The following is a 57,671-nucleotide window of genomic DNA, read 5'->3' as shown; positions in this document are numbered from 1 at the left end:
TTCTGGATAAATCTGATTACTACCGTTCTGAATTGGTTAAATTTCCCACAATGTGATGAATGTAGAGTTGTATTACCTGCCACTTATAACCCAAATCTCAATCCCATAGAGCGATTATGCAAGTATATGAGCTAGCAGGTGCATAACAATGTCTATTTCTCGGATGCAACAATATTCCGCGAAACGTTTCGTCATTTTTTATGTCACGTTGCCAAAAAAGATAAAAGAACTCTCTACCTGTCTGACCGATAATTTCCAGATTTTAAAACCTGCATATTCAAGTTAGTTGCGTATAAATAAAAAACCATACAGAACCAAGATTAAATAAGGCGTCAAATGAAAATAATACTTATAGGAACAACAGCAGATTCTATGATTAATTTTAGGAAAACATTAATAAAAAAAATGACAGAATCTAATCATGAAGTTTTTTGTTTTGCTATAGATTATAATGAAGAACAGAGAGATAAGATAAAAAAATTAGGTGCTACACCTATTAATTATAACTTAAGCCGCTCAGGATTAAACCCTTTCTCAGATATAAAAAATACTATACAATTATCAAGGAAAATTAAAAGCATTAAACCAGACATAGTTTTGTCTTATTTTTCAAAGCCTTCTATATATGGTTCATGGGCTGCCAAACTAGCCAAGACTCCTAATATATTCGCTATGCTAGAAGGATTAGGCTTTTGCTTCACCTCACAGAAAGAGGGTAAAAACTGGAAAAAGATATTTTTAAGAAAAATACAGATATTACTCTATAAAATAACATTCCCTAAAATAGATGGTTTGATTCTATTAAATAAAGATGATGAATCTGATTTAGTCAAAAAGAATAATATTAATGTTAAAACTTTTATTCTGGGTGGAATAGGCTTAGATTTAAATGACTATCCTTACACCCCCATCAATAAAGATAATAAAATATCTTTTATTTTTATTGCTAGGTTACTAAAGGAAAAAGGTATTTTCGAATATATTAATGCAGCAAAAATTGTAAAAATAAAATACCCTGAAACTACGTTTAATGTATTAGGAGCAATAGATTCAGAAAATCCAGGAGGAATAAAGCTGGAGCAATTAGAAGAATTAAAAAATACAGGAGTAATAAATTATCCTGGATTTGTAAAAAATGTAAATGATTGGCTGAGTAATAGCGATGTTTTTGTATTACCATCATACTACAGAGAAGGTATACCAAGAAGTACTCAAGAGGCAATGGCCATTGGCCGGCCTATAATTACTACCAATGTGCCTGGATGCAAGGAGACCGTTCACGAAGGAAAAAATGGCTTTCTAATTTCCCCATGGTCTGCGGAAGACTTAGCTGAAAAAATGTTTTTTTTCATAGAAAATCCCGATTTTATAGAAAAAATGGGACAAGAAAGTTACCACATTGCTAAAATAAAATATGACTGCCACAAAGTTAATTATAATTTAATGAAAATATTAAAAGTACTATAAGAATAAGCTTTAACTACATATTATTTACTAAAAAATAATTTTCTTATATCTTTTCTGGATCACGTATTCAAAATGTTGATTGGTCTTAAATATAATATTCTCTTTCGATAAAAGTCCCGATGACTTTGTCATGCATTTCTGGTGATTTTGAATAACACAATGTTTTACGATTCAGCCGCTTAATTCGGTTTCTAAAAGCGACTTTAAAGTGTGATAATTTTTTGAGTAGTTTCTTTAATGTCTATTTGCTTCGTCGGCCAAAAGTATGTGCAATAATACTCTTCAGACGAATCTCCCAAACATACCATAACCAACGTTGTTGCTTTTTATTTCCAACAAATGACCACATCTCATCGACTTCACAGATGAGCTAAATTTCCACATGTTCCAGCGGTGAATATGGTTACACATCGCGGACAGAGTTTTTTAGCGCGCGAACAACAGCATTAATACTGATATACAGTGCCCGTGCAGTCACGGATGCCGGCATTATTCATTGCAAGATCCACAACTTGTTCTTTATGCCCGCCCGGCAAGCACGATAAGCATATTTAAGCTGAAAAGTACGGCAACGAGACAGACAACGATAACGCTGACGTTCACCTTGACCTGTACCATATTTTCTTACCGATTCAGTTTGTTGACAAAATCGACAGTTAACTTCTACCGTTGCCATCTTATTTCCTGAAAAAGTGAGGAGTATATATGAGAAACGATAAATTTAATACGTGACCCACGATAAAGTCATCGGGACTTTTATCGAAAGAGAATATTATATTTAGAGACAATCAACTAGTTGAACACACAATTATATTTTAAGAAACAAAAAACAATTCATTTAATGAAAATATAAACAAGGTAAGATATGGCAATTTATTCATATATATGGATATTAATAATAATTAAAAATTTTTCTTTTTCTAAAAATAAAAGAGATTTATTTATATTTTTTCTATTTCTTACTTTTTTTATAGGATTACGCCAAGAAATGGGGGCAGATTGGCGGAACTACCTCAACATGTATAACAAAATTGTTCAATTACCATTTAAAGAAGCTCTGTTTGTATCAGATCCTCTATATAGCATATTGAATTATATGTCCGAAGCACTTGGACTAGGAGGTATTTATTTTGTAAACTTCATATGTGCAACTATCTTTTGCTTATCAATTTACTTTTTTTCAAAAAACTTAAAAAACATCTGGCTACCTGCTCTAATATTGTATCCTTATACAATATTAGCAGTATCAATGGGGTATACGAGGCAATCAGTTGCTATTGCATTTACATTATTTGCATTTAACTCCTTATTAAAAAAAAATCAAAAAATACATTTTTTATTTTTTATACTACTAAGTGTTCTTTTCCACAAGTCAGCAATTATACTGTTAGTATTGTTACCTTTTATTTATTTAAAAAAATCAAACTCCACTTTGTTTTTTCTTTTGTATATCATAGCATTATCAATATTTATAATTATTTCGTTTTATCTAACGTCATCTCAAAATATATATTTATCTGGAGAATTAAGTTCATCAGGAAGTACCATACGAACCTTGATACACATGTTTCCATTAGCTCTTTACCTTATATATAGAAAAAAATTTAAGAATAAAATAAGAATATCAATAAGAATTCTGGACATGATGGCAATACTGATAATATCATCATTAGCTATCGGTATATTTTTCTCCACTTTAGTTGATAGATTTGGTCTATATTTTATTATTTTTGATGTGATTGTTTTATCTGTTTTTTTAGATTTACTAAAGTCAAATCAAAGATTCTTTTTTATATTAACATTAACAATATTAAATAGCCTAATATTATATTCTTGGTTATTCTATTCTCCATGGGCTCAGTGTTGTTGGATCCCTTATAATAACTTAATAATGAAAACATTATAAACATTAGAGGTAAAAATGAAAATTGCTTTAATTACAACGGGACTTGGTATGGGAGGTGCAGAAAAACAACTCTGCGATCTTGCTGATACATTTTTAATAAATAATCAATCAGTAATAATTATCTCCCTAACAGGCCCTACAATTACCAAACCAAGTTATGATAAAATATTTATTTATGAGATAGGAATGAAAAAAACACCTTGGGGATTTATACGCGCACTATGGAAAGTTAAAAGAATAATAAAAAAAGAAGATATAAATGTATTACACGCACATATGTTTCATGCAAATATATTTTCAAGGTGCTTACGCTTAATTACTAAATTCCCCAAATTAATATGTACAGCTCACAGTACAAATGAAGGGGGTTCACTTAGAATGTTTATATACCGTATAACTAATTGGTTATCAGATCTAAATACAAATGTTAGCCAAGATGCTGTAGATTCTTTTATTAAAAAAAAAGCAATGAAGGAAAAACAAATTATTAGTATGTCTAATGGAATTAATACTGATAAGTTCTTTTTTTCAGAGGATTCAAGAAGAAAAATACGTAGAGAGTTAGATATCCCTGATCATATACAATTATTTTTATCTGTCGGTCGATTACATGATCCCAAAGACTATCCAAACTTACTATATGCATTTTCAATTCTTTTAGAAAAAAAACCATTATCATATTTAATTATTGCAGGTAATGGCCCACTTATTGATAAGCTCATAGGGCTAGCAACCGAACTTAATATAATAAAAAACATACACTTCTTAGGTGCTAGAAATGATATTCCTGCCTTAATGAATGCTTGTGATACATTTGTTTTGTCTTCTAAATATGAAGGACTACCACTAGTCATTGCTGAAGCAATGGCTTGTCAACGATATATCGTTGCAACCGATTGCGGCGGAGTGAAATTTGTTCTTAATAAATATGGTTCCTTAGTACCAATACAAGATTCAAAAAGATTAGCCGATGCTATGGAAAAAAGCATAGGAATAGATAATGATAAAAAGTACCAACTAGGATTAGAGGCAAGGAATCATATCAAAAATAATTTTTCTATAGAAAAAATATCTCTTCAATGGTTAAAACTATATGAAAAAACATAGGGTCTGTTGATGTTTTGTGAGGGGAATTGGAACGGCATGATGATCTGGTATCCTTGTTTTCGCCAAAAAACCGTTACCTTGAGAACATCATGCCAAGAACTATGTTACCAGCTCCTTTGTGGAATAAGCTATTTTTATTCATGCAACAAAATGAGCTTATCTACAATAAAGAGGAACACCGACTGACTTTCGAAGGCATTCTTTACCGGATGAGAACGGGTATTCCATGGCGTGAATTGCCGGATGAATTTGGCAAATGGAACACCGTATTCAGACGTTTTAATGCTTGGTCAAAAAAAGGCGTTTTTTATTTATTATTCAAAATGTTGTCTGAAGACACGGATACTGAATGGTTGTTTATTGATGGCAGTATTATCCGTGCACATCAGCATAGTGCGGGCGCCGCCTCAGAGGAGAATGAGGCCATAGATAAAAGTTGTGGCGGACTCTCAACCAAAATCCATTTAGCCGTAGACAGTTACGGTTTTCCTGTCCATTTTGAGCTTTCCGAGGGACAAACACATGATATCGTTCATGCTGAAAGTCTCCTTGCACAATCTCCAACTTCAGATTTTGTTATTGCGGATAAAGGATATGATAGTGAAGCTTTCAGGGAAATCGTCAAACGAAAAGACGCGACACCGGTCATTCCCTACCGGAACAATAGCCGAAAATCGGATAAAAAGATTGATAAGGGTTTATATCGTTATCGTCATTTAGTGGAAAATGCGTTTGCCAGAATCAAGCATTTTCGTGCAATTGCAACAAGATACGATAAATTAGCACGGAATTATGCTAGTATGGTGGCACTGGCATTTATCATCGTCTGGCTACCCATGTGGTCAGAATAAATGATGAACACAAAACGTCAACAGGCCCTAATACTTTTTATGTTTTCGGTCCAATTCTAGTTAATGATCCCTATTCATTCAGTTACTATTGGAATGATGAAAAAATCAAAACATGCTAAACATCGTCCTATTCGAACCAGAAATCCCGCCTAATACAGGCAATATCATCCGCTTGTGTGCCAACACAGGCTGTCAACTTCATCTCATCCAACCTTTGGGATTCACGTGGGACGACAAACGCCTGCGTCGTGCAGGGTTGGACTACCATGAATTTGCTAATATCAAACAACACCACGATTACAACGCATTCCTGAAAAGTGAAGGGCTTAGTTCCGTCAATTCACAGTCTCCTTCTGGAGCCCGTCTGTTTGCCTTAACCACAAAAGGTACTCCGGCGCACAGTAATGTGAGTTATCGTGATGGTGATTACTTAATGTTTGGCCCTGAAACTCGTGGCTTGCCGTCTTATGTATTAGATAACATGCCACCTGAACAGAAGATCAGAATTCCCATGCTGCCAGATAGCCGTAGCATGAATCTGTCCAATTCTGTCGCAGTGGTTGTGTTTGAAGCATGGCGGCAACTAGGCTATCCAGGTGCGTTATTGCGGGATTAAGATTAATAGGACATTCAGTGCATAATCCGCGCTGAATGTCCTATCTATTAGTGCTCATAAGAAAAGAACAGAATTTCAAATCCCATCCCCATTCTCAAATCCATTATTGATACCATTAAAATGCTGGTTCATATCCAGCGATGGCTTCTCACTTTCCGGTTTACCAACAATCCTCGCCGGTACACCCGCCACTGTGGTATGAGGTGGAACCGATCTTAATACCACCGATCCTGCCCCAATTTTTGCACCGCGGCCAATCTCGATATTACCGAGGATTTTGGCTCCCGCACCAATCATCACCCCTTCACGTACTTTCGGGTGTCGATCCCCTACCGTTTTACCCGTACCACCAAGCGTCACAGATTGCAGAATGGAAACATCATTTTCAACAATCGCTGTTTCACCAATCACAATTCCAGTTGCATGATCTAGCATAATGCCACAACCAATCCTCGCTGCAGGATGGATATCAACCCCGAACGAAACTGAAACCTGGTTTTGCAGATAGATTGCCAATGCTTTGCGATCTTGTTTCCACAGCCAATGTGCAATGCGGTAAGCCTGTAGTGCATGGAAGCCCTTAAGGTAGAGCAATGGGGTCGAATATTTATCTACTGCCGGATCGCGCAGTCGTACAGCTTTGATGTCACAGGCTGCCGATTCAATCATCTTAGGATCACTGCGGTATGCATTTTCAACGACTTCTCTGACTTCAATGGGAGGCATAATCGGTGATGCTAACTTATTTGCCAGCATATAGCTTAGGGCACTACCAAGATTTTCATGCTTGAGTAATGTCGCATGAAAAAAACTGGCTAACATGGGTTCACAGTCTGCCAGCGCCCTCGCCTCGTTTTTTATATTTTTCCAGACTTCGTTCAGTTCTGCTCGCGACATATCAGTGTTCTCATTTATTTAAGAGTGAGAGCCATCTCCCTCATCTCTTGTCGCTCTTCCCAATAATGCTTGGGCAGCCTCAATCACATTTTTATTGCAGTATAGTATCTGGTAGATCTGCTCTGTGATAGGCATTTCAACGCCCGCTCGTTCTGCCAAAGCACGGACTTCTTTAGTATTGCGGTATCCTTCAACAACTTGCCCGATCTCACGCTGCGCTTCATCAACACCGATACCTTTTCCCAGCATCATACCAAAACGACGGTTACGGGATTGGTTATCGGTACAGGTCAAAACTAAATCACCCAATCCAGCCATTCCCATAAATGTAGAAGGATCAGCCCCCAACGCCACGCCAAGGCGACTCATCTCCGCCAATCCTCGAGTGATCAATGCAGTGCGGGCATTAGCCCCAAATCCCATACCATCAGAGATCCCTGCACCAATTGCAATAACATTTTTTATTGCCCCGCCGAGCTGTACCCCTATGAAATCTGGGTTTTTGTAGACTCGAAAGCTTTTGCCGCAATGGAAAAACTGTTGTAGTTCTTCACCAAACTCAGGTGTTGTGGCAGAAACCGCAATCGCTGTTGGTAGACCTGCCGCTAGCTCTTTTGCAAATGTCGGGCCAGAAACTACGGCCAAGGGGATCTCACCACCTAATATCTCACGAGCTACATCTTGTAATAAGCGACCCGTTTCCGCTTCAAGCCCCTTGGTCGCCCAAACAATGCGGCTATCCTGCTGTAAATGTGGTTTTATCTGCTGTAAGACACTACCGAAAACATGGCTGGGAACCACTACCAGGATATTACAACTGGCTGAAACAGCGCTTTTCAGATCGGACTCGAGCAATAAGCTATCAGGAAAAGAAACATCCGGTAAAAATACCTGATTACAGCGCGCTTGTTGCAACGCATTGACGTGCGTAGGATTATGCCCCCAAAGCACAACATCGTGCCCATTGCGAGCCAACGTAATGGCTAAAGCGGTGCCGTATGAACCGGCACCGATCACTGTCATAGAAGCAGTATTCATTAGGCTTCCTGTGCAACCTCATTAGGCTGAGATTCAGCCTGCTGTTGCAGATAATTCATGAACAAGGCATCAAAGTTAACAGGAGCCAGGTTCAGTTGTGGGAAAGTACCACGACCTACCAAGCTGGTGATGCACTCACGAGCGTATGGAAACAGGATGTTCGGGCAATATGCACCTAAGCAATGTGCCAACTGGGTTCCTTCAATACCATCAATAGAGAAAATACCCGCCTGCTGAACTTCACACAAAAACGCAGTTTCTTCTTCCAGTACCGCCGTGACGGTAACACGCAGAACAACTTCATAAACTCCCTGAACCAATTCACTGGAAGCGGTGTCCAGATCCAATTTAACTTCCGGTTGCCACTCCTGCTGGAAAATCTGCGGGGCTTTTGGTGCTTCGAAAGAAATATCTTTCGTGTAAATACGCTGGATCTGGAAAGCCATTTCTGTGTTGTTTTGTTCTGACATAATAATGTTTACCTTTTTCAGATGTCCTTATTAAACTTTTCAAGAATGCAAGCATGCTACTTGCACCTAAATTCGTTATTTCTTGCCGCGAGCCAATGGCAGATTTTCACCCGCCCAACCAGCAATCCCCTCTTTCAGGGAATAAACCTGCTCAAAGCCTAAACGAACCAGATTTTCCGCTGGTGTTCTGGATTCTAGCCCATTCGCTGAAACTACGATAACAGGCTGTTTTTTATGTTTCTCCAACTCACCTAAATTACTGTCTTTAATTTCAGATGGCGTCAGGTTAACGGAACCAATAATATGCCCCCTGCGGAAATCGTCACGGGAGCGTAAATCCACGACGATAGCTTCTTCCTTGTTGATGAAATGGATAGCCTGAGCACGGGTGATCTCTTTACTCTTGGAGAACACGCTTTTTACCGTCATGACAATGACAGCCACCAGCAATGCAATCCAGACAAGGCTCAGGATCGTGTTCCGGCTAATAAATTGCATGATTTCTTGCAGCATGGAGGGCAACAACTCCCGTTAGTTAATAACAAATATCTAAGGTAGAAGAGTATACCTGTGTGTTGCATCAATTACAGCCAATTAGCATCAATCCAATGCAGATTTTGCGGAGAGTTTCGAGAAAAATTAAAAAACATACCGAGAACAACTTGATTGTCATGCATCAATAAAATATTTCATGTAACACTGGACCAAGGCAGGATCTTCGACAATAAATGGACTAAATTAACTAAAACTTATATTAATGATAAAAAACAATCTGTTCTCTGGTCAGGTGCAATTCCTCATGAAATAATCAGGCGCTATGTAGCAGCAGGGTACTCAATAAGATGGCTGAAAATAAGGATCTCAAGAGCCGTAAGAATCGGCAGAGGCAATACAAACGGCAAAATAAAATCAGAGTGTTACAGCTCTGTGCCTTGTTGTTCACCTTTCTCAGTTTCAGTACAAATACTTTCGCCAATCCAATTTCAGAGAATAAAAATCAGCTCAAAGATATTCAGCAGGATATTGCCGAGAAAGAGAAAAGCGTAAAACAGCAACAAAAGCAACGTACAGATCTGCTTAACCAATTAAAAGAACAAGAAAGTACTATCTCAGAAGTGGGACGTTCGCTGCACACAACACAAACTCGTCTGAATAAGCTGGAAAACGATATTTCATCACTAAATGCCAATATCAAGCACCTGCAAATGCAACAAAAGGAGCAACGACAATTACTTGCCAACCAATTGGATGCCGCATTTCGGCAAGGAAATCACCAAGGTTTAGAATTGTTGCTCAATGGGCAGGAAAATCAGCGCAAAGAACGTATTCTCGCCTATTACAGTTACTTGAATCAGGCACGTCAGGAAACTATCGCCAAACTGCAAAAAACAACTGAAGAACTCAACCAGCAAAAAAAACTGCAACTAGAAAAACAAAGTGAACAGAAAGCGATACTGGCCAGCCAAAAACAGCAAAAGCAAAAGATGGAAACTGCCCGCACTGCGCGGCATAAGACATTAACGGTTCTTGAATCTTCATTGAAAAAAGATCAACAAAGCTTGACTGAGCTTCGGCAGAATGAAACCAGATTGAGAAACAAAATTGCTAAAGCTGAGCGGGAAGCCAAAGCGCGCGCTGAACGTGAAGCTCGTGAAGCGGCTCGTGTTCGTGCCCAAGTTGCCGCCAAACAGAAACAAGCGCAACAAAAAGGTTCCAGTTATAAACCAACAGAAGAAGAACGTGCTCTCATGGCACGAACTGGCGGCCTTGGGCGTCCTGCCGGGCAAGCCATCTGGCCAGTACACGGTCGTGTCATCCATAGTTTTGGTGAAGCAATACAAGGTGAACTTCGTTGGAAAGGGGTTGTTATTTCAGCAGCGGAAGGGACAGAAGTCAGGGCAATCTCAGATGGACGTGTATTGCTGGCAGACTGGCTGCAAGGCTATGGACTGGTTGTCGTGATTGAACACGGTAAAGGCGATATGAGCATTTACGGTTACAATCAGAGCACATTGGTCAGTGTTGGGCAACAAGTTCGGGCAGGCCAGCCAATAGCATTGGTGGGCAGCAGCGGCGGACAACAACAACCTTCACTGTACTTTGAAATCCGCCGTCAAGGGCAGGCTGTTAACCCATTACCGTGGTTAGGGAAATAGGATAGGAACACAATAATGGTGAAGATACGGTATCGATTAATAAAGCGGGTTAATGCATTCACTCTTTTATCTTGGATACTGCTATTCTTCACATCATTGCTGTTTACGTTAAATGTACAAGCTGCACGTTTAGCCATCGTCATTGATGATGTTGGCTATCGTGTTAGTGAAGAAAATGAGATCTTACAAATGCCCGTTACGGTTTCTATCGCAATCCTACCCAACTCTCCGTATGGCAGGAAAATGGCGGAAAAGGCTTATCAGCAGGGACGGGAGATTTTAATCCACTTGCCAATGGCACCATTAAGCAAACAACCGCTGGAAAAAAATACACTCCATCCTGCCATGAGCAGAGAAGAAATTGCCCGTATTATTCAAGATGCGATACAGAAAGTTCCCCATGCTGTTGGGATGAACAATCATATGGGCAGTGCAATGACATCTAATCTCAGTGGCATGGAAAAGATAATGCAAGCGTTATCCCATCATCACCTTTACTTTCTGGACAGTGTGACAATAGGCAATACACAAGTCACTAAAGCAGCGATGGGAACCTCTGTTTCTGTGATCCGAAGAAATGTGTTTTTGGATAATATTCAAACCGAAGCTGAAACACGGCATCAACTTAACCGTGCGATAGCCCTTGCCCGCAAGCGAGGGTCTGCCGTTGCAATTGGACACCCACATCCCACAACCATACACGCTTTACAGCAAGCACTTGCAACATTACCCAGTGATATTGAACTGGTAACACCCAGCCTGTTGTTAGATCATCAAACTACACGCAAGTGCATAAAAACCCATGAATCACAACCTGCACCAACCACTCAGTTGGAGTATCTCAAGATGGTCAAAAAGGAATTATCTAACAGTGTTATCTTTAATGCCTTAAATCGGTACATGCAAAAACTCTTAGGTAACCATCCAATACAAAAAATACCAAATGATTCAGGCAAACCAGAAGTAAAGCAAGCAACGGAAAACAAAGCGACAAATAAAACAGAAGCGCCACCAAAAGCCGATCAAACAGGCGTCTTAAAAGCCAAAGACGCCTGCACTAATTTTTAATTCCAATTTAAGATAACCTTGCCAGATTGCCCTGAGCGCATGACATCAAAGCCTTTCTGGTAATCATCAACCGAGAATTGGTGAGTGATAATCGGGGACAAATCTAAGCCCGATTGGATCAACGCTGCCATCTTGTACCAAGTTTCGAACATCTCACGCCCGTAGATTCCCTTGATAAATAATCCCTTAAAGATGACCTGGTTCCAATCTATCGCCATGTCCGAAGGTGGTATCCCCAACAACGCAATACGTCCACCGTGATTCATGGTATTAAGCAAAGTACCGAACGCTGGCGGAGCACCTGACATCTCTAAACCAACATCAAAACCTTCGGTCATTCCCAGTTCTGCCATGACATCAGTCAGATTTTCTTTGCTGACATTCACAGCGCGGGTAACACCCATTTTACGAGCTAACTCAAGGCGGTATTCATTGATATCCGTAATCACGACATGACGGGCACCAACATGCTTACATACCGCTGCTGCCATAATCCCGATAGGGCCAGCGCCTGATACCAGTACATCTTCCCCCACCAGATCAAAAGACAGTGCAGTGTGTACCGCATTGCCAAATGGATCAAAAATCGCAGCCAGCTCATCGGGTATATTGTCTGGGATCTTAAAAGCATTAAATGCGGGAATCACCAGATATTCAGCAAAAGCACCTTCACGGTTCACACCAACACCCGTGGTATTGCGGCATAAATGCGTACGTCCACCACGACAGTTACGACAGTAACCACAGGTAATATGGCCTTCACCAGATACACGATCACCAATCTTGAACCCTTTTACTTCCTGACCAATTGCAACGATTTCACCAACATATTCATGCCCTACTACCATCGGGACAGGAATAGTTTTTTGAGACCAATCATCCCAGTTATAGATGTGAACGTCCGTACCACAAATGGCAGTTTTACGGATTTTAATCATCACATCATTGTGCCCTAGCTCTGGCATGGGCACATCTGTCATCCAGATACCTCCTTGTGGCTTTAATTTGGACAATGCTTTCATAATGATACCTTAAGCAATGACATTCAATTGCTTGCCAATACGTATAAATGCAGCCACCACACGTTCAATTTGTTCTTCAGTATGGGCGGCTGAGATCTGGGTTCGAATACGCGCTTGACCTTTCGGCACAACCGGATAGAAAAACCCAATTACATAAATGCCTTCTTTCAGCAGTTCTGCAGCAAATTCCTGCGCCAGTTTCGCATCCCCTAACATAACAGGGATGATTGCATGGTCTGCCCCCGCCAGAGTGAAACCTGCCGCCGTCATTTTTTCACGGAACAAGTTCGCATTTTTCCAGAGACGCTCACGCAGATCATCGCCATTTTTCAGCATGTCCAGCACCTTGATTGACGCAGTGACAATGGCTGGAGCCAGTGAGTTGGAGAACAGATATGGACGTGAACGCTGGCGCAACCATTCAACAACTTCTTTACGCGCGGCAGTATAACCACCAGATGCGCCACCCAGTGCCTTACCGAGCGTACCGGTGATGATGTCAACACGTCCCATAACATCACAATATTCATGTGTGCCACGACCATGCTTGCCAACAAAGCCAACCGCATGTGAATCATCCACCATGACCAACGCACCAAATTCATCAGCCAAATCACAGATAGATTTCAGGTCAGCAATGACACCATCCATTGAAAATACCCCGTCAGTTGCGATCAGGATATTTTGCACACCTTCTGCTTTTACCTTTTCCAACTGAGACCTTAATTCTTGCATGTCATTATTGGCATAGCGGTAACGTTTTGCTTTGCATAAACGAATGCCATCAATGATGGATGCATGGTTCAAAGCATCAGAGATAATGGCATCTTCTGGCCCAAACAGAGTTTCGAACAGACCGCCGTTTGCATCAAAACACGAAGAGTACAGAATAGCGTCTTCCATACCCAAAAATTCAGCAATCTTATTTTCTAATTCTTTATGGGAATCTTGCGTACCGCAGATAAAACGAACGGATGCCATACCAAAACCATGGCTATCCATACCTGCTTTTGCAGCTGCGATTAAATCAGGGTGATTGGCCAAGCCTAAGTAGTTATTAGCACAAAAATTAATTACTTGGTTACCTTCAGCAACAGCAATATTGGCATCCTGCGCAGAAGTAATTATACGCTCACTTTTGAATAACCCTTCGGAGCGGGTTTGTTCCAACTGCTCATTAATTTTCTGGTAAAACGACGCTGACATTTTTCTCTCCTGAATCCCTAATTAAGTGAAAGGCGTGATGTATGTTACTGATAGATCCTGCCAGTGACGACACAACGAGAAAGAGAATATCAACTTTGTAAAGCTGATCACGACCCAGTGTCTGGCATACAGTAATATTTCAGGATATACCCCTGTTTAAGCTGCTGTCGTCAGTGGGGTTAAGTGCTATTATACGCAGCAAAGATATACCCAATAGACGTCAAGTTACAGTGATAAAGCTGGGTATAAAGTGAACTGACTATTTAGAGGTGAGCCAAATGATTATTGTCACTGGTGGCGCAGGGTTTATTGGCAGCAATATTGTCAAGGCACTGAATGATGAGGGCTATAAGGATATTCTGGTTGTTGATAACCTGAAAGATGGAACAAAATTCGTCAATTTGGTTGATTTGGATATCACCGACTATATAGATAAAGAAGACTTCATCGCCAGCATTGTGGCGGGTGATGATTTAGGTGACATTGATGCCATTTTCCATGAAGGGGCTTGCTCATCCACAACGGAATGGGATGGTAAGTATATGATGGACAATAATTACCAGTACTCCAAAGATGTGCTGCATTATTGCCTTGAGCGCCAAATCCCCTTCCTGTATGCCTCCTCTGCTGCTACTTATGGTGGTCGCAGTGATAATTTCATTGAAGAGCGCCAATATGAAAAACCGCTCAATATTTATGGCTACTCTAAATTCCTGTTCGATCAATATGTTCGTGATGTTTTGCCCCATGCAGATTCCCAAATTTGTGGCTTCCGTTATTTCAATGTTTACGGGCCGCGCGAAGGACATAAGGGCAGCATGGCGAGTGTCGCCTACCATTTAAGTAATCAGATTCACCAGGGACAGAATCCGAAGTTATTTGTTGGTAGTGAAAATTTCCGCCGCGATTTTATCTATGTCGGCGATGTTGCCGCCGTCAATCTGTGGTTCTGGAAAAATGGTGTTTCCGGCATTTTTAACTGTGGAACAGGCCGCGCTGAAACTTTCCAGGCTGTTGCAGATGCTGTGATTGAATTCCATAAAGAAAAATCCCCAGCCGTGGAATACATCGACTTTCCGGAAAAATTAAAAGGCCGTTATCAAAGTTTTACTCAAGCAGATCTGACAAAACTTCGTGCCGCTGGCTATCAAAAACCGTTCAAGGCGGTTGCCGAAGGCGTCGCTGAATATATGCAATGGCTCAATCAGGATAATTAATCGACCTCTATGAAGATATTGGTGATCGGCCCATCATGGGTGGGTGACATGATGATGTCACAAAGCCTCTACCGTACTTTGAAAGCTTTGTACCCCAATGCAGAAATTGATGTGATGGCACCAGCATGGTGCCGACCATTACTGGCAAAAATGCCTGAAGTACATCAGGCATTAGCCATGTCGCTTGGTCATGGTGCCCTTGCGTTGGGTGAGCGCCGACGTCTTGGTCTGGCATTGCGTGAAAATAGATACGATCGTGCTTATGTATTGCCCAACTCATTCAAATCTGCGCTGGTCCCTTTCTTCGCAAATATCCCGCTACGTACTGGCTGGCGCGGTGAGATGCGTTACGGACTGCTAAATGACACCCGAGTCCTGAATAAGAGTGCTTTTCCACTCATGGTTCAACGCTATGCCGCTCTCGCGTATGAAGGGAAAAACATGCGCAGCGCCGATGATCTTCCACAACCTTTGTTATGGCCGCGATTAAATGTCAATGACGAAGATATTGCAGAATCAACCTCAGCCTTCAATATTGCTGATCACCGCCCTATTATTGGCTTCTGTCCAGGTGCCGAATTCGGCCCAGCCAAACGCTGGCCACACTATCACTATGCCGCCCTCGCTGAACAGTTAATTACCCAAAAAGGCTATCAAGTTTTACTGTTTGGTTCTGACAAAGATTATCAAGCAGGTGAAGATATTCGCACTCTTTTAAGCAATGATGCCCGCGAAAATTGTCTCAATCTGGCAGGAAAAACCTCGCTTGAACAAGCGGTAAATGTCATCGCAGCTTGTGATGCTATCGTCACAAACGACTCAGGTTTGATGCATGTCGCGGCGGCCTTAAACCGTCCTCTGGTGGCATTATACGGGCCAAGTAGCCCAGATTTTACCCCACCACTATCGAATAAGGCCGAAGTGATCCGCCTGATGACGGGCTATCACAAAATCAGAAAAGGCGATAGCGACGGCGGCTATCACCAAAGTTTGATCGATATTCAACCTGAAATAGTTCTATCTTCATTAGAAAAACTGTTGCAGGCGGAGAGCCAAAATTAATGCGTGTTTTATTGGTAAAAACGTCTTCGATGGGGGATGTATTACATACTCTGCCAGCATTAACTGATGCAAAACAGCAGTTTCCTGACATTCAATTTGATTGGGTAGTGGAAGAAGGGTTTGCCCAAATTCCAACGTGGCACAATGCTGTCGGAAATGTGATCCCCGTGGCTATTCGCCGTTGGCGAAAAAATTGGTTCAGAAAAGATATTCGTGAAGAACGAGCGCTGTTCCGGCAACAACTGCAACAACACCAATATGATGCTGTCATTGATGCACAAGGCCTGTTAAAAAGTGCTTTTTTGGTAACCCGATTAGCACATGGCCCAAAGCATGGTTACGACAGAAAAAGTATCCGTGAACCCATTGCCAGTTTTTTCTATGATCATTGTCATGCTGTCAGCAAGCAACAGCATGCGGTTGAACGCATTCGAGCTTTATTTGCTGATAGTTTGGGCTATAAAAAACCGTCAGGGCAAGGTGATTACGCCATCGCCCGCCATTTTTTGCACCAAAAAACCAGTAACCAAAACCACTATCTCGTTTTCCTCCATGCAACAACACGTGATGAAAAACATTGGCCTGAAAATCATTGGCGGCAGCTTATCGCAGATATCCAGGCAACGGGTATGCGCATCAAATTGCCCTGGGGTACCGAGCATGAATATCAGCGGGCATTAAGGTTGTCAGAAGGGTTTTCCCATGTTGATATTCTGCCAAAACTGACTCTGGCTGAAGTTGCACACGTTCTCGCAGGGGCGCAAGCCGTAGTTTCCGTTGACACAGGATTAAGCCATCTTACAGCGGCACTTGATCGACCCAATATCACGCTATTTGGGCCGACTGATCCTGGCTTAATTGGTGGATATGGTAAAGAGCAACATCCCCTAAAATCGACGGATAATACGATGCGAGGTATTACTCCAGAAGAAGTTATGCTGCTCTTGTTGGACACGTTAAAAAATCACTTTGCCTAGTGGCAATGTTTCACACCAACGATTTTTGTATTCAAGAGTAGGATTACCCAATGAGTAGCGCATCGTTTTGTCTTGCTGCTGGCATAATGCCTTTGCTTCTTGGGTATTCACCCACATCAAGATACTACCAACACTAAGATGAGCATATTCAGGATCGTAACCACCATTAATGGCATCAAAAGAAACCCATTTTGGACTGTCGGCCCACAAGACAAGATCGTAAGCACAAGGTTTGCCGTTAATCAGCAACACATTGCCAAATATATGCTCACGAAGCTCAGTATATATCTCAAGGAGATGCTTTTTTTGCTCTTCAGAATGACTATAATCCCAACGCTTTTGGTATAGATCGATATAAATATCCACCAATTCTTCTGCACTGAATCCACTTGAAGGACGGATTTCTCCTCCCGCACGCCTAAATTTGTTGATTTCGTTACTACGATTACGGCGAGTTTTATAAGAAAAACTGTCTTTGATTAGGCAAACTTTTCGTTTACTCAATAAGGAATGAAAGCTGGTATTAATAAAATTATTTTTGTGGATTACAGATAATCTTTTTGATTTTACAGGTAAAAACAGTTTTGCATCCGCTGCAATAGGAAAAATAATTTCATCATATGAAACGGGGTACCTGGCTTGCATTTTTTCAATCAATTTATTGTTTTTCAAAGAAAAATAAGCACCTTGAATTGCAGACTCTGTTTTCTTGATATAAAAGCAAAACTGCTCATCAAGATGCTTATCCAAAAAAGCTATAATATCGGGATGTGCTAATGTACATCCACCAAAAAGAGTATGTGCTTCTTTATACTGTTCAAAATTGCATTCTTTCCATCCTGAAAAAAGCGCTTTTGCAGTTTCCATAGAAAGTATCTCCACTAAAAAATTCAAAATTTGTTAAATAACTCATTAAAAATAACGGGACAATATACTAGCAAACAATATATCAATAAAGTTAACCTATTTATATAATGACTAGGATGTTTATAATTATAAATCTAACAATAACTCAATATATCTTTATTATACCATAATATATTTTATGATAATAAAATTTAAACATAAATATATATAATACCCTGAGATTGAATTTTCATAGCCCCAGTAAGCCGAGAAAAAACATACTGGGGTAATTCATTAGGACTGAAATATTTTCTTTACAGATTCAATGATCAATTCATCAATATCTTTATTTTCTTGTAATCTTCCATTTTTAGCTAATATTTGAATTGCTTCATCATAACCAGGCCCCCATAATGTTTTATTTGATTCAATATCCTGATAGATTGCAACTAGTGGTTTTTTATATGCAGCGGATATATGAACAATAGACGTATCCGGTGATATTATAAGATCAGCCTGAGAAATCAGGGAAATAGTATGATATAATGACTCGGACTGGTATCTATACACCCCATCAAACTCAGACATATCAATGATGTTTTCATGATCTAAAAAAATCATCTTGATATTATCATAAATATCACTTAACTTTTCCGTTATTCTTTTTAATTGACAAATAGATAGACAACGGTCTATATTTCCTGCAAATGGATTTATGATAATAATTTTTTCCGAATTAACCTTTAAATCATCAATAAGCTTTTTAGTTTCAATATCTATTTCATATGGATAATATAAATCATAACTAAAATCAGTAATACTTATATTCAAACAATCCATTACTGATTCATATGAAAATTTTATATGGCTTTCATTATAATCAAAAAATATTTTTTGATTATAATGATTTATCCATTGTTTTTTATTAAATCCAATTATATTCTTAGCATTTATTTGTTTAAATAAACTTAGTCTGTGAATAGGAGTTTTAAATAAAGATGGATCAACTATAAGATCATAATGATTATTTTTTAGTTTATTTATAGTTTCAAATGGTATATTATGATAATAATCTTCCATGAAAGACGTTAAATCAATATCTTCAGCGAGGTAAATATTTCTAACATAAGGATTGTGTTTTAATATAGCGCAGTTACTTTTAGTTCCCACAACATCAACTTGGTAACCTGACCTATTCAACTCTCTTATCAAGATAGTATCAACTATTATATCACCTATTTTTCCCTCATTGCGTAATAGCAACACTGTTTTTATGGTATCAATATCAAAAATATTTTTTCCCCTTTTATCATAAATCAATTTGGCAATAAGTAATCTTGTATAATATCTTGCATCTTTCATTAAATAATTTCGTTTACGATTCCAAGATCTCAATGTTGCAAATTTTTTATTTTTCTTCACTAAGTATTTCCCAATTAACTATTCTTAATAAACAGCAACTCACAATAGTAGATCACCTTATAAAACCCTTGCACAAATTCCAATCAAAAGGTTCAGTTTTATCATTATTATTAATATTTATTAATTTAAGATAATATCTTAAATTATAAAAAATAATTTTCAATATGCTATGTTAAGTAATTTTAATAAAATATTCATTCTATTTTCCATAATCAATACACCATTCTACAGAGCATACTTATATTCTGAACAACGAGCGGCCCCTCCCCAATAGAGAAATACAGAATTGATTCATTGTTTACATTTCAATCTATAATACTCAGCCAATGTCATCCCCTGTACCAAAGGCTGCAAAAACACAAACAACCCTTCCAAGTCCTGATAAAGCTGCTCAATTTGTTCTTCATTCTGGAAAGTTGGACTCCCTCCCGGCATAAATTCAGAAGAATGCAGCATAAATTCAACATAATCATTGCCAGATGCCAACGTTTTTTGGACAACAGTTTTCATCTGCGCCAAATTCCCGCCTTTTGGTCTTAGCCAATTAACCGACGGAGAACGCTTTTTTCCTCTTAATCGATCATATTTCTGCTTAATGAAATTCATAACTACAGAGTGCTTATATTGAATACTCATCGGTACTTGTAATAACGAAGAATCTCCTTCTTTGGAAATATCCTGTAAATCCATAAAATAAGCATGATCAGGAAAACTGCTATAATCTGTTCCACCATTCCCATCAGGATCCCCCTTGGTAAAGTTCCAATTAACTTTTGGTGTAACAGAACAATCTACTTGATACCCATACTCCACTAATAATTGTGCATAATACTCATTAAATGCCCAACGACCAGCACGATGGCTCAGCATCTTAGTTTGAAGTTTATCTTCCAAAAGATTGGTCATTAAACCAACTTTTTCTTTAATTTGATCTTTAGGATACTCAATCAGATACGGCTTATAGTGCATATCATCGTCAGTAAGAGGAACAATAGGTGGGCTATTCCAGGCATGTAAATGCATACCGATTTCACCCGTATTTCTGGCTATCACATCCTTGGCAAATTCGATATAACCATCATCCATTACCATTTCATAGTTAGTTAACCAAACGGGTTTGAAGCCAAAACGCTCACAGAGATTCTGAAATCTTGGCAAATAACGCGTGTTTTTTGTTGAGATTTGGCCACTATTTTTCCATAGATCATCACCTTCGGTGTCGATCGTGATAATAAAAGCGGGTAATGTCATTGATATGCACCAAAATGTGACAATGATAATTGTCCTAATGGTACGCATAGCAAACAAAGAGCGCAATTAGAGAATACTAATTATCTGTCTGATCCTATTCTATCTGATTGAACATACACTCTATCCAGTGTCATTCTTGGTTGGTGTACTTAAAGATGCCACACTATAATTTTTACATTAAGATCACCATATGACCCTGATATGCTAAAGAACTCAACAAATGATCCCAAAAAAGAATAAAATCAAACGCATTCTGGTGATTAAATTGCAACATCATGGAGATATGTTACTGATAACTCCGGTGATCAGCTCACTAACTCGCCACTATCTAGATGCAAAAATTGATGTTCTCCTTTATCAAGAAACCTTACCGATGCTGGAAAATTCAGCAGAGATTTCCCGTATTTTTTCTATAGACCGCGCGTGGAAGCAACTAGGCACGAGGAAGAAATTATTATATGAGTGGAGCCTACTTAAGACATTGAAACAGCAGCATTACGATTTAGTAATCAACCTTGCCGACCAGTGGAGAAGCGCATTTATTTCCCGTTTTACTGGTGCACCAATTCGATTGGCTTTTAACTTTCCTAAACGACAAAATTGGAAATGGCGTTTTTGTCATACTGAGATTATACCAACAGATAACCATGATTTATTACATACAGTAGAACAAAATCTTTCTATCCTAAAGCCATTGCAGCTTAATTCAATTATCACAAAAGTGACAATGAGTTATAGTGAAGACGATTTAAAATGGATAAAGCAAACACTTTCTAAGTATGGATTTTCAGAAAGATATGTCGTTGTTCAACCTACATCTCGATGGTTTTTTAAGTGTTGGGATGAAAAAAAAATGGCGCAAGTGATTACTGCGCTACAAAAAGATGGGCATAGTATTATCATTACTTCTGGACCAGACCAAAAGGAATTGGAAATGGTAACCACCATCTTGTCACACTGCCCTTACGATAAAAAGAACATTCTTTCGCTGGCAGGAAAGTTAACATTACCCAAACTTGCCGCTTTGATTGATCATGCTAAATTATTCATTGGTGTAGACTCAGTACCAATGCATATGGCTGCTGCCCTGAAAACGCCCTGCATTGCATTGTTCGGTCCATCCAAACTGACATTTTGGAAACCCTGGCAATCTGTTGGTGAGGTGATTTGGGCTGGCGATTATGGCAATATTCCACACCCAGATGATATAAAAACTTGTACAAACGAACGCTATTTAGATCTGATACCCACAGATGCCATCATTTCAGCAGCAAGGAAATATATTTAATGAAACCATTACGTTTAGCCATTGTCCGTCAAAAGTATCGTCCAGATGGAGGCGCTGAACGTTTTATTTCAAGAGCCCTGGAAGCACTAGAGCACCAGCAACTTGAGCTGAATGTCATTACACGTTCTTGGCAAGGTACAAGTAGCCCCAATTGGCATATCCACCTATGTGATCCCATTAAATATGGAAGAATTAGCCGCGAAAGAGGTTTTGCCAAATCAGCACGGAAATTATGGCAAAAAACACAATTTGATTTGGTTCAAAGCCATGAACGCATTGCTGGCTGTGATATTTATCGAGCCGGAGATGGCGTTCATAAGCGCTGGTTACATCAACGAACCCGTATCTTGCCAACATGGAAAGCACGCTGGTTGTTAAATGATCGGTATCACAGCTATGTTATAAATGCTGAGGCAGAAATGTATGCAGATCCAGCCTTAAAGAAAGTGATTTGTAATGCTGAAATGGTAAAAAGGGAAATTATCGAAGAATTTGGTGTAGCCGAAGATAAAATCGCTGTTATATATAATTCAATTGATAACACAAAGTTTTTTCCTGCTGATGAGCAAACCCGCCTACAACTTAGGCAACAATATCAAATTCCCGCGACAACAAGATGCTTAGTTTATGTTGGTTCTGGTTTTGAGCGAAAAGGATTATCTGCGGCAATCCAAGCCGTCGCAAAAACAGATAGCTATCTATTAGTTATTGGCAAAGACAAAGAGCAGAAAAAGTATCAGGCGCTTGCAAATACGTTAGGGTGTACTCATCGCATCCGTTTTATGGGATTACAAAAAAATACATTGCCCTTTTATCAATTGTCTGACGCTTTGCTACTGCCGACACTATATGATCCATTTCCTAATGTTATCCTCGAAGCTATGGCATGCGGTTTACCCGTTATTACTAGCACAACATGTGGGGGAGCTGAATTCATCATCGAAGGGAAGAATGGTTTTATCTGTGATGCATTAGATATTGAAAAATTGAGGGATTCTGTTTATGGCATCCCTGATAACATATTCGGAACAGATATATCTATTGCCGCCAGAAACCAGATAATCACTGCAACACCTGAAAATTTATCCAAACAATTAATTGATCTTTATCAAAGAGTTTTAATATAGTGAAAGAACATATCCTTTTTATTATCGATGGATTACCCGGAGGAGGAGCTGAAAATGTTACCCTTCGTCTTGCGGCTGGTTTGAGTAAATCAAACTACCAAATTTCCTTGCTTTCACTCAATGCTCAATTGGATTACACCATCCCAGAAGATATTCATTACATCGTCAGCCCTGATGACTATAGAGGGCTACTAAGAAAACTCAATGAGATAAACCGCAGAGCTAAAGCAATGGATAAAGTTTTATTTAAGCTTTTCCAACAAAAAGGTAAACCTGCACTTGTCATATCTAATCTACATAAAACCGACCGTATCGTAGTTAAATCCAAAGCCCTGAAAAACTGTAATGTATGGCATTGTATTCACGGCATTTTTTCTCAATCATACTTAAGCAATAAAAGTGGCTTTTCTTATTGGATAAAAAAGGAAAAGATAAAGAAAGTTTATGAAAATAAAAAAGTTATCTGCGTTTCCGAGGCTGTTAGCAACGATTTACTAAGCAATATTGGGATAAAGCCCAACCAGATAAAAACCATCTATAATCCCTTTTATTTTGAGAAAATAAAAGCGCAGGCATCAGAAATCAATCCTTATCATGGTTTGGATTACATTTTGCATGTCGGGCGCTTACATCAAGTAAAACGTCAAGACCGATTAATAGATGCCTTTGCAAAGGCAAATCTCCCATGCAAACTAATTATTGTAGGCCAAGGTTCCAAAGAAATAGAAGAACACCTTAAAGTAAAAATTGATAAGTACGGGTTAAATGATAAAGCCATTTTGGCTGGCTTCCACTCCAATCCACATCCCATTATCAATGGAGCAAGAGCGGTTGTTATAAGTTCAGACAGTGAAGGATTACCGACAGTATTAATCGAAGCATTAATTTGCCATATTCCTATCGTCAGTACAGATTGCCCTGGTGGCGTTAGGGAGATAATGACGGGCCAATTGAAAAACTATCTGTCTAAACTAGACGCAAATTCTTTGGCAGAAAAAATACAGCTTGCTTACAATATGCCCCCTCAAATTACAGATGAACTGTATGAAAAATTTGAGGCAAACAATATACAAAAGCAATATATTGAATTAATAGAAAAATAGCAGACAGAACACCAAACTATGGTTCAAGGGAAACTGCATTTTACACACTTTCTTCAAGCCAATGTGGTACTATAACCGCAGTCTATGTCAGTGAATTTGATAGAATGTTGCTTCGCTTATATCAGGTACTTCTCTACCTTATCCAACCAATTATCTGGTTACGTCTGCTGCTGCGCAGCCGCAAATCCCCTGCGTACCGCAAACGCTGGGGAGAACGCTATGGCTTCTGCGCTAAAAAGGTGGCCCCAGGTGGGATCTTACTGCATTCCGTTTCTGTTGGAGAGACATTAGCTGCCATTCCGCTCGTACGGATCTTACGGCACCATTACCCTTTTTTGCCCATTACTATAACAACCATGACACCGACAGGTTCTGAAAGGGTTCTGTCTGCTCTGGGCAATGATGTTAACCATGTATACCTTCCCTATGATCTGCCAGGATCAATGAGACGTTTTCTTGATCGCGTAAATCCCAAGCTAGTGATCATTATGGAAACTGAACTATGGCCAAACCTGATTACTCAGTTACACCAACGGGAAATCCCACTGGTTATCGCCAACGCGAGGCTATCAGCCCGATCAGCAGCGGGATACCAGAAAATTGGCAGCTTTATTAAAACCATTTTAAATAAAATCACGTTGATTGCCGCACAAAATCAGGAAGATGGTGAACGCTTTATCGAATTAGGATTAAGACGCTCTCAACTCTCTGTAACGGGTAGCCTTAAGTTCGATATTTCTGTTACACCAGAACTCGCGGCAAAAGCCGTCACATTGCGCCGCCAATGGGCACCGCACCGCCCTGTATGGATAGCAACCAGTACCCATGATGGAGAAGAGACGATTATCCTGGATGCTCATTGCAAACTGCTTAAACAATTTCCTGATTTGCTGTTAATTCTGGTGCCCCGCCATCCTGAACGTTTTGCTAAAGCCGCCGAGTTAACCCAAAAAGCGGGATTAAACGCGATTTTACGCAGTGCTAACACTATTCCTGACGCTAATGTGCAAGTGGTTATTGGCGATACGATGGGCGAATTGATGCTCCTGTATGGTATCGCTGATCTGGCTTTTGTCGGAGGGAGCCTGATAGAACGCGGAGGACATAACCCGCTGGAAGCGGCTGCCCATGCTATTCCTGTTATCATGGGTCCACACACATTCAACTTTAAAGATATTTGTGCCAAGCTGCATAAAGCGGATGGATTGATTACTGTTACGGATAGCCAATCATTAAGTTCAGCTATCAATAGCCTGCTGACAGACGAAGATTACCGACGCTATTACGGCCACCACGCCGCAGAAGTCCTGCATGAAAACCAAGGTGCTCTTCAACGCTTGCTAAAATTACTGGAACCTTACCTCCCTCCAAGGAGACATTGATGATTGCCAAAAAACGCCTGTCCGTTGTCATGATCACCAAAAATGCCGCTGATGTGATTGCAGATTGTCTGCTTTCTGTGAATTGGGCGGATGAAATCATCGTCCTGGATTCCGGCAGCACCGATACAACTTGCCAAATAGCCAGCGAAATGGGGGTAAAAGTCTACTCAAATACCCAATGGCCTGGCTTCGGGCGGCAACGGCAGCTCGCGCAATCCTATGCCAGCGGTGATTACATCTTTATGATTGATGCCGATGAACGCGTAACGCCAGAACTAAAAGCGTCCATTGAACAAGTCCTGGCAAATCCTGATGACAATAAAGTCTATAGCTGCGCACGCCTCAATCTGTTTATGGGGCGATTCATGAAACACAGTGGCTGGTATCCTGATAGGGTTATTCGCCTTTATTGCCGTGAACGTTACCAATACAACAACAATCAGGTTCACGAATCCCTTGATACTCAAGGCGTATCTATCGTGACACTAAGGGGGGATCTGCGTCACTTGACCTGCCGTAACCTGATGGAGTTCCAGCAAAAACAATTAAATTATGCAAGAGAGTGGGCGAAACATCACTACGAGCAAGGCAAAAAAATCCGTTATTTTTCTATAATCAGCCATACGCTGGGCGCATTTCTCAAAACCTGGCTATTAAGGGCAGGTTTTTTGGATGGTAAGCAAGGCCTGATATTGGCAATTGTAAACGCCCAGTATACATTCAACAAATACACTGCACTTTGGGAAATGATTCAAACAAAGGGTAAAAACAACGATGAAAAGAAAAGCGATTTATCCCGGCACCTTTGACCCTATCACTTACGGTCATCTTGATATTGTTACTCGCGCCGCAAACATGTTTGACCATGTTTTATTGGCTATCGCTAATAGTGATAGAAAAAGTCCCATGTTCAGTTTGGAAGAGCGTGTCACGTTGGCAAAAGAAGCCACCGCTCATCTGGAAAATGTCGATGTGGTTGGGTTTAGCGAACTGATGGTTAATTTTGCCAAAAAACAGCAGGCTAACATCTTAATCCGCGGAGTTCGTTCTGTTTCTGATTTTGAATATGAATGGCAACTTGCCAATATGAATCGACATTTTATGCCTGAGCTGGAAAGTGTCTTTTTATTGCCTTCCCAAACCCTGTCGTTTGTCTCATCATCCTTAATCAAGGATGTTGCTCGCCATGATGGCGACGTTTCATCCTTCCTGTCAGAGCCAGTTGCACAGGCAATGCTAAAGAAATTGGGTAAATAATACCTTATGCGGGGCAATTATCCTCTGCCCCCAATCCGTTTAATGCTGGCACTGACGACAGAAAAAGGTACTGCGTTGCCCCAATTTTACACACTCGATTTTCTCACCGCATAGCGGACAAAGTTCACCTTTCTTGCCGTAGACAAACAACTCCTGAGCAAAATATCCCGGTTTGCCATCAGATTGCAGAAAATCCTTCAGTGTCGTTCCGCCTTGCTCAATGGAACGACGTAAAATCTGTTTGATTATATCGGCCAATAGATAGGCTTCTTGCTGCGTTAATGAATTCACGGGACGTTCAGGCAAGATATGTGCAACGAACAACGCTTCGTTGGCATAGATATTCCCAACACCAACAACAACTTTGTTATCCATCAACCAAGATTTGATAGCCGCTTTTTTGTTGCGAGAAACAGTGTAAAGATACTCGCCATCAAACTGGTCAGAAAGAGGCTCAGGACCTAAATGAGCCAGTACGGAGCACTCTTCGAGATTGTCACTCCATAACCACGCACCAAAACGTCGGGGATCGGTATACCGGAGAATTTTGCCATCAGTCATAACCAAATCGACATGATCATGCTTTGCCGGCGGTTGTTCATCCAACAAGACACGCAAACTGCCAGACATTCCCAAGTGGATAATAATCCAGCCTTCCGGCAACTCAAGCAATAAGTATTTTGCCCGCCGTTGAACACTCAACACTGGCCGGTCTGAAAGCGTCATGATTTGCTCGGAAACAGGCCAGCGCAAACGTGAATTCCTGACCTCAGCATATTGAATCACATTACCAACCAAGTGAGGTTCAATCCCCCTTCGACTGGTTTCCACCTCTGGTAGCTCCGGCATACCTACTCCTTGAATAAGTTATCTACGATATTGTTTCTGAGAATATTGCATCTAAGCAGATTACAATACCGTTTTCATGTATCATTTGCAGTCAGATTTGATTGAGATAACAGGGAGAGACACTCACTGAGACAATATTTCCGCTATCACGCCCATAATTAACTTCGCACGCTGATCCCAATTAAAACGTTCTGCAACCAGCCGTTGAGAATAGTCAACTTTCGCCATCATTTCAGCGGGATGATTAATCAGCCATTGAATCTGTTCAGCAAAACTCGCTGGATTTTCACTATCAGCAAAATTTACCGCATTTTCATCAACAGCATCACGAATGGAAGGGAAATCAGAAATAACTACAGGCTTACCCATAGCCATATATTCAAACAGCTTGAGAGGAGAGGTATAGCGACTGCCAATATTGGTTTTCGTCAATGGCAGAACACAAATATCACTATCAGCAATAACCTGAAAGCGTTTTCTGGGTTGGACAAAACCAAGGAAATTAATTTTATCACTTACACCAATCTGTTCAGCAGTCTGTCGCAATCGCTCAATTTGTTCAGTGGTACCACCAGCAATGTTCAGTTCAACGTTATCCAGGTAAGACATGGCTTTCATTACCGTTGGGATACCTTTCCAACGATGTAAACTCCCCAAATAAAGTACTTTTTTAGGAAGCATACTGTTGTAATCGCTGCCGGCAAGCATCTGCTTAGCAGATTCAACCGCCAGCATATCAACCCCATCGGGGGCCACAACAATCGGTGTTTTGACACCGTATTGCTTATAAATATCTTCTCGTAATAGTGAAGTCAGGGCAAAAACAACCTTAGAGCTAGCATAAACCTGCTGTTCAAGTTTTCTCAGTTTATGATATTTACGTTGGTTGCTACGATTGAGCAAATCATGGGATTCTCTAAACGATTGAGAAAATACTTCATGGCTTTCAAAGAAATGAGGAATATCCGAATGATTACACAGCAGGTAATTCGCCATTTTAATATTGCGGGTAAAAAGGGCATCAACTTGATGCTCTTTAAGCCAGCGCGAAACCTGCAAATAAAACAGTTTCTGAGTATTTAGCGGGAAATACCATTTTCTGCGTATATCGTGCAGGGCGATTAACTCCACAGAAGGCGGCAATGACCTGCCAAGAATTTCCTCAACTTGGCTTTGGCCTTTTGGCGTAATCAGGAAAACACTATGCCCCTGACGAGCAAAAGCGTCTACATTCTGCAAAATTTGTAGTGACGCAACCCGATAATCAGGCACAGGATAAGGATCAATATACGCAATTTTCATTATTTTTTATGGCGTTCAATAAACGGCTAGCAGAATGTTGCCAGGTGTACATCGTTTCAATTCTCTGGCGGGCAGATTTCCCCATCTTTTCTCCTCTATCCGGCAAAGATAAAAGATGATTTACCGCCTCAGCAATGGCCATAGCATCACCCGGTGTCACCAAAATACCAGCACGGCCTTCATTACCAACCACTTCCGGTATTCCGCCAATATAGCTGGCAATCACAGGACGTCCACATGCCATCGCTTCAGCAATAGTAATACCAAATGCCTCATCACCAATACTGGGGAAAACACCGGCATCACCCGCCGCATAAAATTCAGGTAATTGATCATGACCAACTGGAGGATGAAAAATGACGGATTTTTCTAACTGCAAAGCAGAAACCCGCTTTTTAAGCGATTTCAAATCTTCACCTTCACCAATAATCAATAATTTTACATCCTTGTTCCGCAACAAAGCCATTGCATCAATGGCGACTTTCATGCCTTTCCAACCAACCAACCTGCCAGCAAACGTTAACAGAAACGTTTTCTCATTGATACCTAATCGAGTTCGGACATCCGAGCCAGATGGTTTGAATTTATCGATATCTACCCCATTATAGATGACGCTCGGAAATTGCTTGAAATGATGCTGAATCTGCCAGGCATTAAAATGGCTACATGCAACCCATGCAGATATTTTTTTACCCAATATCCGATCCCCTTTAAAAAAACTGGTTCCACCACTCATGTAGCAAAACTGGGTATGGGATGTTTCAGGCATCATTCTGGGCCAGAAAAAATCAAAAGGCTTGGTCAAAATCACCCAATCAAAATTTTCAGCAATAACTGTTGCACGGGCATGACGGGCAAAAGAATAACGTTCAACAATACGTTGGAAGCGGCGTCCAATGTTAAGCACGCGTTCTCTGGGAATAAATGGAAAAGTATGAATATGGATATTTCTTTCGCCTAATGCAGGCCGAATATCGCCAGTACCACCGAAAATATGGACTTCATGCCCCGCATCTGTCAGCGACTTGGCTAACGCCCAAACAGCGGTTTGAATGCCGCCGTACGACATGGTAACAGTAACATCGATAAATCCTATCTTCATTGGGTTAATTATCCTTTCATTCATTTTTCAGCAAGTACTGAACAGAATGCCAGACTTGATCTACCGATATTGCTGACATTGTATCTTGACGAGTTGCCTGTCGATAATCTACAGGATGTTCAATTACCACTAATTTTGGATGTTGTTGAGGTGCGAGAAAACGCCCTGGGTGAAAGCAGTGATACAGAGCAACCATTGGTATTCCCAAGGCCCCAGCCAGATGAGTTGTTCCAGTATCAACGCCCACATACAAATTAAGTTGACTCATGATTGCCGCATTTTGCCGCATCGTAGTCTTACCCGCCAATGATGAGCATCTGTTTGTGCCCAATTTCTCAGCCAGCATTCGCGCACTGTCTTCACCATCTTTACTGCCTAACAGCAAAATATGCGCCTGCGGATAATCACGATAAATATGTTGAGCTAATTCGTAAAAATGTTCTACAGGCCAATCACGATAGGCTTTTGCCGGAAAACTCTGTAACTGAAAACCGATTCTTAATTGTCGTTCTATCCCTTGCCGTTGAAGAAAATCTCTGGCGTACTCCGCTTCATACAGGCTTACATTATACTGCAAACGCCAATTACTCACTTCAACCCCAAGTGAATCGATTAACAGCGCCCTTTCCTGTTGGGCAGGCATAAGTTCTCTAGGCCTTGCTATAGCATACTCATTTGGTTTTTTACCAGAGATATCCGAAAAATAAACGGCCAAATTTGCTACACGTTTGGCATACTGCAATAGGGATTTATCCTGGCCATAGACTAATGCCAGATCATAGTGCCGACGAGAAAACCAGCCACACCATTTAGCCTTGCCTTTTGAAAAATCTTTCAATTGATTAATTAAATCGATATTTTCAAGGATTTCTTTTGTTTTTTTATGCACAAATATATCAATATTTGCCTCCGGCCATTTTTCTTTCAGGGCACGAATAACCGGAGTTATTAGCAAGGTGTCACCAAAACGGGCAATATTGATGATTAGAATATTTTGGGGTTGCATAATAATGAATATTAAATTATCAATCCAAAGATTGGAGCACTTAAGGTACTATACAGTAAAGTGAGTCACTGTTCTATTTACGGTTAATAAGCACAATAGGCATACAAAAATAAAGCTAATGATATTTCAAATAGTTAATAAAAAGCATAGATTACTCTGCCAATACAGATAAAAATAATATAAACAAAACATTACCGCTTGCTTTCTATACTGGAATAAAAAATAGACTCCATTTTTTCTGACATATTATCCATGCCAAATAAGTGAATTGCCCGTCGCAGTGAAGCCTCTCCCATTTGTAAACGTAGCCCTGCATCATGAATTAATAAATCTAATCTTTCTGTTAATTGTTCGACATTTTTAGGTTCGATAATATACCCTGTATCGCCATCAATTACAGCTTCTGTAATCGCGCCCACCGATGTAGAGACAACAGGCAATCCACACGCCATTGCCTGCATGATGCCTTGAGGTACACCTTCATTACCAAACGAAGGTAGAGCAAAAATATCCATTGCATTTAAGCAATCAGGAACATCCTGGCGATTACCAAGAAAGATGACACTCTCTGTCAGCCCTTCCTGCTGAACTCGCGGCTCTAAATTCTTTCTTTGGGGACCATCTCCCACAAACAGCAATTGCCAATCAGGATAACGTTGATGGAGAATTTTCCAACTATCAAGCAGGTAACGATGGCCTTTCCACGTTCTCATTGTGGCAACAATGCCCAGTGTTGGCTTGTCTTTGATGCCAATACGCTGACGACTTGAGGACTTACTTTCAGGATGAAAACGTGACAAATCGATCCCTGTCGGCACAGAGGTCATATGAGATAGAGGATAATCATTATGTACATGCAAATATTGGCGTAGTTTTTCTCCGGTTGTCACAATATGCTGACCAGCGTGTAAATACAGCCAACGAGTCGCAATGGATTTTGAAACATGAGTCGAAACATGGCGGGTTCGGACTATCGGAGGCATACCTTTTAATGTGGCACATGCCGCAGCCACCAGCCAAGAATCAGTAGAACTATGGGTATTGATTACATCGAACTGGCGACCTTCTGTTTTTAGCCAATGACGCATTGCCCGAAGACAAGAAAGACGTTTTTTTTCAATTGGGAGCGCCACAACAGACACACCATAATGATGAGCTTCACGGTAAAGGGTTGAAGTTGGACAACAAACGATAATCACATGGTGTCCGCGCTGTATCATGCCCTGAGACTCTGTCAGGATACGAATTTCCTGCCCTCCCCAACCACACGATGATTCTGTATGTAAGATATTCAAGGTCTTTCTAACCATTTTAGCGCTACACCTGACGGTTCATAATTAAAAAAACGGTAGTATAACTGAACAATGCATAGGTCTACACGCATAGCCCAATTTAAAATAAGCTACAGTGGCATTATCAACAGATATAAAAAAGCCCAGCATAATGCTGGGCTTTTTATAATCCACTAAAATTATTTAATTTTAGCTTCTTTGTACATAACATGCTGACGAACAACTGGATCGAATTTTTTCATTTCCAGTTTTTCAGGCATAGTACGCTTGTTCTTCGTAGTGGTATAGAAGTGACCTGTACCAGCGGAAGAAACTAGCTTGATTTTATCGCGAATACCTTTAGCCATTTTTCAGCTCCTTAGTACTTCTCACCACGGGCACGCAGTTCGGCCAGAACTGTGTCGATGCCTTTTTTGTCAATCACACGCATACCTTTAGCAGATACACGCAGAGTTACAAAACGTTTCTCAGACTCAACCCAGAAACGGTGAGAGTGCAGGTTAGGCAGAAAACGACGCTTAGTCGCATTTAATGCGTGGGAGCGGTTGTTACCACTCACCGGACGCTTGCCAGTAACTTGGCAGACTCGGGACATGTCTATTCTCCAAAAATCAAATCAGCTCGAGCTTTGTATTGGGTGTGACCGCCTCGTCAGGCTTAGGAGCCCATCTCAGCAAACTTTCTTTACTGAAAAGAGGTTACTGAAAAGAACGTCACTGAAAAGACTCACATTTTCCCAGTAAAAAAACTTACTGAGATAGGCTCTTCTCGTCAAACCCAAGATCCTCAAAGGTGGCGTAGTATACGCCCTCATTCGCTGATGCTCAAGTCCCGAACAACTAAGATCTGATCGTATCGCGAAAAAACAGTATCAAATCCAACCTCTTTCCATAAATGAGACACAAGATTGCTTGCCAATAACGATATGATCCAAAACTTTAACGCCAACCAAGTCACAAGCCTCAATAATTTTTTCTGTCACCAATTTATCTGCCAAGCTAGGTTCTGGATTGCCGGAAGGGTGATTGTGCGCAAGAATAATTGATGCGGCATTCACTTTAACCGCCTGTTTCACAATTTCACGCGGGTGAACTTCAACTTTGTTTATCGTTCCTTTAAACATTTCATCATGGCAGATAACTTTATTCTGGTTAGTTAAAAACAGTACCACAAATATCTCCCGATCTTGCCAGGATAATAAATCCTGCAAATAATTCTGGGTTATCGTGGGGCTGCTCATGATATCTTCATGGATAAATTGACTGGAGAAAAATCGTTTTGCCAGTTCAGATATCGCCTGCAATTGGACATACTTGCATCGTCCCATGCCTTTATGTGCACAAAAGTCATCGTAATCCGCAGATAGAAGGTGATAAAGCGAACCAAATGATTTCAGCAGATATTCTGCCATTTGTACGACATGAACCCCCCTGGAACCTGTACGTAAAAAGATAGCCAATAATTCCGCATCTGTTAGGGAAACAGCCCCATAAGCCAATAATTTCTCCCGGGGAAGAAGATTTAAATGCAATTCATCGTTTCTTTCCATTACCGTTAAATCCATAATTTCCTCCCCCTTCAATATCCTTTGTTCCACTCCCTTGCCCTATAGTCCCCCATAACGATGGGTGCCATCACTCACCTACATTTCGCACCTACTATTCCATGATGAAAAAATCGCCGCCAGCTCGACTTGCAAGGCTTGCGCAGCGCTTCGCAAACTTGCCATTTTTGGCTGTCTAAATAGGGAAGGTTCTCAACGCAATATTTTCTTGTGATAGAATCTTAAGGAATTGCAACTGACATCTGGACAATCAAAATGACAGGATTTTCCGGCAAACCACTTTCTGATAATCCGCTTTCTGGTAAACAACTTTCTGGTAAACAAATAGTCCTTGGAATCAGCGGAGGGATCGCCGCTTACAAAACAGCCGAATTGGTGCGCCGTTTGCGTGATCGTGGTGCCCAGGTACGCGTTGTCATGACTCCCGCAGCAGAAGCTTTCATCACTCCACTGACCTTACAGGCAGTATCTGGTCATCCCGTCTCAGATGATCTTCTGGACCCCGCTGCCGAAGCCGCCATGGGGCATATCGAACTGGCAAAATGGGCTGATTTAATTATTCTCGCGCCCGCTACTGCTGATCTGCTGGCTCGTCTGGCCGCAGGCATGGCGAATGATTTAGTCACCACAATCTGCCTGGCTTCCGCTGCATCTATTGCTGTTGCCCCCGCAATGAACCAACAAATGTACCGTGCACAGGCCACCCAGCATAACCTGAACGTACTTAAAGAGCGTAATGTATTGATTTGGGGCCCCGCTGAAGGCAGCCAGGCATGTGGTGATGTAGGGCCAGGGAGAATGTTGGAACCGATGACTATCGTCGAACGGGCAATGCAACATTTCAACACCGAGCAAAATCTTTCTGGTCTACACATCGCTATTACCGCAGGACCAACCCGTGAAGCCTTGGACCCCGTCCGTTTCATCAGCAATCATAGCTCCGGTAAAATGGGTTTTTCCATTGCACAGGCCGCGGCAGAGCGTGGTGCTGAAGTGACATTAATTACCGGCCCCGTTAATTTACCCACACCACAAGGCGTTAAACGCATTGATGTCAGTAGTGCACTGGAAATGTATGAACAAGTTCAAGCTACCGTAACCTCACAGCATATCTTTATCGGTTGCGCTGCCGTGTCTGACTATCGTTTCAGGCAAATCTCAACAGAGAAAATCAAAAAGCAGGGTGATGAAATCACATTTACACTGGTGAAAAATCCTGACATTGTAGCGAGCGTTGCGGCCATGGAAAAAAATCGTCCATTTGTCGTTGGATTTGCAGCCGAAACCCAGAATGTGGAAGAATACGCCCGCGGAAAACTCAAGCAGAAGAATCTGGACTTGATTTGCGCAAATGACGTATCCCTGGCCGGACACGGTTTCAACAGTGATACTAACGCATTACATCTATTCTGGCATGATGGTAGTGTTCAGTTACCCCACAGTGGTAAATTACAACTCAGCCACCGCTTATTAGACGAGATACTCAAACGCTATGATGAAAAAAATCGACGTTAAAATCCTTGATCCCCGCATCGGGCAAGAATTTCCTTTACCGACTTATGCTACACCTGGCTCTGCGGGTTTAGATTTACGTGCTTGTCTGGATAATGCAGTGGAACTGGTTCCTGGCCAAACTGAACTTCTGCCAACTGGGATTGCTATCCATATTGCAGATGAACAATTGGCAGCAGTTATTCTCCCCCGCTCTGGTTTGGGTCACAAGCATGGCGTTGTTCTGGGTAATTTGGTGGGACTTATCGATTCGGATTATCAGGGACAATTGATGGTTTCAGTTTGGAACCGTGGTGATAAAACTTTCATCATCGAACCAGGCGAACGCATCGCCCAAATGGTTTTTGTGCCCGTTGTACAGGCTGAATTTAATTTGGTTGCAGATTTTGAGGCAAGCCAGCGCGGCATGGGTGGATTTGGCCATTCCGGTCGTCAATAATTTTCCATAAGGCCTGATACCGTCAACCGATTTTTATATTTTTTGCTCACAATGTTTTTGATAACAATGGCTTTTGACAACAATCGCTTTTGACAGCAATAACGTTGTGGCAAAAAATAGCTGGATTTGTTTTGCTGTTTTAGCAGGGGTCTTAGCAGACATGGCAGAAAAAGAACGTACAAAAAAGAAAAATAGACGTGAGGAAATCTTGCAGGCACTGGCACATATGCTGGAATCCAGTGATGGCAGCCAACGCATTACGACTGCAAAACTTGCCGCAAACGTTGGTGTTTCTGAAGCAGCCCTTTACCGTCATTTTCCGAGCAAAACCCGGATGTTTGACAGCTTGATTGAGTTTATTGAAGATTCCTTAATTTCACGTATCAATCTGATCCTGCAAGATGAAAAAGACACCATCACACGTATTCGGTTAATCCTCGTCCTGCTTTTGGGTTTTGCAGAAAGGAATCCGGGGCTGACCCGTATTATGACTGGCCATGCGCTAATGTTCGAACAAGACAGATTGCAAAATCGCATCAACCAGCTATTTGAGCGAATTGAAATGCAACTTCGCCAAATTTTAAAAGAGAGAAAAATCCGTGATGGGCGAGGATTCACTTATGACGAGTCTGTGTTGGCATCACAGTTACTGGCGTTTTGTGAGGGGATGCTCTCCCGTTTTGTTCGCTCTGAATTTCGCTATCGCCCGACAACTGAATTTGAAGTACGCTGGCCATTGATATTGACCCAACTGCAATAATCTAATCCACTACAATAGATTATCGCAGCATCGTAAGTTCATATCTTTATACAGTGAATGATAACGTGCGGATTTTTTATTGAGTTGTGTTAATATGTTCCGGCTCATTGAGTTCACTACTAAGTGACTTAATAATGGCATCATTGTCGCAATCCTTACCATATAGATAGATGCCATTTCTACTACTCACCCCGCCCATCTTGGGCGAGGGATTTTTTTTCACTCACCCCAGATTACTGACCATCAAATACCGTATTCTTTGCGATAAGCTTCTACCGCTTCCAGATGAGATTGCATCTCTGGATTTTCGCGCAAATAACTCACCAAATCATTCAAAGTAATGATGGAAAAAACCTGGCAATGGTAGTCACGTTCGACTTCTTGAATCGCTGAAAGCGTTTCACGCCCGCGTTCCTGACGATCCAGGCACAAAATCACACCGGATAGCATTGCTCCGTGCTGCTTAATGATTTCCATTGACTCACGAATCGCCGTACCTGCGGTAATGACATCATCCACAACCACAACATTACCTCGCAGAGGGCTACCAACCAGCGCTCCACCTTCACCATGATCTTTAGCTTCTTTGCGGTTAAAACAATAAGGCATATCGATATCATGATGTTCAGCCAATGCTACTGCGGTAGTTGTCGCAATCGGGATCCCCTTATAAGCCGGTCCAAACAGCAAATCGCACTTCATTCTGCTATCTAGCAATGCTGCTGCATAGAAACGACCAATCAACGCCAAGTCACGTCCGGTATTAAACAGGCCCGCATTGAAAAAGTACGGGCTTTTGCGACCAGATTTCAGCGTAAACTCGCCAAATTTCAGTACCTGTCTTTTCAGTGCCAGCTCAATAAATTCGCGCTGATAGGCTTTCATTGGGGTTACTCCTCTTTGATCTCTTGTCATTCATTACTATATTGCAGGTAAATTTATTGCAGGCATAAAAAAGGCGACTCTTCAGCCGCCTGATTTATTTATTATTTTAATGGATCTTGTTCTAACGCATCTCGCTGCGCTTTGAAAATCGTATCCAATCCCTCTTTTGCCAATGAGAGCAATGAGAGCAACTCATCATGGCTGAACGGTTCACCTTCTGCCGTACCCTGCACTTCAATCATTCTGCCATCTTCCATCATGACGATATTCATGTCAGTTTCAGCCGCAGAGTCTTCGATATATTCCAGATCACAACGTCCTTCACCCTCAACGATGCCAACAGACACTGCCGCAACCATTGCTTTTAGTGGGCTTTCTTTCAGTTTGCCTTCTGCAACTAGCTTATTTAGGGCATCGACCAGTGCCACACAAGCGCCAGAAATAGCCGCAGTACGAGTACCGCCATCCGCTTGAATCACATCACAATCCAGCGTAATAGTGAATTCACCCAGCTTTTTTAAGTCGATGGCAGCACGTAATGAACGTGCAATCAGGCGTTGGATTTCCATCGTACGGCCCGTTTGCTTGCCTTTAGCAGCTTCGCGCGCATTACGGCTATTGGTTGCCCGTGGCAACATGCCGTATTCGGCGGTGATCCAACCTTGTCCCTGGCCTTTCAAAAAACGGGGAATTCCTTCTTCAACGGAGGCATTACATAACACTTTGGTATCCCCAAATTCCACCAGAACAGAGCCTTCTGCATGTTTGGTGTAATGACGGGTCATTTTAATAGGACGCACCTGCCCTGCTGACCTTCCTGCTGGACGCTTTCCTACTAAGCTCATAGTGTGATCTCCGTTGTTCGTACATTTTAGGGGCGCATTATACGGCCTAAAGCGGCGAATGCCTATCCTGCATCTACACAGAGCGCTATAATCCGCACATCATTTTATAAATTGGGAACGAATTATGATCCGTAGTATGACTGCTTTTGCACGGAGAGATATCAGGGGAGATTGGGGAAATGCAGCGTGGGAACTGCGTTCTGTCAATCAGCGTTACCTGGAAACCTATATTCGCCTGCCAGAGCAATTCAGAAGCCTTGAACCTGTCATCCGTGAGCGCATTCGTTCCCGCCTGACGCGCGGCAAAGTGGAATGTAACCTGCGTTTTGAGTTAGATACTTTTGCTCAAAATTCCTTGATCCTGAATGAAAAACTGGCAAAACAACTGGTTGAAGCAGCAAGCTGGGTTAAACAGAAAAGTAATGAAGGTGAAATTAATCCGGTAGATATCTTACGCTGGCCGGGTGTGATGTCTGCCGAGGAGCAGGATTTAGATGCTATCAGTGCACAATTGTTAGCAGAATTAGATCTGACGCTGAATGCTTTTATCCAGAGTCGTGAAACCGAAGGACAAGCACTCAAGACACTGATTGAGCAGCGTTTGGATGCGGTAACTGTGGAAGTGACTAGAGTCCGAGAACAAATGCCGGCAATTCTACAATGGCAGCGCGAGCGCTTACAGACCAAGCTGGAAGAAGCACAAATTCAGTTAGATAATAACCGCCTTGAGCAAGAGCTAATTTTATTAGCCCAACGTATTGATGTGGCAGAAGAATTGGATCGTCTGGATGCCCATGTCAAAGAGACACGTAATATCCTGATGAAAAAAGAAGCCGTCGGCCGCCGACTGGATTTTATGATGCAGGAATTTAACCGCGAATCGAATACATTGGCTTCAAAATCAATTAATGCGGATGTGACAAATTCTGCAATTGAGCTGAAAGTACTGATTGAGCAAATGCGCGAGCAGATCCAAAATATTGAGTAACGTTTCATAACATAGCAGAACATATCATAAAGCCAGAATACACCTTGTGTTGACTGGCTTTTTTACTATCAGAGCATTGCAGAGCAAATCACAATAGCGCATGATTAGCGTGTACCCAAAGGTGTACCCATGGCACATTTAGAAAATCATTTTGGGTACACCCCTACTTTTTTATTGGAGATTGCACAATGCCTAAGCTCACAGATAAAGAGATTAGGGCGTGGATAAAGTCAGGTGAGAAGTTCGAAGGGAGAGCGGACGGTAACGGGCTATATTTGCGCTTTAGAGAAATTGATCGAATCCCATCATGGCGCTTCAGATATAAATTGGCAGGAAAGTCTAGAACCATGAATTTGGGAACCTATGCTGACCTATCACTAGCCAACAGTTGATGGAACTCGCCCACTGTTTTATGTGCTGATGTATGCACCGGAGGATTGCCAGCCAGAAGAATAAACGCTTCACACAATGAGGAAAAAGTAGTGTGTCAAGTGTGTCAGGTCTGTATAAAAAATAACATTAATTTGATTTATAAGAATATTAAGTTAAAAAGCTGACACACTCTCGACACACTTTTAGGTATATCTGACACACTTTTCATCGAATCTGACACACTCGCTTTTCATGGATGGCAGTAAAGAAAAAAATCAAAAGTGTGTCAGCTCAAACTAAAAGTGTGTCAAAACGAGAGTTGAGTGTGTCAGGCGGTCAAAAATCATACCCATCAAAGTATTTGATTTAAAAGTAAATGTCTATTTTTTATACCGAACTTGGCACACTGACACACCTGACACACTGCTTTTTTGCACTTTAGAAAAGACATAAGCCGAAGTGGCAAACTATGATGATTTAGTGACCAAGTACGCGCGCGAGGAGAGTATAGATAGGTTCCTGCCGCTATCGTCAGGGCACACGACCAAGTACGCGCGCGAGGAGAGTATATGCAACAAAGCACGAAGAAACAGACGAACCGCTATTTTAATGGCACACCGACAACAAGGCTCATTGTGACCTGTGAGCAGTCCGTTATTGCGGCCGTAGACAGTCATATCAAAGGCAGCAGAGTGACACGGGGCAATCGTGCGGAGTTCGTCAGACAGGCGATCATAGAGAAGCTATAACGTGAACGTTGATGATTAACGGGCACGTTAGGGGTGATGATTTATGTACATAAAAAGGCGTGTTGCGACAGCCATTTAATCTTAATATTTCTTAACTCTTTGATGATTTTAGAGTCCATAAAAAGAGCATGGATTGAGTTTTTCAGCCCATAAAAAAGAGCAGAATCCTAACATTTCCTAACATTTCCTAACATTTTTCTGGTGGCTGAATCCTAAGTTTTCTTAAGGGAATGATAACAATTGATAACGTTCAAGTGATAAGTTTTGATAAGTGAATTCCTTAACTTCCAGTTACACAATTACCTCTAAATACCCGCGTTTTCCGTCGATTCTTACTGCGCAGTTTTAGCCGTTTCATTCTGCGCAATGGCTGAATACCCCGGCTTTTCTTGGGTATCATTTTGCGCAGTTTGTTGCTTTGCGCACCTTGCTTGCGCAGATGTGGCCTGAGTTTGCGCAGCAGGTTACAGGTACGGAACGAGTTTGCAATACTCCGTAAAACGGTTTTAATGTTAAGAATTGTTAGGATTTAGCGATGGGTGATTTGCCTGATTGGTCTGCCAAAAGAGGCTTTTACCTTAAGATTTCTTAGGATGATGAATACGGGCACTACAACCTGAACACATTACACAAGGCCAATGGCGAAGGTAAGAGCAAAACGCCTAACAAATGGTTGGAAACCAAGCAAGCCAAAGAACTTATTAAGCAACTCGAAGCTAAGTTATTGAAAACGTTCCAGACCCCGAATTTGGGGTCTGCTCAGAAAGCAATCAATGTTATCAATGGAGGAATGTCACCCGGCACATTCGCACATGAATTAATTGCAGTTTCCTATGGGGGTTGGATTCGCCCTGACTTTCAGCTTGATGTGAACCAGGCATTTATCGATTTCAAATCGGGAAAATCAGTACGTCCTATTCAACCATAACGGAAATCATTACAGTTGCCGCAGGTGGTTCAGGCTTGAGTTATACAATATTGGTCGGATTTTAACCCGCAGCTTTCGGCGGGTTAATCGGACGAAGATTTGACTGATTCGGAATGAGCGAAAAATTTCGCTGATATTTAATGCCTTGTGTGCCTAATTCTTTCACTGCTTCCGTTTGAAACGGAAGGATGCCTGACCAGTAGAAGAGTTAAAGGTGAGAAACCCCACCTTTAGATAACTTGTTGATTTTGCGTAATTACCGCATAGGATGGGAATTCCGGTTCTCTGCCGGAAATAAGGAATATCAAGGGGTTGGGTTAAAGGGAAGGATTGTTCCATTTAACCTTTTAACCAACTCAAGATATAAAAAGTGAGATTCCTCGCCTTGTTGCATAAAACTTAAAGTTACCGTATTCACCGAACAAGGAATTCTACATTTATATCTATATTCGATTCACTTCCGTAAACTTTAATTTGATTGCAGTTGGCATCTTCATTACAAATAGCGCTCTTAACTATATCTGAGCACCCTTTAATTTGTGTATACCACCCTGAATCGTATCCATGCTCAAAGCTTAAAGTACAACTCACAGAGCCACTAGAAACAGCCCAGTCAACCCGTTTGGTTATACGTGTACAACCACTAAATAAATTATCATTGTCCTGTAAGTAAATACTTTGCTGGTTACCAGACTCAATATTTATCTGATCTGCACCACTATCGTACATACATTCAGTGCTTTTTTTAACCATCATAAGGCTGTTTTCAGAAAAAGAGGAATTTTTTACTTCCATATTATATTCAGCAGAAAAAACGGGCTGTTTTTCTATATTAATATTTTCTTCAACTGCAAAGGCTGAAGACACTAATAAATAAGATAACATGACTGGAATTGCGCTAGATATAATCTTCATGTCATTCTCCTTTCCTAATGAAATCATTAAAAATAGAAATTAGTATTACTTCACCGTGAATGGAGTACTAAGATGATAATCGCCAATACCAATATCAATATCAATATCAATATCAATATCAATATCATATTGGCTTGGATAAATCGGACATTGTTTACTATCCAGCTTATTAACTTCAGACATAAACACCTCACTTTATTATTTGTTAAAGGTCATTTCGTTCTTCTGTTAACTCACCAGAAACCTTACTTCGGTCAAATTTCAATCTCAATCGGATTACGACTATAGCAACGCTTATAATTTGAAAGGTGATGCGTGATTTGGTGAGGTGTATATTTGAAGTTTGGTTCCGAATACCCGTTATTGAACGTAGAGTATTAATTGTTCCGTTATGGAAATTTCCATATCTGATTATTCAATAATCTATGCAGCCTTTTTATTGCTTTAATTTTCATCAACAGTGAGACGATTTTTATTAATGCCCCGCCTGCTATTCTATGCCATCCTACCATCAAAATATGCCTCAAATTGAATTCAAGCCCTATTCCCCAATATTGATGAACCGATTTTATTGATGTTCACCGGCGGAGAAGTCTCCCACCGCCTTCATGTTATATGTTATTTAGCAATGTGTATTGTTGATTAGATGAGGGAATGAATATGAGTACTCAAGACAGCAATATCTCTGTAGTGGCTCCAACAATAGAAGATGTTAAAAGAGCAATTGAAGAAGTAACTTCTTTGATGGATGAGCGTTTCGCTAAACTTGATGCTGATGGTAAATATATCCAAGATATTCGCTTAGGTTCAGTGGAAAGCGCGTCAGTTTGGAAAGCATATGGATTTTCTGATTTTCCACCATATGTTATTACTGGTGTTATTAATCATAATGCTGATAAATACATTGATTCTGTTTATCGGCGCCCATTGCAAAAATTAGTTAATGGAGTTTGGTATAATATAGGATTTATATAATGTTACACTTCAGAAAATTCTCCAGATATCCTCCAAGTAATGAAGATGAAAAAGAAATTGAAAAAAAATATAAAGCAATATTTTATCGCAGTGAAGATAATCAGGATTGGTATGCATGTATTTCGAAATTCAATAACGACACGTATAAAATAAAGTACGACTCTAATGGTATAATTGTTGCGATAAATAAGGATGCTTCATCAATATGCCCTGAAAACGGAAGCATTGTTGAAGTTGAATTATTACCTGATGACATTGATACTCTGGGAAATTGGCAGTATTCAAATGGTAGCATTAAGTTGCGGAACTATACTCAAGATGAACTTATTGCTCATGCGTATGAACATAAGAAAAAATTATTGAGTAAAGCGAATGCTGTAATTATGCCTTTAGAAGATGCTGTAGAGCTTGATATATCAACAGTTCAGGAAATTACTGAACTAACAAAATGGAAACGTTACCGAGTACTACTCAATCGGATAGATTGCACTACTGCGCCTGATATCGTATGGCCTGAACAACCGAAGGAATGACAAGGTATGCAGCTATGTATTAGCCGTATACCAACTAGACACGGACGTCTAATCAATACCCTTCGTAAATATCACATACCCGCACCACCTACAGAACGCAAAGATTTGTCAGTATCCTGTCCTCATGTTTCCCGTGTCAGAGCAAAGGCTTTACCTGATGAATAATAAGCCCCATATTGATTACTCACTCCTCAGCGCCCTTTCATCAAACCTCATTAAACGGCGGTATCTCATGATATTGCCGCTTCCTGTCTGCCCTTAATTTATAGTGAATTTTATTGTTTCTTATTTTGCATCATTAGTTTGATTTGTTGCATATATTGCAATAATATAGCTGTATAAATTATCAGCTATTGAGGTATGGGTATGAAAATCGATAACAAGGCCATTTTACTGACTCGTCAGCAGATGGACGCGCTACGAAAGATACAGCAGGACGAATACAGCCGCTCAGAACTCGGCATTAAACCCACGCTTCACGAAGTGGCTCGCAAATTAGTAGACAAGGCTTTATCACAGACAGGAAGATAACAAATGGCAAATTACACTATGTCGAATTTATTGGGATTAGGCCGCTTCAAACGTAAAGCAGCTCACAAAGACACAACCGCGACAAACTTTAGTCACCTGTCAGCGTGGGCTGATGATGATTCTGGACACTACACGACCGAACCGGCACAGGAACTTGCTACGGATCTCATCACTGAGCAAGACAACCAGCCCGCACCTATCAAAAAGCACAGCAGGGGGCACAATGTCGCTGTATCGGAATCGTAAAGCTCAGGGAAAGTTACCGCCACCTTAGCCGATACACCACACGCAAGATGAAAGCTGTCTGTTCAGGCTGGGAACTGTTAGACGGGGAAGATAAGAATCTGGAAGCATTCAACTACAGCTTAAGAACCAATGATGCGAACGGGTATCAGGCATCATTACGGGCAGCAAGTGAGAAGCTGGAAAAATATATCGAACCCATGACAGAGGACGAGATACAGGCATTAATCCAACGGACGGGTGACTTGATGCGCCGTAACAATCCTCACTCACCGGAAAGCATTGCAGAGCGTCAACGGCAAGAGGAAGAGGAAAAGCGCAAGGTTGAGGAAGAACGGGAACGACCAAAAAGGCGAAGAGATAATTTAACTAATCCTATCAGGTGACAAACATGAATAAATCTAGCGGCATAGAACGACTTAAAATGCTAAAGGAATGCATTGATTCAGTATTGTACTGTATTGAAACTGCTCAACGGGTCGGTAGCGAGGCTAAAGCTGAAAAAATAGCAGAATCAACTCTCAAGATGCTGCCTCTCTTTCACTCTCAGAAAGTAGAAAAGTCACAACAACAGCAGCATCGGGTAATAAGCCTGGATGGGGCTTTGATCTCAGGTGGTGACTATTTTGAGAAGATGTCTTTTGTTAGTAGTTGTATCTCGTGTGCAAAAGATGAAGGAGTAAAGTTTAGGGAGCAGTCAATTCTGAAACGAACCCAATGCTCTGAAAAATACCCAGTGACATGGATTATCCAGCTAGGTGCAAAAGATGCGTTGTTTAGCCGCGTTACAAACGGGCGCATAGATGAAGATTACGCGCCCGTTAACAGACAAAAGGCTAATGTCTATGCGTCAGCTATTTTGAACGATCTTGAACCACCAAGACATCTTCAGAAGTCCGATAGACCGACTGGTCAAATTCAATCTGAATAAGGTTATCGTCTCGTGGAAACGACAGAGACAGGCATTCAGACGGTGATAGTAACGTCGCGTAACTTTCGGGTCCTTCTGAAAACCCTTATAAATCATGGGCATTGCGCGCCGCGATATTTCACTAGTTTTGAACTTTTGAATTTGTGTCCCATGTCCCATTGAAAATATTTTATATAACTGTTTTTTAATCAACTAATTATGTGATTTTTGGTGTGTATTTTGTGTCCCATTTGTGTCCCCGAAATTGGGGACATTCACGTAAAAATGTCCCACCAATGTCCCATTTAAAATGGAGTATGTCCCATGTCTACTATGACCATTGGTAAGTATGCAAAACATGTCGGTGTGAACCGTAAAACAATTTCACGATGGATCAGGGATGGAAAGTATATTGTGATGTGTGGTGATGATATTGACGTGGAGGCCAGCGACAGAAATATCAAACAGTATCGTGACAGTCAGGATCCACGTATACAGAATGCCAAGAAGCCTATCAGCAACACAGAGAGTTTTCAGGCGCGTGCCGAATCAGTCTACACCTCGCTGACATCGGGTGATACACAGGTACGCCCATTGGAAGAGTCCAAAGCCATTAAAGAGCACTATCTGGCGGAACTGGTCAAGCTGGAGCACAGCATCAAATCCGGTCAGGTGTTACCGTGGCGGGATATGGTGAACAAAGTTGGTGAGGAATACTCACGGATGCGAACCCGATTGATCGCTATTGCCCCTGAACATGGCCCTCGCCTGAGAGCCTTGGCAAGCACATCAACGGATGCAGAATTTGTAGCAGCACTGCAAGAAATCATCTATGAGGCAATGGAGGAGTTAAGCCTTGATGACGAGGCCGTTACGGGGTGCTAAGGGCTGATATGCCCGCCAGTGAGAAACAGTCCATACACACCACACAGCCAACGGGAGGGCTTGAAATTAAGCGGTTCCCGCAAACCTATATGCGGTATAGTCCCGTAGCCAAATCCGCCGAAGTCTTTGTTAACCGCAAAATCATTCGTCACAATGGCAATCCGGTGCTGGCGTGGGCGATGTCCAATGTGGTGATGGAAACAGACGTGAACGCCAATATCAAGCCGAACAAGAAGAAATCGGCAAACAAGATTGACCCTGCAATCGCGTTCCTGATGAGTTTTGGCACATGGCAGGCAGAACATGAAGAGTTTGCTTTTAGTCTCAATGAGGAGCAGAAGCGGTGGCTGGCTGACTTTGACGGTATTTAGATAACTTGTTGATTTTGCTTATTTCCGGTACAGGGGCGAAAATTAAGGGAATCAAGGAGTTACGTAGAGGTATTTTATAACCTATTGATTTTACTTATTTCTGTCACAGAGCCAGAGATTAAGTAAATCAAGGCGTTAACCAACTATTGAGGAAATCCCTATCGTTGCCGTAGATGGTCAAAATCGTGACCATCTCAAGATGGAATGCCCCACTTAGGGTATAGGGGAAATCACCATACCTTTTAGCAGGGCAAAGCCCTAATTCGGGCTTTGGTGATAACCCATTGATATTTAATCAGACGCCAGATTTGGCGTCTGGTCATCGTGTAACTGACCCACTAATTGTAGGTCAGTTGCCTTGCTGCATGTTTACTAACTACCCCTCTTTAAGAGGTTCAGTTTGTGCCGACGAAATTCGTCGATGCAAAATCCAATATCCGATAATCGGACTTTGGGTGTAACTGACAGTTAGTCAGTCGCAAATGGTCTTGAGCGTAACCGAGAGTTACTTACAAATGGCTTTGTACATAAATGACATTTACTCACAATTTTAGCGTTAGTCAGGCTGACTCACAGAATTTGCGCAACTCATTAAGAGGTGCGTAAACTTTGCGTGTATCTTTTAGCGACGCGGTTAATTTGCAGTCATTATGTAGTGGAGTACAAAAAGCAACCACACCTCTTAAAGAGGGTAGCCTAGCAGGTGAAAAATAATTTTCAGTTGCTCTCAGTCAATTTGACCGTTAGGGACAAGAGTATGGGTAGTTTACATTAGTGATTATTATTGTAGTAAATCCACCAGCGAACACATTTTTATCAATTCAGAGGTACACTCCTGTTTAGCGTGTACCCAAGGGTGTACCCCTAGAAAATATTGAATTACAACAATCCAGCATTCATACGGGTTTAAGGCCTATACTCAATGAATAGATCCAAACGTTTCTTAGCATTTCAGAGAAAATCATAAAGCCAGATATATATTGTTATATCTGGCTTTTTTACTGTCAGAGCATTGCAGAGCGAATTACAATAGCGCAGCGCATGATTAGCGTGTACCACCAGCGATCATAAAAGCTATTTAGTGGTACAAGGCCATTTTTTACGTTGGAGATTGCACAATGCCTAAAATCACCGATAAAGAAATCAGGACGTGGATAAAGTCAGGCAAAAGGTTCGAAGGGAAAGCAGACGGTAACGGGCTATATCTATGCTATCGAAAAACCTTTAAACATATATGGCGCTTTAGGTGGATGGCAACACATTTTTATCAATTCAGTGGTATAGTTACATGTGATAAAATATCGTGGATGTCTCCAACAACTTACGTAAAAAATTTATCACTGTGTAAATGAAAATTTTTATAAATATCATGTTTTCCTCTGTTTAGCCTCTAAATCTCAGAGGCTTTTTAGCTATTTTTCATGATGTTAAATAATCCGAATTCCCCAGAGCTAAATACAGAGAAACAAAATATCCTGCAAATGCGGTGAATAACGGCAACAGATGGGGATAATCTCCCCACCCAATCAACCAAAAACAAATTACCAATCGCCTGAAGCACCACCACCATCACTGCTGCCACCGCCACCGGAAAAGCTATCATCCCCGCCACTTTCTGGACGCTCAGAGCCAGAACCACCAAATAAGCCGCCAAAGAGACCGCTGAATAGGTTTTTCAATAATGACCATACCGTAGAAATAACCAAAAACACCAGAATCACTGGTAGCAGAAGGATTAATAGATAAAACTCTGCCGGAATGGAAGAAAACAATCCCACCAGGGTCAGTAGATAGGTTCCTGCCGCTATCGTCAGGGCACACTTAAGGAAACGCTTAAACCAGTGTCCCTCGCGAAAGACTTTCATTGGCAAAAGGAACAGACTGATTAGCCAAAAAAACAATAGTGCGGCAATGTCTTTGCCAGATATCTTGCTGAATGTGCCGCCACCCTCTTCTGAGAAAGCCGATGTCACTTTCGTTATTTCTTCATCGATCCCTGTTTGTTTAGACAGTTTCAGCAATGTATCAACTGAATTAATCGCATTACTGATACCCTCAAAATAAGCATTTTCTTTGAAAGCCGGCTTCACCTCTTCACGTAGAATACGTGCGATCTTGCCATCGGTTAATTTCCGCTCTAAACCGGAACCAACTGCGATACGCATTTTGTGGTCATCAGAAGCGATCAAAAACAAGATGCCATCATTGCTTTCTTTATTACCCAACTTCCATTTATCAAATACACGGGAAGAAAATTTCTCAATCGTATCACTGCCAATAGTCGGGATAATCAGGACTGCCATCTGTACTTTTTCTTCAGATTGCAGTTTTTTTAATTGGCGGGTCAGGCGTTGGTTCTCTTCTTTCGTCAGAACTTTAGAGATATCTGCCACACGCTTGCTTAACGCTGGAACATCAACAGTTATTGTCTCTTGTTTTATCTCTCCAGCCGATACATTGCTTATCCCGATAAGCAATAAAAATAGTATAAAAAAATGTTTTATTATAGAAATACAGCTTATTTTCGGTTGTATTATTCTGGCGTTACAACCATCCTTTGGTATATGGGAAATTATTAACATCAAATATCCTTAGTTCTGATATCAAGCACCACTATTATACGGATATCTCCCATCACACGTAATCAAGAAAACGGCATTACTTTTTTATGAAAATGCCGTTGATAATAAATTTATTCTTCTGCCTTAATTTTCGCTGATTGAAATGCTGTTAATAATGCCAATATTGGTGCAATGGAGAAGAGTAAAAATAGCCAATAAGCAGAAGAAGCAGCCCCTTCAACGCCTCCTGGCTGATAAAATCCAAATAAATTGACGGTCATCCCCCCCAACGCAGAACCAAATGCAGAGGCAAATAACTGTATGGTGGTAATGGATGAACCAGCGATGCTTTTATCCGCATCACGGGAAACCTGCAAAATGAGGGTCAAAAGATGAGGCCAACCGAATCCAACCCCAAAACCAAACACGCCTAATCCCAGGATTATCGGTAGTATAATCTGCCACTCCCCTACTGACTGGTATGGCAGCAACACAAGCAACAGCAACATGCCAACCAACATGAAGACAGGACCACTGACAATTGCAAACCGCATCTTTGTCCCTTGCCAGCTAGCACTGAGTACTTCTCCTATAGTCCAACCCATTGCCACGGAAGCAACCATGTAACCAGAAGCCAAAGGGGATTGTCCATGCAGAATTTGCAAAAAATAGGGAATAAAAACATCCCCCGATAAACCCACTACCAATAGAAATATGGTAGTGAATAAAACCAAATGAGGAGAACGTAAACTTAGGGAATTTTCAGGCAATAACCTTACTGAAGCTCTACGCTCATAACTGATCAATAAAAAGATTAATATTACAGCCGCAACAATGCCGAGAATGTTGAATCGAACATCTGGTGACAAACTGCCAGAAGAAACCGCCAGTACTGCTGCTGACAATAGGATCAATTGCACAATAGGCAATGCTGTTTTGGTTTTATTCTGCGCCTCTGTTTTAGGTAAAATCAGGTAGGTAAATACGACATAACACAGAATAACGGGAAGCATAATGCCAAAAGCGTAACGCCATGCATTCATTTCAGCAAAAACACCACCAATAGCTGGCCCTATTAAAGTCGCAACTCCCCACATCCCTGAAACCAACGCTATAGCTCGAGGCCAAAGTGATTGAGCAAATACAAGATTAATCATCAAATAGGAAAGGGCAAACAGAAATCCACCGCCAAGGCCCTGAATGGTTCTGCCAACCAGCATCACTTCCATTGTCGGTGCAAGAGTACAGAGTAAGCTACCGATAAAAAAGATCAATGATGCAATCAGATAAGCATTTCTTGCGCCCAGAGCACTCAACAACCTCGCAGAAAGAATGGAACCAATAATCGATGCCACGACAAACAATGTCGTATTCCAGGCATAGAGGTTCAATCCTCCAATATCATTGACGACAGAAGGCAGAATAGTAATCGCAATTAAGGTATTAATTGCCATCAATACCACGCCCAGTGAAAGTGCTATCGCACTCAGTGCATTTTTGCTGGAAAACAGATCCCTCCAGCGGCTTTCCTCAGTCATTATCATAATTTTTGCCCTGAACACAGGTTGAGTTGTGAAAAGTCTTACGCTAAATTAAACAAGATAAATCTTGGAATAAATTAATGTCGGGATCAACAATATGTCAAGCGATGACTTGGAAAATAGTATAATCGTAGGGCAAACAGTGAGTGAAAAGCTACTAATTTTGCTAAAAACTCAAGGTGCCTTACAAGCCTCTGATGCCGGCAAATTATTGGGAACAACTGGAGAAGCAGCCCGTCAGCAATTTGTGAAAATGGCTAAGGAGGGATTAGTTGAAGCAAAAGCAGAAACAAGGGGAGTTGGGCGTCCAGTACAGCTTTGGCATATCACAGAGAAAGGCCATGCCAAATTTCCTGATGCCCATGCAGAGTTAACAACGCAATTGATCTCGATTATTCGTAATCAGTTGGGTGAAGATACTATGGATTTGATTATCAGCGCTCGTGAAAAAGAGGCTTTTTCCAACTATAAAAAGGCGATGGAAGGTGCTACAGGGTTACAGGAGAAGGTTGAGCGTCTGGTTTCGATCCGCTGCCGAGAAGGCTACATGGCTTATTATTCTGTTGAAGAAAATGGCGATATTCTGTTTTTTGAAAACCATTGTCCAATTTGTGCCGCCGCCAAATTGTGCCAAGGCTTCTGTCGGACAGAGCTGAAACTGTTTCGGGAGATCCTGCAAGCCAATGTGGAAAGAACCGAATATATCCTTAGTGGTCACCGCCGCTGCACTTATCGCATCACCGCCGCACATCCTTAATATAACTGAATAGTTTCACGAATAGCTCCCATATCGTAGCGATATATCTATAACACATCCCTTCTGTCAGCAGCATCACCGACAGAAGGGATAACATTATTCCTTGCCTGCCGCTTCCAACTGCTGGTAAATATAATGCTTATAACTCTCTACCAGTGCACTATCCTGACAATCATTTAAGACACCATCACACAAATGGCGCATGATCATATTTGTTTGGTAAAACACCGGGGCCGACAAGCGGGCACGTTCCAGAATCATTCCGCCGAGGAAGGAGATATCGGTCAGTTTGCCTGTTGTTATTGACGCTCCCTGTTTCAGGTTATCCCGCAAAGTAAACTGAGTCACATGTGCTGGATCAGGTAACAAAGAGTTATAGTGACCAAAATTGATGTTTGGTTGATGATCACCAAAATAGAGGAAAACAGTAGGCTTGTTACGATTGGCAACGAATTCACTGAAATCTCTGATGGCAGGATCAGATGCCACGATTTTTTCCATGTAATGGCTAAATTTACCTGCCGCCGTTGCAGAATTAACTTTACCAGTCAAACCATAATCATCATGATGGCTCTCTTCATAAGGCCCATGTTCATACATGGTCAGAGAGAAAATAAAAATCGGCTTGTCTGTCTCCTTAGCTAAGATAGTTTTCACATAAGACAACATGTCTTGTGTCGGGATTTTCCACAAATTTTCATCCATGTCTGCGGGGTAACCTAACTCCTGCGGTTGGATAATTCGATCAACACCCAGTGTCTTGTAAGCATGTCCCGCATGGTAAGCGGACTTATTAAATGGTGTCAGAACAACCGTGTAATAACCGTTGTCTTTCATTGCCCGGAACAGGCTGTTTTTCAGGTGATCAACGACAAAATAAAATACCGCATTTTTACGTGAACCAAAATCATCCGTATTCAATCCGGTTAAAACGGAGAATTCAGATAACCAGGTTCCGCCACCAAAGGTTTGTACCCTGAGTGGACTTTGGGCACTGACACCCGCATCACGCCGGAACATATAAAGATCTGGCAACTGCACATTGGCAGGTAATTGGTAAATATGGGGATTGACAGTGGACTCTTGCAGCAATACAACTACATCGGGTTTAACCTCTGACTGAGGTTCAGGCAACGTCACTTGTTTCGCCCGCTGCAAGAAATAATCAGCAGATGATCCGAATTTTGGTGGCTGATATTGTGCATCCGAGGCAGACATCACCATATTGGTCACCGTTCCCCGTCCCTTCGGTAATTCCCCTTGCCATTGAGCATGATAGGCACTAACCGTTAGATTGACACCCCAGGCACTCACAACCATCAAAACGATACTGGTGAAGCGCCATTTGATCCCACGCGCAGAAGGTACTACTTTCCAGCTCAATATTATGTTGAATATCAACCAGATAAGCATCACCACTACAGCAATACCTGCCAGCCAATAATGGCGTAAAGTCTCTTGGTTTGAAGGATCTAACATAACATTCAAATCAGAAAACATCAGTTGTTCTTTGTAGTAATGGATTTTTATCTGGTTGAGGAATTTGAGGATGATAAATAAGGTGCCAGTTAACACTGCCGAAAATAACCAGCGTGCTGAAACTAAAAAAGCCAGGCCAAAGATGATGCCGAATACGCCGACAGACACCAGTGCAGGATAAATATCTCCACTTTTTTCGAACACTAATATCAAGGAAGCAATCAACAACAATCCAAGATAAATCCTCGAGATTATCTTCTTTTTCATACTCTATTGAATTCCACACATGAGTTCCGTTTGCCAACCCGATGGAAAATAGCACAGATTGTCACAGATACTGTAAATAAAATGCTAAAAAATTCCCTCATCCCGCAGAACGTGCAAATTCGCTTTCACACAGGTTACAATGCAAGTAACGCAATCCCTGGTGAGTACCGATTTGCACCACACTGGCAACCGGCATACTGCCACAGACCGGACAAAACTGGCGATGTTCTCCATATTCCGCCCGTGCCTTGCCTGGGATCAAACTGGCCATTTGTGTCCAATAGACAGATAACGCTACCCAAACAAACAACGCCTGATCAGCACTGACCTTGCTAAACTCATTATTAAGCAGTGCGTTCGCCATCTCTTCTAACTCTTGCGCTGAATTTTTTGCCAGATTTTCGAGGGTGGGTTTCACATGTTCAGGTACAGTAGGCAGTAACTCTGCAATCAAAGAGCGCAGGATATTTTGCCAATGCTGAGTACGACGTAACGTTTTACAATCCAGTGGGACACGATTTTCTTGCGGAGAATGACCAAGAAGCTCCTCCAATTCCATCTCCAGCGGATTGTCATACAATGCTTTTTGCTGTGCTTGTGCTATCTCTGCCGCAAAATTCAGGTAACTTGAAAATGGATTGCTTTCTGTCGCTAATGTTTTCAGGTTGACAAACAATATAATGGGGGAATAGGAGCAATGCGATTACTCATTATCTTACCTTCTCGTTATGTTGATTGTACGTCCCAAGTCATCTTACCCTGCCAAACAACGGAATAGCATTGCCAGATCCTGTCGATTTCAAATTACAGACCACAAAGCAGTAAGTTGGAAAATAACCCGGATAAATTTCAACACAAACTTACTGGCCTTACAAAAATTCAGGTTAGACTATTGGTAATTGCAAAGGGGGAAAGGTGGATTTGACGGCATAGATCACCAGCCCTCTTCTTGGTTGAAATATCGATATATTGAAGAGGTTGATAATGAAATTAACACCTGAAAAATTGCTATCTGCAATAGAAAAATACGCCCATACTCCTGAGAAACAGCGTTCTTTAACCCAAACACAGATACAATGGTTTTCCGAGCCAGAAAACGTCTTCTTGTTGATTAGCCTGGTGTTAACGCTACCTAAAGAAGCGATGACGGAGATAGGGGACAGCATTAATAATTGGCTTGAAGTTGCCATAGCAGAATTTGCATTAACAACAAACAAATTGTCTGCTGAGACCAAACAACTGTTTGAAGAGATCATTGAGCAAATTTTGGTGAATACCAAAGAAGAGTTCGAGATCAATAGCGAATGCGTATTGTTATGTGTATCGATCCTGAAAAGAAATCAGTTTCATATCAGAACTGACATCACCCAACTCCTGGATATCCTCCAATATGCTGATAACACCAACATAGCGACTTTTCCGGCAAAATCCCCAAACTTAAGCCAACTATTTAAACAGTTTGAAATTCATTTAGGCATTGAATTCGTCGACTTTTTTGAGAGTGGTCTTTCCGTCGTTCCTCATGAAACCTTACCTCATCTATTGACAGAAGTCGCCAAGCATTCATGGGGTATGGATGCCCTGCTATTACTCACTCAATACTTTGAAGAACCCATTGCCCTTGCCTGTGCGCAAGCATTGGACGATTGCCCTTCCTCTGCATGGGCAAATTTATCCTACCTGCAACTTGTTAATCTGTGTGCACGGTTTAACCGCCATCCTGCCATTCATTCCTGTTTTAAGCGCTGGAAAAAAAAGGCGATGTCGCACCACAATAAGGTACGGGAAACAGCGAAGATACACGAATTATATGTCACTCATGTTGATGGAAATGACTGTGCCAGCATGATGATGACAATCACGCTGGATGGTCAAGAATATCAAATGAATATGATGCTGGATTTCAAATCTGGTATCCGTGAGAGCTTACTGAATATTGCTCCTGAGAGAACCATCCCCGAACTGATTGAAGAGTTAAGCAATAATGAGTCTTATGTTGACTTTACTCCGGTCTCCCCTGACTGGCTGCAACAAATTTTACCGTGGATACTTTCAGTTCAGCAAAATAAAAACACTCCGCTCGATCTCGACTCACTGTATTGGTTGTCACAACTTCCCGTCGAATGGACACAGCCAGAAGCATTTGAACTTGAACACTGGAGCCAGAAGTTCGGATATCAAGCTGATCCGAAGCGACAGGATCAGAATCGCCTTGGCATGACGATGGGTTCATCATTAATACTGTCTTGGCTGGCGCCGGAAGAATGCTTGTTGAAAGCGAAAAAACCCAGGGATTTATTGAAGCTCTATTATTATGCAAACCGCGAGCTATTTACTGAACGTCTGACTTATTCCGCTTCAATCGAACAATACAGATTGCCATCACAAGCCCCATATTGGGTAGAACAATATTTAGATTTAGCCTATGCCCTCAGAGACCCTGCATTAAACCGCAAAAAGTTTGCTTTATTTGATACTTTGTCTGAACTCAGCTTTGAATATTTCTACATGGAACAAGAGGAAGAGATTGAACCGCAGGGTTTGGTTCTCAAAGTGAGTTTACTTGATGCTACTCCAGCCGTATGGCGTCGGCTCCGTGTCAGCAATCAACTAACACTAAATGAATTTCATGAAGTGATACAAAATGCCATGGGCTGGGAAAACGCTCATCTATTCCGTTTTAATATTGCAGGAATCGACATTCCAGAAGAACATTATGATCAAATGTGCATCGGTGCATTTCTGTTTGAAGCTGGAGATGAACTCAACTACCAATATGATTTTGGTGATGATTGGTTCCATCAAATAACAGTAGAGAAAGTCCAGCAAAAAGATATTATCCAGCCTGAAGTCACCGCAGGTAATGGCATATGTCCGGCTGAAGATTCTGGTGGCATTTGGAATTGGAACTATTTGCTCAAGTTGAGAAGAAAAAAACTCCTGACTGAAGATGAAGCAGAGCAATTAGAATTTGTGGGATTATCCCCAACCGAGTCACTGGAACCTTTTGATAAACAGCAGGTTAATAAGAGGCTCAAGGCATTCATCAATCACTAAAAGTCAATAAACCGGAGGAGAAAACGGCCTCCGGTTTCCTTCACTTTTCTGAGAACGACGATATCTATTTTCGACTGCTAATCGCTACCTGAATAAATCAGCATGTGGTAATAAATTAATGAATCGTTATATATCCACACGAACAGTATTATGAATCAAACTACAGGGAAATTCATGAATGGAAAATGAAAGGTCAGAAAATAAGTTAATCATGGAAGGAATCAACGGTGCTTCTCGCATTAATGTACAACAAAAAAACGCCAAACAGAGTGACCGATTGGGCAGTCCAACGCCGGATTGGGTGGCCGAGGAAGTGCCTGTCGCATTAGTCTATAACGGTATTTCCCATGTCGTGATGATGGCGAGTCCAAAAGATCTTGATCATTTCGCTATCGGGTTTTCCTTGTCGGAAGGGATTATTACATCTGCGCAGGAAATTCGGGGGATTGATTCAATAGTTAGCTGCCACGGTGGTATTGAACTGCACATTGAGCTTTCCAGCCGTCGTTTTGCGGGATTAAAAGAGCGACGACGCAATATGGCTGGGAGAACGGGTTGCGGTATTTGCGGCACAGAACAACTCGCAGAGATCTTTCGCCCAATTACGCCCCTGCCTTTCACCCAAACGTTTTCGCTCTCCTACCTTGATACTGCGCTTGCCCAATTACCACATGTTCAGGAAATTGGCGCGTTCACTGGCTGTACCCATGCGGCGGGTTGGATTGACCCAGAGAGCAAATTGCTTGGTGGTTGTGAAGATGTTGGCCGCCATGTTGCACTGGATAAGTTACTGGGAATGCGAGCTAAAACAGGCTGGCAACAAGGCGCTGTGTTGGTTTCCAGCCGTGCCAGTTATGAGATGGTGCAAAAATCAGCTAATTGTGGGGTAGAAATTTTATTTGCCGTTTCTGCTGCAACCTCACTCGCCATTGAAGTCGCACAGAAATGTAATCTAACGTTGATCGGATTTTGCAAGCCAGGACGGGCAACAGTATATACCCATCCTCAACGATTAGTGGATTAATTGAAATCCACAAATCCATTCCATCCTCAAAAAATAACTTAATTTCAATCAACTCACCGCTAATTTGCACAAGCAATGAGATTAAACAAACAAGAAACATCATTATAACTTATGGTTTACAGCGCTATTTAGCCAACATACATTTTAACGCGATGCTCGACTTTTATGGTGAGTTGAAATGACATAGCCGCTCCTTTATAACTTTAAGTTGACAAACAAAGAGAAATAAAGGAACAAAAGGCTATGTCACAACAAGATTTTATCATTTGGGTGTTTTGTTGGGTAGAGGATAA

The 57,671-nt window shown here is 41.3% G+C and carries 56 protein-coding genes and 5 pseudogenes; 35 read left to right on the top strand and 26 right to left on the bottom strand.

The genetic code is table 11. The features are described 5' to 3' along the window. The first annotated feature begins 336 nt into the window (after positions 1–336). Positions 337–1,467 carry a glycosyltransferase family 4 protein gene (locus Xets_RS20655; protein ID WP_187652517.1) on the top strand — a complete coding sequence of 377 codons (1,131 nt, stop codon included), beginning with the start codon at positions 337–339 and terminating at the stop codon, positions 1,465–1,467. A gap of 85 nt (positions 1,468–1,552) precedes the next feature. On the opposite strand, the pseudogene Xets_RS20650 reads toward Xets_RS20655, so the two are convergent. Next, a pseudogene (locus Xets_RS20650) lies at positions 1,553–2,143 on the bottom strand (IS1 family transposase). A 189-nt stretch (positions 2,144–2,332) separates the two neighbouring features. On the opposite strand from Xets_RS20650, the gene Xets_RS20645 reads away from it, so the two are divergent. The 4 genes from Xets_RS20645 (at position 2,333) to trmL (ending at position 5,947) form a co-directional block, all read left to right on the top strand. After that, on the top strand, positions 2,333–3,373 hold the full coding sequence (locus Xets_RS20645; protein ID WP_187652516.1) for an EpsG family protein: 1,041 nt from the start codon (positions 2,333–2,335) through the stop codon (positions 3,371–3,373). A 15-nt stretch (positions 3,374–3,388) separates the two neighbouring features. Next, positions 3,389–4,480 (top strand): glycosyltransferase, encoded by a 1,092-nt coding sequence (locus Xets_RS20640; protein ID WP_187652515.1) that lies wholly within the window; start codon positions 3,389–3,391, stop codon positions 4,478–4,480. Positions 4,481–4,569: 89 nt separating this feature from the next. Then, positions 4,570–5,331, top strand: a complete 762-nt coding sequence (locus Xets_RS20635) for an IS5 family transposase (protein ID WP_187652514.1) — start codon at positions 4,570–4,572, stop codon at positions 5,329–5,331. 112 nt (positions 5,332–5,443) lie between these two features. Next, positions 5,444–5,947, top strand: a complete 504-nt coding sequence (trmL, locus tag Xets_RS20630) for a tRNA (uridine(34)/cytosine(34)/5-carboxymethylaminomethyluridine(34)-2'-O)-methyltransferase TrmL (protein ID WP_187652513.1) — start codon at positions 5,444–5,446, stop codon at positions 5,945–5,947. 75 nt (positions 5,948–6,022) lie between these two features. On the opposite strand, the gene cysE is transcribed toward trmL, so the two are convergent. The 4 genes from cysE to Xets_RS20610 all read right to left on the bottom strand — a co-directional run bounded on the left by cysE (position 6,023) and on the right by Xets_RS20610 (position 8,865). Further along, positions 6,023–6,844, bottom strand: a complete 822-nt coding sequence (gene cysE, locus Xets_RS20625; RefSeq protein WP_187652512.1) for a serine O-acetyltransferase — start codon at positions 6,842–6,844, stop codon at positions 6,023–6,025. Between the two features lie 18 nt (positions 6,845–6,862). Next, on the bottom strand, positions 6,863–7,882 hold the full coding sequence (gpsA, locus tag Xets_RS20620) for an NAD(P)H-dependent glycerol-3-phosphate dehydrogenase (protein ID WP_187652511.1): 1,020 nt from the start codon (positions 7,880–7,882) through the stop codon (positions 6,863–6,865). Next, positions 7,882–8,352, bottom strand: coding sequence for a protein-export chaperone SecB (secB, locus tag Xets_RS20615; RefSeq protein WP_099132970.1), 471 nt, complete (start codon positions 8,350–8,352; stop codon positions 7,882–7,884). The genes gpsA and secB overlap by 1 nt, the downstream gene beginning before the upstream one ends. A gap of 75 nt (positions 8,353–8,427) precedes the next feature. Further along, a complete protein-coding gene (locus Xets_RS20610) occupies positions 8,428–8,865 on the bottom strand; it encodes a rhodanese-like domain-containing protein (protein ID WP_099117376.1) in 438 nt (145 codons plus the stop codon). A gap of 329 nt (positions 8,866–9,194) precedes the next feature. Between Xets_RS20610 and envC the strand changes: the two genes are divergently transcribed. Both envC and Xets_RS20600 read left to right on the top strand, forming a co-directional pair. Then, on the top strand, positions 9,195–10,508 hold the full coding sequence (gene envC, locus Xets_RS20605; RefSeq protein WP_099132969.1) for a murein hydrolase activator EnvC: 1,314 nt from the start codon (positions 9,195–9,197) through the stop codon (positions 10,506–10,508). A 15-nt stretch (positions 10,509–10,523) separates the two neighbouring features. Then, positions 10,524–11,576, top strand: a complete 1,053-nt coding sequence (locus tag Xets_RS20600; protein WP_187652510.1) for a divergent polysaccharide deacetylase family protein — start codon at positions 10,524–10,526, stop codon at positions 11,574–11,576. Here the strand turns inward: Xets_RS20600 and tdh are convergent. Both tdh and kbl read right to left on the bottom strand, forming a co-directional pair. Beyond that, positions 11,573–12,598 (bottom strand): L-threonine 3-dehydrogenase, encoded by a 1,026-nt coding sequence (gene tdh, locus Xets_RS20595; protein ID WP_187652509.1) that lies wholly within the window; start codon positions 12,596–12,598, stop codon positions 11,573–11,575. The genes Xets_RS20600 and tdh overlap by 4 nt on opposite strands. A 9-nt stretch (positions 12,599–12,607) precedes the next feature. Then, entirely contained in the window at positions 12,608–13,804 is a 1,197-nt protein-coding gene (gene kbl, locus Xets_RS20590; RefSeq protein ID WP_187652508.1) for a glycine C-acetyltransferase, read from the bottom strand. Positions 13,805–14,082: 278 nt separating this feature from the next. Here kbl and rfaD point away from each other — a divergent pair, with 278 nt between their 5' ends. The 3 genes from rfaD to rfaC are packed head-to-tail and all read left to right on the top strand — an operon-like array spanning position 14,083 to position 17,060. Then, positions 14,083–15,021, top strand: a complete 939-nt coding sequence (rfaD, locus tag Xets_RS20585; protein ID WP_099132965.1) for an ADP-glyceromanno-heptose 6-epimerase — start codon at positions 14,083–14,085, stop codon at positions 15,019–15,021. Positions 15,022–15,030: 9 nt separating this feature from the next. After that, the gene (gene rfaF / locus Xets_RS20580; RefSeq protein WP_187652507.1) at positions 15,031–16,083 is read left to right on the top strand and encodes an ADP-heptose--LPS heptosyltransferase RfaF; all 1,053 of its coding nucleotides are present in this window, start codon (positions 15,031–15,033) and stop codon (positions 16,081–16,083) included. Beyond that, positions 16,083–17,060 carry a lipopolysaccharide heptosyltransferase RfaC gene (gene rfaC / locus Xets_RS20575; RefSeq protein WP_187652506.1) on the top strand — a complete coding sequence of 326 codons (978 nt, stop codon included), beginning with the start codon at positions 16,083–16,085 and terminating at the stop codon, positions 17,058–17,060. The genes rfaF and rfaC overlap by 1 nt, the downstream gene beginning before the upstream one ends. Here rfaC and Xets_RS20570 read toward each other — a convergent pair. From Xets_RS20570 to Xets_RS20560, 3 genes are all read right to left on the bottom strand, one after another. Continuing rightward, positions 17,040–17,927: a GNAT family N-acetyltransferase gene (locus Xets_RS20570; protein ID WP_187652505.1), complete on the bottom strand. Its 888-nt coding sequence runs from the start codon at positions 17,925–17,927 to the stop codon at positions 17,040–17,042. The genes rfaC and Xets_RS20570 overlap by 21 nt on opposite strands. Before the next feature lie 273 nt (positions 17,928–18,200). Further along, positions 18,201–19,328 (bottom strand): glycosyltransferase family 9 protein, encoded by a 1,128-nt coding sequence (locus Xets_RS28875; RefSeq protein ID WP_099132961.1) that lies wholly within the window; start codon positions 19,326–19,328, stop codon positions 18,201–18,203. 291 nt (positions 19,329–19,619) lie between these two features. Further along, on the bottom strand, positions 19,620–20,579 hold the full coding sequence (locus tag Xets_RS20560) for a polysaccharide deacetylase family protein (protein WP_099132960.1): 960 nt from the start codon (positions 20,577–20,579) through the stop codon (positions 19,620–19,622). 220 nt (positions 20,580–20,799) lie between these two features. Between Xets_RS20560 and rfaQ the strand changes: the two genes are divergently transcribed. The 6 genes from rfaQ to coaD all read left to right on the top strand — a co-directional run bounded on the left by rfaQ (position 20,800) and on the right by coaD (position 26,736). Further along, positions 20,800–21,867: a putative lipopolysaccharide heptosyltransferase III gene (gene rfaQ / locus Xets_RS20555; protein ID WP_187652504.1), complete on the top strand. Its 1,068-nt coding sequence runs from the start codon at positions 20,800–20,802 to the stop codon at positions 21,865–21,867. After that, positions 21,867–22,994 (top strand): glycosyltransferase family 4 protein, encoded by a 1,128-nt coding sequence (locus Xets_RS20550; RefSeq protein WP_099132958.1) that lies wholly within the window; start codon positions 21,867–21,869, stop codon positions 22,992–22,994. Before rfaQ ends, Xets_RS20550 begins: the two co-directional genes overlap by 1 nt. After that, on the top strand, positions 22,994–24,097 hold the full coding sequence (locus Xets_RS20545; RefSeq protein WP_187652503.1) for a glycosyltransferase: 1,104 nt from the start codon (positions 22,994–22,996) through the stop codon (positions 24,095–24,097). Before Xets_RS20550 ends, Xets_RS20545 begins: the two co-directional genes overlap by 1 nt. A gap of 104 nt (positions 24,098–24,201) precedes the next feature. Then, positions 24,202–25,479, top strand: a complete 1,278-nt coding sequence (gene waaA, locus Xets_RS20540; protein WP_099132956.1) for a lipid IV(A) 3-deoxy-D-manno-octulosonic acid transferase — start codon at positions 24,202–24,204, stop codon at positions 25,477–25,479. After that, positions 25,479–26,288: a glycosyltransferase family 2 protein gene (locus Xets_RS20535; RefSeq protein ID WP_187652502.1), complete on the top strand. Its 810-nt coding sequence runs from the start codon at positions 25,479–25,481 to the stop codon at positions 26,286–26,288. The genes waaA and Xets_RS20535 overlap by 1 nt, the downstream gene beginning before the upstream one ends. Next, positions 26,254–26,736, top strand: coding sequence for a pantetheine-phosphate adenylyltransferase (coaD, locus tag Xets_RS20530; protein WP_187652501.1), 483 nt, complete (start codon positions 26,254–26,256; stop codon positions 26,734–26,736). Before Xets_RS20535 ends, coaD begins: the two co-directional genes overlap by 35 nt. Positions 26,737–26,775: 39 nt before the next feature. Here the strand turns inward: coaD and mutM are convergent, their stop codons facing one another. From mutM to radC, 8 genes are all read right to left on the bottom strand, one after another. Continuing rightward, positions 26,776–27,585 carry a bifunctional DNA-formamidopyrimidine glycosylase/DNA-(apurinic or apyrimidinic site) lyase gene (gene mutM, locus Xets_RS20525; RefSeq protein ID WP_187652500.1) on the bottom strand — a complete coding sequence of 270 codons (810 nt, stop codon included), beginning with the start codon at positions 27,583–27,585 and terminating at the stop codon, positions 26,776–26,778. Between the two features lie 123 nt (positions 27,586–27,708). Beyond that, a complete protein-coding gene (locus tag Xets_RS20520) occupies positions 27,709–28,887 on the bottom strand; it encodes a glycosyltransferase family 4 protein (protein WP_099132952.1) in 1,179 nt (392 codons plus the stop codon). Continuing rightward, positions 28,868–29,989 carry a glycosyltransferase family 4 protein gene (locus Xets_RS20515; protein WP_099132951.1) on the bottom strand — a complete coding sequence of 374 codons (1,122 nt, stop codon included), beginning with the start codon at positions 29,987–29,989 and terminating at the stop codon, positions 28,868–28,870. Before Xets_RS20515 ends, Xets_RS20520 begins: the two co-directional genes overlap by 20 nt. Before the next feature lie 16 nt (positions 29,990–30,005). Then, complete coding sequence (locus Xets_RS20510) at positions 30,006–30,995, bottom strand: glycosyltransferase family 9 protein (RefSeq protein WP_099132950.1); 990 nt, start codon at positions 30,993–30,995, stop codon at positions 30,006–30,008. 191 nt (positions 30,996–31,186) lie between these two features. Continuing rightward, a complete protein-coding gene (locus Xets_RS20505; protein ID WP_187652499.1) occupies positions 31,187–32,305 on the bottom strand; it encodes a glycosyltransferase family 4 protein in 1,119 nt (372 codons plus the stop codon). Between the two features lie 161 nt (positions 32,306–32,466). Continuing rightward, positions 32,467–32,634: a 50S ribosomal protein L33 gene (rpmG, locus tag Xets_RS20500; protein WP_010847629.1), complete on the bottom strand. Its 168-nt coding sequence runs from the start codon at positions 32,632–32,634 to the stop codon at positions 32,467–32,469. Positions 32,635–32,645: 11 nt separating this feature from the next. Next, positions 32,646–32,882 carry a 50S ribosomal protein L28 gene (rpmB, locus tag Xets_RS20495; RefSeq protein ID WP_038239873.1) on the bottom strand — a complete coding sequence of 79 codons (237 nt, stop codon included), beginning with the start codon at positions 32,880–32,882 and terminating at the stop codon, positions 32,646–32,648. A 276-nt stretch (positions 32,883–33,158) separates the two neighbouring features. After that, positions 33,159–33,851: a DNA repair protein RadC gene (gene radC, locus Xets_RS20490; protein ID WP_187652498.1), complete on the bottom strand. Its 693-nt coding sequence runs from the start codon at positions 33,849–33,851 to the stop codon at positions 33,159–33,161. Between the two features lie 255 nt (positions 33,852–34,106). Between radC and coaBC the strand changes: the two genes are divergently transcribed. The 3 genes from coaBC to slmA all read left to right on the top strand — a co-directional run bounded on the left by coaBC (position 34,107) and on the right by slmA (position 36,562). Further along, positions 34,107–35,366: a bifunctional phosphopantothenoylcysteine decarboxylase/phosphopantothenate--cysteine ligase CoaBC gene (gene coaBC, locus Xets_RS20485; RefSeq protein WP_099132947.1), complete on the top strand. Its 1,260-nt coding sequence runs from the start codon at positions 34,107–34,109 to the stop codon at positions 35,364–35,366. Next, on the top strand, positions 35,344–35,802 hold the full coding sequence (gene dut, locus Xets_RS20480; protein ID WP_099132946.1) for a dUTP diphosphatase: 459 nt from the start codon (positions 35,344–35,346) through the stop codon (positions 35,800–35,802). The genes coaBC and dut overlap by 23 nt, the downstream gene beginning before the upstream one ends. 160 nt (positions 35,803–35,962) lie before the next feature. Next, positions 35,963–36,562, top strand: coding sequence for a nucleoid occlusion factor SlmA (gene slmA, locus Xets_RS20475; RefSeq protein WP_099132945.1), 600 nt, complete (start codon positions 35,963–35,965; stop codon positions 36,560–36,562). Positions 36,563–36,805: 243 nt separating this feature from the next. Here the strand turns inward: slmA and pyrE are convergent, their stop codons facing one another. Next, the gene (gene pyrE, locus Xets_RS20470; RefSeq protein WP_187652497.1) at positions 36,806–37,447 is read right to left on the bottom strand and encodes an orotate phosphoribosyltransferase; all 642 of its coding nucleotides are present in this window, start codon (positions 37,445–37,447) and stop codon (positions 36,806–36,808) included. A gap of 101 nt (positions 37,448–37,548) precedes the next feature. Beyond that, a complete protein-coding gene (rph, locus tag Xets_RS20465; protein WP_099132943.1) occupies positions 37,549–38,292 on the bottom strand; it encodes a ribonuclease PH in 744 nt (247 codons plus the stop codon). A gap of 124 nt (positions 38,293–38,416) precedes the next feature. Between rph and Xets_RS20460 the strand changes: the two genes are divergently transcribed. The 4 genes and pseudogenes from Xets_RS20460 to Xets_RS20450 all read left to right on the top strand — a co-directional run. After that, positions 38,417–39,280, top strand: a complete 864-nt coding sequence (locus Xets_RS20460) for a YicC/YloC family endoribonuclease (protein ID WP_099132942.1) — start codon at positions 38,417–38,419, stop codon at positions 39,278–39,280. A gap of 188 nt (positions 39,281–39,468) precedes the next feature. Beyond that, positions 39,469–39,669: pseudogene (locus Xets_RS22700) on the top strand (Arm DNA-binding domain-containing protein); the annotation flags it as partial. A 552-nt stretch (positions 39,670–40,221) separates the two neighbouring features. Further along, a complete protein-coding gene (locus Xets_RS20455; RefSeq protein WP_187652496.1) occupies positions 40,222–40,401 on the top strand; it encodes a toxin-antitoxin system protein in 180 nt (59 codons plus the stop codon). A 610-nt stretch (positions 40,402–41,011) separates the two neighbouring features. Beyond that, positions 41,012–41,329: pseudogene (locus Xets_RS20450) on the top strand (KilA-N domain-containing protein); the annotation flags it as partial. Between the two features lie 414 nt (positions 41,330–41,743). On the opposite strand, the gene Xets_RS20445 reads toward Xets_RS20450, so the two are convergent. Continuing rightward, the gene (locus Xets_RS20445) at positions 41,744–42,244 is read right to left on the bottom strand and encodes a hypothetical protein (protein ID WP_187652495.1); all 501 of its coding nucleotides are present in this window, start codon (positions 42,242–42,244) and stop codon (positions 41,744–41,746) included. Positions 42,245–42,289: 45 nt separating this feature from the next. Next, positions 42,290–42,427 carry a hypothetical protein gene (locus Xets_RS20440; protein WP_187652494.1) on the bottom strand — a complete coding sequence of 46 codons (138 nt, stop codon included), beginning with the start codon at positions 42,425–42,427 and terminating at the stop codon, positions 42,290–42,292. Positions 42,428–42,904: 477 nt separating this feature from the next. Here Xets_RS20440 and Xets_RS20435 point away from each other — a divergent pair, with 477 nt between their 5' ends. From Xets_RS20435 to Xets_RS28870, 9 genes and pseudogenes are all read left to right on the top strand, one after another. After that, positions 42,905–43,219, top strand: coding sequence for a hypothetical protein (locus tag Xets_RS20435; RefSeq protein ID WP_187652493.1), 315 nt, complete (start codon positions 42,905–42,907; stop codon positions 43,217–43,219). Continuing rightward, a complete protein-coding gene (locus Xets_RS20430) occupies positions 43,219–43,752 on the top strand; it encodes a tail fiber assembly protein (RefSeq protein WP_187652492.1) in 534 nt (177 codons plus the stop codon). Before Xets_RS20435 ends, Xets_RS20430 begins: the two co-directional genes overlap by 1 nt. Before the next feature lie 366 nt (positions 43,753–44,118). Further along, entirely contained in the window at positions 44,119–44,283 is a 165-nt protein-coding gene (locus Xets_RS20425) for a hypothetical protein (RefSeq protein ID WP_167366730.1), read from the top strand. Positions 44,284–44,286: 3 nt separating this feature from the next. Then, complete coding sequence (locus tag Xets_RS20420; protein ID WP_187652491.1) at positions 44,287–44,529, top strand: hypothetical protein; 243 nt, start codon at positions 44,287–44,289, stop codon at positions 44,527–44,529. Between the two features lie 47 nt (positions 44,530–44,576). Further along, a complete protein-coding gene (locus Xets_RS20415; protein ID WP_187652490.1) occupies positions 44,577–44,912 on the top strand; it encodes a hypothetical protein in 336 nt (111 codons plus the stop codon). Between the two features lie 5 nt (positions 44,913–44,917). Then, positions 44,918–45,457: a hypothetical protein gene (locus Xets_RS20410; protein WP_187652489.1), complete on the top strand. Its 540-nt coding sequence runs from the start codon at positions 44,918–44,920 to the stop codon at positions 45,455–45,457. Between the two features lie 303 nt (positions 45,458–45,760). Beyond that, positions 45,761–46,321 carry an RNA polymerase subunit sigma-70 gene (locus Xets_RS20405; protein ID WP_255430717.1) on the top strand — a complete coding sequence of 187 codons (561 nt, stop codon included), beginning with the start codon at positions 45,761–45,763 and terminating at the stop codon, positions 46,319–46,321. 65 nt (positions 46,322–46,386) lie between these two features. Further along, a pseudogene (locus Xets_RS20400) lies at positions 46,387–46,692 on the top strand (terminase TerL endonuclease subunit); the annotation flags it as partial. Positions 46,693–47,972: 1,280 nt separating this feature from the next. After that, on the top strand, positions 47,973–48,044 hold the full coding sequence (locus tag Xets_RS28870) for a DUF1240 domain-containing protein (RefSeq protein WP_370588282.1): 72 nt from the start codon (positions 47,973–47,975) through the stop codon (positions 48,042–48,044). Between the two features lie 189 nt (positions 48,045–48,233). Here the strand turns inward: Xets_RS28870 and Xets_RS20390 are convergent, their stop codons facing one another. Beyond that, positions 48,234–49,085, bottom strand: coding sequence for a TPM domain-containing protein (locus tag Xets_RS20390; protein WP_187652487.1), 852 nt, complete (start codon positions 49,083–49,085; stop codon positions 48,234–48,236). 299 nt (positions 49,086–49,384) lie between these two features. Further along, positions 49,385–50,797, bottom strand: coding sequence for an MFS transporter (locus Xets_RS20385; protein ID WP_187652486.1), 1,413 nt, complete (start codon positions 50,795–50,797; stop codon positions 49,385–49,387). Between the two features lie 94 nt (positions 50,798–50,891). On the opposite strand from Xets_RS20385, the gene Xets_RS20380 reads away from it, so the two are divergent. Then, on the top strand, positions 50,892–51,551 hold the full coding sequence (locus Xets_RS20380; protein WP_187652485.1) for a metalloregulator ArsR/SmtB family transcription factor: 660 nt from the start codon (positions 50,892–50,894) through the stop codon (positions 51,549–51,551). A 96-nt stretch (positions 51,552–51,647) separates the two neighbouring features. On the opposite strand, the gene Xets_RS20375 is transcribed toward Xets_RS20380, so the two are convergent. Continuing rightward, positions 51,648–53,297 (bottom strand): LTA synthase family protein, encoded by a 1,650-nt coding sequence (locus Xets_RS20375; RefSeq protein WP_187652484.1) that lies wholly within the window; start codon positions 53,295–53,297, stop codon positions 51,648–51,650. Positions 53,298–53,412: 115 nt separating this feature from the next. Next, positions 53,413–53,982: pseudogene (fdhE, locus tag Xets_RS20370) on the bottom strand (formate dehydrogenase accessory protein FdhE); the annotation flags it as partial. A gap of 299 nt (positions 53,983–54,281) precedes the next feature. Here fdhE and Xets_RS20365 point away from each other — a divergent pair. Continuing rightward, on the top strand, positions 54,282–56,354 hold the full coding sequence (locus Xets_RS20365; RefSeq protein ID WP_099132923.1) for a plasmid pRiA4b ORF-3 family protein: 2,073 nt from the start codon (positions 54,282–54,284) through the stop codon (positions 56,352–56,354). A gap of 178 nt (positions 56,355–56,532) precedes the next feature. Continuing rightward, on the top strand, positions 56,533–57,378 hold the full coding sequence (gene fdhD, locus Xets_RS20360; RefSeq protein WP_099132922.1) for a formate dehydrogenase accessory sulfurtransferase FdhD: 846 nt from the start codon (positions 56,533–56,535) through the stop codon (positions 57,376–57,378). Positions 57,379–57,671 lie beyond the last annotated feature (293 nt).

The sequence above is a fragment of the Xenorhabdus sp. TS4 genome, from assembly GCF_014467265.1.
GTDB lineage: Bacteria > Pseudomonadota > Gammaproteobacteria > Enterobacterales > Enterobacteriaceae > Xenorhabdus > Xenorhabdus ehlersii.
The sequence above is the reverse complement of the archived record's forward strand: the minus strand, read 5'-3'. Positions and strand labels throughout refer to the sequence as shown.

Bases quoted from the DNA above. Each gene is read 5' to 3' on its own strand.
- envC (WP_099132969.1), top strand. From the start codon at position 9,195: ATGGCTGAAAATAAGGATCTCAAGAGCCGTAAGAATCGGCAGAGGCAA.
- Xets_RS20510 (WP_099132950.1), bottom strand. From the start codon at position 30,995: ATGCAACCCCAAAATATTCTAATCATCAATATTGCCCGTTTTGGTGAC.
- rpmB (WP_038239873.1), bottom strand. From the start codon at position 32,882: ATGTCCCGAGTCTGCCAAGTTACTGGCAAGCGTCCGGTGAGTGGTAAC.
- Xets_RS20505 (WP_187652499.1), bottom strand. From the start codon at position 32,305: ATGGTTAGAAAGACCTTGAATATCTTACATACAGAATCATCGTGTGGT.
- Xets_RS20520 (WP_099132952.1), bottom strand. From the start codon at position 28,887: ATGAAAATTGCGTATATTGATCCTTATCCTGTGCCTGATTATCGGGTT.
- rph (WP_099132943.1), bottom strand. From the start codon at position 38,292: ATGAGCTTAGTAGGAAAGCGTCCAGCAGGAAGGTCAGCAGGGCAGGTG.
- rfaF (WP_187652507.1), top strand. From the start codon at position 15,031: ATGAAGATATTGGTGATCGGCCCATCATGGGTGGGTGACATGATGATG.
- trmL (WP_187652513.1), top strand. From the start codon at position 5,444: ATGCTAAACATCGTCCTATTCGAACCAGAAATCCCGCCTAATACAGGC.
- slmA (WP_099132945.1), top strand. From the start codon at position 35,963: ATGGCAGAAAAAGAACGTACAAAAAAGAAAAATAGACGTGAGGAAATC.
- Xets_RS20550 (WP_099132958.1), top strand. From the start codon at position 21,867: ATGAAACCATTACGTTTAGCCATTGTCCGTCAAAAGTATCGTCCAGAT.
- rpmG (WP_010847629.1), bottom strand. From the start codon at position 32,634: ATGGCTAAAGGTATTCGCGATAAAATCAAGCTAGTTTCTTCCGCTGGT.
- Xets_RS20570 (WP_187652505.1), bottom strand. From the start codon at position 17,927: ATGGAAACTGCAAAAGCGCTTTTTTCAGGATGGAAAGAATGCAATTTT.
- Xets_RS20380 (WP_187652485.1), top strand. From the start codon at position 50,892: ATGTCAAGCGATGACTTGGAAAATAGTATAATCGTAGGGCAAACAGTG.
- Xets_RS20415 (WP_187652490.1), top strand. From the start codon at position 44,577: ATGAAAGCTGTCTGTTCAGGCTGGGAACTGTTAGACGGGGAAGATAAG.
- Xets_RS20600 (WP_187652510.1), top strand. From the start codon at position 10,524: ATGGTGAAGATACGGTATCGATTAATAAAGCGGGTTAATGCATTCACT.
- radC (WP_187652498.1), bottom strand. From the start codon at position 33,851: ATGGATTTAACGGTAATGGAAAGAAACGATGAATTGCATTTAAATCTT.
- Xets_RS20410 (WP_187652489.1), top strand. From the start codon at position 44,918: ATGAATAAATCTAGCGGCATAGAACGACTTAAAATGCTAAAGGAATGC.
- Xets_RS20655 (WP_187652517.1), top strand. From the start codon at position 337: ATGAAAATAATACTTATAGGAACAACAGCAGATTCTATGATTAATTTT.
- Xets_RS20440 (WP_187652494.1), bottom strand. From the start codon at position 42,427: ATGTCTGAAGTTAATAAGCTGGATAGTAAACAATGTCCGATTTATCCA.
- waaA (WP_099132956.1), top strand. From the start codon at position 24,202: ATGTTGCTTCGCTTATATCAGGTACTTCTCTACCTTATCCAACCAATT.
- Xets_RS20445 (WP_187652495.1), bottom strand. From the start codon at position 42,244: ATGAAGATTATATCTAGCGCAATTCCAGTCATGTTATCTTATTTATTA.
- Xets_RS20420 (WP_187652491.1), top strand. From the start codon at position 44,287: ATGGCAAATTACACTATGTCGAATTTATTGGGATTAGGCCGCTTCAAA.
- rfaD (WP_099132965.1), top strand. From the start codon at position 14,083: ATGATTATTGTCACTGGTGGCGCAGGGTTTATTGGCAGCAATATTGTC.
- Xets_RS20460 (WP_099132942.1), top strand. From the start codon at position 38,417: ATGATCCGTAGTATGACTGCTTTTGCACGGAGAGATATCAGGGGAGAT.
- Xets_RS20385 (WP_187652486.1), bottom strand. From the start codon at position 50,797: ATGATAATGACTGAGGAAAGCCGCTGGAGGGATCTGTTTTCCAGCAAA.
- fdhD (WP_099132922.1), top strand. From the start codon at position 56,533: ATGGAAAATGAAAGGTCAGAAAATAAGTTAATCATGGAAGGAATCAAC.
- Xets_RS20610 (WP_099117376.1), bottom strand. From the start codon at position 8,865: ATGCTGCAAGAAATCATGCAATTTATTAGCCGGAACACGATCCTGAGC.
- secB (WP_099132970.1), bottom strand. From the start codon at position 8,352: ATGTCAGAACAAAACAACACAGAAATGGCTTTCCAGATCCAGCGTATT.
- Xets_RS20435 (WP_187652493.1), top strand. From the start codon at position 42,905: ATGAGTACTCAAGACAGCAATATCTCTGTAGTGGCTCCAACAATAGAA.
- dut (WP_099132946.1), top strand. From the start codon at position 35,344: ATGATGAAAAAAATCGACGTTAAAATCCTTGATCCCCGCATCGGGCAA.
- Xets_RS20640 (WP_187652515.1), top strand. From the start codon at position 3,389: ATGAAAATTGCTTTAATTACAACGGGACTTGGTATGGGAGGTGCAGAA.
- Xets_RS20375 (WP_187652484.1), bottom strand. From the start codon at position 53,297: ATGAAAAAGAAGATAATCTCGAGGATTTATCTTGGATTGTTGTTGATT.
- cysE (WP_187652512.1), bottom strand. From the start codon at position 6,844: ATGTCGCGAGCAGAACTGAACGAAGTCTGGAAAAATATAAAAAACGAG.
- Xets_RS20645 (WP_187652516.1), top strand. From the start codon at position 2,333: ATGGCAATTTATTCATATATATGGATATTAATAATAATTAAAAATTTT.
- Xets_RS20515 (WP_099132951.1), bottom strand. From the start codon at position 29,989: ATGAAGATAGGATTTATCGATGTTACTGTTACCATGTCGTACGGCGGC.
- Xets_RS20635 (WP_187652514.1), top strand. From the start codon at position 4,570: ATGCCAAGAACTATGTTACCAGCTCCTTTGTGGAATAAGCTATTTTTA.
- rfaQ (WP_187652504.1), top strand. From the start codon at position 20,800: ATGATCCCAAAAAAGAATAAAATCAAACGCATTCTGGTGATTAAATTG.
- mutM (WP_187652500.1), bottom strand. From the start codon at position 27,585: ATGCCGGAGCTACCAGAGGTGGAAACCAGTCGAAGGGGGATTGAACCT.
- rfaC (WP_187652506.1), top strand. From the start codon at position 16,083: ATGCGTGTTTTATTGGTAAAAACGTCTTCGATGGGGGATGTATTACAT.
- Xets_RS20430 (WP_187652492.1), top strand. From the start codon at position 43,219: ATGTTACACTTCAGAAAATTCTCCAGATATCCTCCAAGTAATGAAGAT.
- Xets_RS20455 (WP_187652496.1), top strand. From the start codon at position 40,222: ATGCAACAAAGCACGAAGAAACAGACGAACCGCTATTTTAATGGCACA.
- coaBC (WP_099132947.1), top strand. From the start codon at position 34,107: ATGACAGGATTTTCCGGCAAACCACTTTCTGATAATCCGCTTTCTGGT.
- Xets_RS20535 (WP_187652502.1), top strand. From the start codon at position 25,479: ATGATTGCCAAAAAACGCCTGTCCGTTGTCATGATCACCAAAAATGCC.
- Xets_RS20425 (WP_167366730.1), top strand. From the start codon at position 44,119: ATGAAAATCGATAACAAGGCCATTTTACTGACTCGTCAGCAGATGGAC.
- Xets_RS20560 (WP_099132960.1), bottom strand. From the start codon at position 20,579: ATGACATTACCCGCTTTTATTATCACGATCGACACCGAAGGTGATGAT.
- Xets_RS20365 (WP_099132923.1), top strand. From the start codon at position 54,282: ATGAAATTAACACCTGAAAAATTGCTATCTGCAATAGAAAAATACGCC.
- kbl (WP_187652508.1), bottom strand. From the start codon at position 13,804: ATGTCAGCGTCGTTTTACCAGAAAATTAATGAGCAGTTGGAACAAACC.
- tdh (WP_187652509.1), bottom strand. From the start codon at position 12,598: ATGAAAGCATTGTCCAAATTAAAGCCACAAGGAGGTATCTGGATGACA.
- gpsA (WP_187652511.1), bottom strand. From the start codon at position 7,882: ATGAATACTGCTTCTATGACAGTGATCGGTGCCGGTTCATACGGCACC.
- Xets_RS20405 (WP_255430717.1), top strand. From the start codon at position 45,761: ATGTCTACTATGACCATTGGTAAGTATGCAAAACATGTCGGTGTGAAC.
- coaD (WP_187652501.1), top strand. From the start codon at position 26,254: ATGAAAAGAAAAGCGATTTATCCCGGCACCTTTGACCCTATCACTTAC.
- pyrE (WP_187652497.1), bottom strand. From the start codon at position 37,447: ATGAAAGCCTATCAGCGCGAATTTATTGAGCTGGCACTGAAAAGACAG.